48 protein-coding genes (1 of these 48 running past the window's edge) are annotated in these 57,671 nt (G+C 52.4%); 19 read left to right on the forward strand and 29 right to left on the reverse strand.

Annotation, left to right across the window (positions count from 1 at the left end; translation table 11 throughout):
* Window positions 1-16: 16 nt before the first annotated feature.
* Complete coding sequence (locus OGV69_RS20060; protein WP_006685217.1) at window positions 17-430, reverse strand: CoA-binding protein; 414 nt, start codon at window positions 428-430, stop codon at window positions 17-19.
* Between the two features lie 172 nt (window positions 431-602).
* Here OGV69_RS20060 and csgI point away from each other — a divergent pair, with 172 nt between their 5' ends.
* Both csgI and mgsA read left to right on the forward strand, forming a co-directional pair.
* Window positions 603-1,265, forward strand: a complete 663-nt coding sequence (gene csgI / locus OGV69_RS20065) for a curli synthesis inhibitor (protein WP_038639445.1) — start codon at window positions 603-605, stop codon at window positions 1,263-1,265.
* Window positions 1,266-1,358: 93 nt separating this feature from the next.
* The gene (gene mgsA, locus OGV69_RS20070) at window positions 1,359-1,817 is read left to right on the forward strand and encodes a methylglyoxal synthase (protein WP_069323268.1); all 459 of its coding nucleotides are present in this window, start codon (window positions 1,359-1,361) and stop codon (window positions 1,815-1,817) included.
* Window positions 1,818-1,849: 32 nt separating this feature from the next.
* Here mgsA and helD read toward each other — a convergent pair whose 3' ends face one another.
* Window positions 1,850-3,904 (reverse strand): DNA helicase IV, encoded by a 2,055-nt coding sequence (gene helD / locus OGV69_RS20075; RefSeq protein ID WP_069323267.1) that lies wholly within the window; start codon window positions 3,902-3,904, stop codon window positions 1,850-1,852.
* 125 nt (window positions 3,905-4,029) lie between these two features.
* On the opposite strand from helD, the gene OGV69_RS20080 reads away from it, so the two are divergent.
* A complete protein-coding gene (locus OGV69_RS20080) occupies window positions 4,030-4,476 on the forward strand; it encodes a YccF domain-containing protein (RefSeq protein WP_038639436.1) in 447 nt (148 codons plus the stop codon).
* A gap of 18 nt (window positions 4,477-4,494) precedes the next feature.
* Window positions 4,495-6,648, forward strand: a complete 2,154-nt coding sequence (yccS, locus tag OGV69_RS20085; RefSeq protein WP_038643097.1) for a YccS family putative transporter — start codon at window positions 4,495-4,497, stop codon at window positions 6,646-6,648.
* Here yccS and OGV69_RS20090 read toward each other — a convergent pair.
* Window positions 6,626-7,240, reverse strand: a complete 615-nt coding sequence (locus tag OGV69_RS20090) for a TfoX/Sxy family DNA transformation protein (RefSeq protein WP_069323266.1) — start codon at window positions 7,238-7,240, stop codon at window positions 6,626-6,628. The two genes, yccS and OGV69_RS20090, sit on opposite strands and share 23 nt — an antisense overlap.
* Window positions 7,241-7,456: 216 nt before the next feature.
* Here OGV69_RS20090 and sulA point away from each other — a divergent pair, with 216 nt between their 5' ends.
* Entirely contained in the window at window positions 7,457-7,966 is a 510-nt protein-coding gene (gene sulA / locus OGV69_RS20095) for an SOS-induced cell division inhibitor SulA (RefSeq protein WP_038639432.1), read from the forward strand.
* Between the two features lie 357 nt (window positions 7,967-8,323).
* Window positions 8,324-9,382 carry a porin OmpA gene (ompA, locus tag OGV69_RS20100; protein ID WP_038639429.1) on the forward strand — a complete coding sequence of 353 codons (1,059 nt, stop codon included), beginning with the start codon at window positions 8,324-8,326 and terminating at the stop codon, window positions 9,380-9,382.
* A gap of 98 nt (window positions 9,383-9,480) precedes the next feature.
* Here ompA and matP read toward each other — a convergent pair whose 3' ends face one another.
* The gene (matP, locus tag OGV69_RS20105) at window positions 9,481-9,933 is read right to left on the reverse strand and encodes a macrodomain Ter protein MatP (RefSeq protein WP_069323265.1); all 453 of its coding nucleotides are present in this window, start codon (window positions 9,931-9,933) and stop codon (window positions 9,481-9,483) included.
* A gap of 185 nt (window positions 9,934-10,118) precedes the next feature.
* On the opposite strand from matP, the gene OGV69_RS20110 reads away from it, so the two are divergent.
* Both OGV69_RS20110 and fabA read left to right on the forward strand, forming a co-directional pair.
* Window positions 10,119-11,879 (forward strand): AAA family ATPase, encoded by a 1,761-nt coding sequence (locus OGV69_RS20110; RefSeq protein WP_286469448.1) that lies wholly within the window; start codon window positions 10,119-10,121, stop codon window positions 11,877-11,879.
* A 68-nt stretch (window positions 11,880-11,947) separates the two neighbouring features.
* Entirely contained in the window at window positions 11,948-12,466 is a 519-nt protein-coding gene (gene fabA, locus OGV69_RS20115) for a bifunctional 3-hydroxydecanoyl-ACP dehydratase/trans-2-decenoyl-ACP isomerase (protein ID WP_003035875.1), read from the forward strand.
* A gap of 114 nt (window positions 12,467-12,580) precedes the next feature.
* Here fabA and rmf read toward each other — a convergent pair whose 3' ends face one another.
* The 6 genes from rmf to rlmKL form a co-directional block, all read right to left on the reverse strand.
* Window positions 12,581-12,748 (reverse strand): ribosome modulation factor, encoded by a 168-nt coding sequence (gene rmf, locus OGV69_RS20120; protein ID WP_071888121.1) that lies wholly within the window; start codon window positions 12,746-12,748, stop codon window positions 12,581-12,583.
* A gap of 255 nt (window positions 12,749-13,003) precedes the next feature.
* The gene (pqiC, locus tag OGV69_RS20125; protein WP_038639420.1) at window positions 13,004-13,567 is read right to left on the reverse strand and encodes a membrane integrity-associated transporter subunit PqiC; all 564 of its coding nucleotides are present in this window, start codon (window positions 13,565-13,567) and stop codon (window positions 13,004-13,006) included.
* Window positions 13,564-15,204, reverse strand: a complete 1,641-nt coding sequence (pqiB, locus tag OGV69_RS20130; protein ID WP_038639416.1) for an intermembrane transport protein PqiB — start codon at window positions 15,202-15,204, stop codon at window positions 13,564-13,566. Before pqiB ends, pqiC begins: the two co-directional genes overlap by 4 nt.
* A gap of 4 nt (window positions 15,205-15,208) precedes the next feature.
* Entirely contained in the window at window positions 15,209-16,462 is a 1,254-nt protein-coding gene (gene pqiA, locus OGV69_RS20135; RefSeq protein ID WP_038639412.1) for a membrane integrity-associated transporter subunit PqiA, read from the reverse strand.
* 15 nt (window positions 16,463-16,477) lie between these two features.
* The gene (locus OGV69_RS20140; protein WP_069323263.1) at window positions 16,478-18,385 is read right to left on the reverse strand and encodes an ABC transporter ATP-binding protein; all 1,908 of its coding nucleotides are present in this window, start codon (window positions 18,383-18,385) and stop codon (window positions 16,478-16,480) included.
* A gap of 12 nt (window positions 18,386-18,397) precedes the next feature.
* Window positions 18,398-20,506 carry a bifunctional 23S rRNA (guanine(2069)-N(7))-methyltransferase RlmK/23S rRNA (guanine(2445)-N(2))-methyltransferase RlmL gene (gene rlmKL, locus OGV69_RS20145; protein ID WP_069323262.1) on the reverse strand — a complete coding sequence of 703 codons (2,109 nt, stop codon included), beginning with the start codon at window positions 20,504-20,506 and terminating at the stop codon, window positions 18,398-18,400.
* Between the two features lie 98 nt (window positions 20,507-20,604).
* Between rlmKL and OGV69_RS20150 the strand changes: the two genes are divergently transcribed.
* Complete coding sequence (locus OGV69_RS20150) at window positions 20,605-21,711, forward strand: YcbX family protein (RefSeq protein WP_061381848.1); 1,107 nt, start codon at window positions 20,605-20,607, stop codon at window positions 21,709-21,711.
* Here OGV69_RS20150 and zapC read toward each other — a convergent pair.
* Together zapC and pyrD are read right to left on the reverse strand one after the other, a co-directional pair.
* Window positions 21,708-22,250, reverse strand: a complete 543-nt coding sequence (gene zapC, locus OGV69_RS20155) for a cell division protein ZapC (protein WP_038639397.1) — start codon at window positions 22,248-22,250, stop codon at window positions 21,708-21,710. The two genes, OGV69_RS20150 and zapC, sit on opposite strands and share 4 nt — an antisense overlap.
* 165 nt (window positions 22,251-22,415) lie before the next feature.
* The gene (pyrD, locus tag OGV69_RS20160; protein ID WP_038639394.1) at window positions 22,416-23,426 is read right to left on the reverse strand and encodes a quinone-dependent dihydroorotate dehydrogenase; all 1,011 of its coding nucleotides are present in this window, start codon (window positions 23,424-23,426) and stop codon (window positions 22,416-22,418) included.
* Window positions 23,427-23,668: 242 nt separating this feature from the next.
* On the opposite strand from pyrD, the gene ssuE reads away from it, so the two are divergent.
* The 5 genes from ssuE to ssuB are packed head-to-tail and all read left to right on the forward strand — an operon-like array spanning window position 23,669 to window position 27,920.
* The gene (ssuE, locus tag OGV69_RS20165; protein WP_061381850.1) at window positions 23,669-24,244 is read left to right on the forward strand and encodes an NADPH-dependent FMN reductase; all 576 of its coding nucleotides are present in this window, start codon (window positions 23,669-23,671) and stop codon (window positions 24,242-24,244) included.
* Window positions 24,237-25,211: a sulfonate ABC transporter substrate-binding protein gene (locus OGV69_RS20170; protein WP_069323261.1), complete on the forward strand. Its 975-nt coding sequence runs from the start codon at window positions 24,237-24,239 to the stop codon at window positions 25,209-25,211. Before ssuE ends, OGV69_RS20170 begins: the two co-directional genes overlap by 8 nt.
* Window positions 25,208-26,353, forward strand: coding sequence for an FMNH2-dependent alkanesulfonate monooxygenase (gene ssuD / locus OGV69_RS20175; RefSeq protein WP_069323260.1), 1,146 nt, complete (start codon window positions 25,208-25,210; stop codon window positions 26,351-26,353). Before OGV69_RS20170 ends, ssuD begins: the two co-directional genes overlap by 4 nt.
* Window positions 26,354-26,364: 11 nt before the next feature.
* Window positions 26,365-27,156 (forward strand): aliphatic sulfonate ABC transporter permease SsuC, encoded by a 792-nt coding sequence (gene ssuC / locus OGV69_RS20180; RefSeq protein ID WP_038639375.1) that lies wholly within the window; start codon window positions 26,365-26,367, stop codon window positions 27,154-27,156.
* Complete coding sequence (gene ssuB / locus OGV69_RS20185) at window positions 27,153-27,920, forward strand: aliphatic sulfonates ABC transporter ATP-binding protein (protein ID WP_069323259.1); 768 nt, start codon at window positions 27,153-27,155, stop codon at window positions 27,918-27,920. The genes ssuC and ssuB overlap by 4 nt, the downstream gene beginning before the upstream one ends.
* A 71-nt stretch (window positions 27,921-27,991) precedes the next feature.
* On the opposite strand, the gene pepN is transcribed toward ssuB, so the two are convergent.
* A complete protein-coding gene (gene pepN / locus OGV69_RS20190; RefSeq protein WP_069323258.1) occupies window positions 27,992-30,604 on the reverse strand; it encodes an aminopeptidase N in 2,613 nt (870 codons plus the stop codon).
* A 266-nt stretch (window positions 30,605-30,870) separates the two neighbouring features.
* Here pepN and pncB point away from each other — a divergent pair, with 266 nt between their 5' ends.
* The 4 genes from pncB to aspC all read left to right on the forward strand — a co-directional run bounded on the left by pncB (window position 30,871) and on the right by aspC (window position 36,692).
* A complete protein-coding gene (gene pncB / locus OGV69_RS20195) occupies window positions 30,871-32,073 on the forward strand; it encodes a nicotinate phosphoribosyltransferase (RefSeq protein WP_069323257.1) in 1,203 nt (400 codons plus the stop codon).
* 165 nt (window positions 32,074-32,238) lie between these two features.
* Window positions 32,239-33,639 carry an asparagine--tRNA ligase gene (gene asnS, locus OGV69_RS20200; protein ID WP_038639361.1) on the forward strand — a complete coding sequence of 467 codons (1,401 nt, stop codon included), beginning with the start codon at window positions 32,239-32,241 and terminating at the stop codon, window positions 33,637-33,639.
* A 605-nt stretch (window positions 33,640-34,244) separates the two neighbouring features.
* Window positions 34,245-35,318, forward strand: a complete 1,074-nt coding sequence (gene ompF, locus OGV69_RS20205; RefSeq protein ID WP_042309425.1) for a porin OmpF — start codon at window positions 34,245-34,247, stop codon at window positions 35,316-35,318.
* A gap of 183 nt (window positions 35,319-35,501) precedes the next feature.
* Entirely contained in the window at window positions 35,502-36,692 is a 1,191-nt protein-coding gene (aspC, locus tag OGV69_RS20210; protein WP_042309427.1) for an aspartate transaminase, read from the forward strand.
* A gap of 54 nt (window positions 36,693-36,746) precedes the next feature.
* Here the strand turns inward: aspC and OGV69_RS20215 are convergent, their stop codons facing one another.
* The 7 genes from OGV69_RS20215 to cmoM form a co-directional block, all read right to left on the reverse strand.
* Window positions 36,747-37,394: an MBL fold metallo-hydrolase gene (locus OGV69_RS20215; protein WP_038639351.1), complete on the reverse strand. Its 648-nt coding sequence runs from the start codon at window positions 37,392-37,394 to the stop codon at window positions 36,747-36,749.
* A 28-nt stretch (window positions 37,395-37,422) separates the two neighbouring features.
* Window positions 37,423-37,971, reverse strand: a complete 549-nt coding sequence (gene mepK / locus OGV69_RS20220) for a peptidoglycan L,D-endopeptidase MepK (protein WP_003831948.1) — start codon at window positions 37,969-37,971, stop codon at window positions 37,423-37,425.
* A 177-nt stretch (window positions 37,972-38,148) separates the two neighbouring features.
* On the reverse strand, window positions 38,149-39,900 hold the full coding sequence (gene ldtD, locus OGV69_RS20225) for a L,D-transpeptidase (RefSeq protein WP_286469449.1): 1,752 nt from the start codon (window positions 39,898-39,900) through the stop codon (window positions 38,149-38,151).
* A 260-nt stretch (window positions 39,901-40,160) separates the two neighbouring features.
* Window positions 40,161-44,621: a chromosome partition protein MukB gene (gene mukB / locus OGV69_RS20230; RefSeq protein ID WP_069323255.1), complete on the reverse strand. Its 4,461-nt coding sequence runs from the start codon at window positions 44,619-44,621 to the stop codon at window positions 40,161-40,163.
* The gene (mukE, locus tag OGV69_RS20235) at window positions 44,621-45,325 is read right to left on the reverse strand and encodes a chromosome partition protein MukE (protein WP_038639343.1); all 705 of its coding nucleotides are present in this window, start codon (window positions 45,323-45,325) and stop codon (window positions 44,621-44,623) included. The genes mukB and mukE overlap by 1 nt, the downstream gene beginning before the upstream one ends.
* Window positions 45,306-46,628, reverse strand: coding sequence for a chromosome partition protein MukF (gene mukF / locus OGV69_RS20240; RefSeq protein ID WP_069323254.1), 1,323 nt, complete (start codon window positions 46,626-46,628; stop codon window positions 45,306-45,308). The genes mukE and mukF overlap by 20 nt, the downstream gene beginning before the upstream one ends.
* Window positions 46,621-47,424: a tRNA uridine 5-oxyacetic acid(34) methyltransferase CmoM gene (gene cmoM / locus OGV69_RS20245; protein WP_069323253.1), complete on the reverse strand. Its 804-nt coding sequence runs from the start codon at window positions 47,422-47,424 to the stop codon at window positions 46,621-46,623. Before cmoM ends, mukF begins: the two co-directional genes overlap by 8 nt.
* A 135-nt stretch (window positions 47,425-47,559) precedes the next feature.
* Here cmoM and elyC point away from each other — a divergent pair, with 135 nt between their 5' ends.
* Window positions 47,560-48,324, forward strand: a complete 765-nt coding sequence (gene elyC / locus OGV69_RS20250; protein WP_069323252.1) for an envelope biogenesis factor ElyC — start codon at window positions 47,560-47,562, stop codon at window positions 48,322-48,324.
* A 92-nt stretch (window positions 48,325-48,416) separates the two neighbouring features.
* Here the strand turns inward: elyC and OGV69_RS20255 are convergent, their stop codons facing one another.
* The 9 genes from OGV69_RS20255 to rpsA form a co-directional block, all read right to left on the reverse strand.
* Window positions 48,417-49,310: a YcbJ family phosphotransferase gene (locus tag OGV69_RS20255; RefSeq protein ID WP_069323251.1), complete on the reverse strand. Its 894-nt coding sequence runs from the start codon at window positions 49,308-49,310 to the stop codon at window positions 48,417-48,419.
* A gap of 165 nt (window positions 49,311-49,475) precedes the next feature.
* The gene (kdsB, locus tag OGV69_RS20260; protein WP_069323250.1) at window positions 49,476-50,222 is read right to left on the reverse strand and encodes a 3-deoxy-manno-octulosonate cytidylyltransferase; all 747 of its coding nucleotides are present in this window, start codon (window positions 50,220-50,222) and stop codon (window positions 49,476-49,478) included.
* A complete protein-coding gene (gene ycaR, locus OGV69_RS20265; RefSeq protein ID WP_038639323.1) occupies window positions 50,219-50,401 on the reverse strand; it encodes a protein YcaR in 183 nt (60 codons plus the stop codon). The genes kdsB and ycaR overlap by 4 nt, the downstream gene beginning before the upstream one ends.
* Window positions 50,402-50,452: 51 nt before the next feature.
* Window positions 50,453-51,685, reverse strand: a complete 1,233-nt coding sequence (locus OGV69_RS20270) for a winged helix-turn-helix domain-containing protein (protein ID WP_038639320.1) — start codon at window positions 51,683-51,685, stop codon at window positions 50,453-50,455.
* 41 nt (window positions 51,686-51,726) lie between these two features.
* The gene (gene lpxK, locus OGV69_RS20275; RefSeq protein WP_204525863.1) at window positions 51,727-52,704 is read right to left on the reverse strand and encodes a tetraacyldisaccharide 4'-kinase; all 978 of its coding nucleotides are present in this window, start codon (window positions 52,702-52,704) and stop codon (window positions 51,727-51,729) included.
* The gene (gene msbA / locus OGV69_RS20280) at window positions 52,701-54,449 is read right to left on the reverse strand and encodes a lipid A ABC transporter ATP-binding protein/permease MsbA (RefSeq protein ID WP_038639312.1); all 1,749 of its coding nucleotides are present in this window, start codon (window positions 54,447-54,449) and stop codon (window positions 52,701-52,703) included. Before msbA ends, lpxK begins: the two co-directional genes overlap by 4 nt.
* A gap of 36 nt (window positions 54,450-54,485) precedes the next feature.
* Window positions 54,486-56,750 carry a ComEC family protein gene (locus tag OGV69_RS20285; RefSeq protein ID WP_069323248.1) on the reverse strand — a complete coding sequence of 755 codons (2,265 nt, stop codon included), beginning with the start codon at window positions 56,748-56,750 and terminating at the stop codon, window positions 54,486-54,488.
* Between the two features lie 205 nt (window positions 56,751-56,955).
* Complete coding sequence (ihfB, locus tag OGV69_RS20290) at window positions 56,956-57,240, reverse strand: integration host factor subunit beta (protein ID WP_003035780.1); 285 nt, start codon at window positions 57,238-57,240, stop codon at window positions 56,956-56,958.
* 159 nt (window positions 57,241-57,399) lie between these two features.
* Window positions 57,400-57,671 carry the 3' end of a 30S ribosomal protein S1 gene (rpsA, locus tag OGV69_RS20295; protein WP_003035776.1) on the reverse strand. The gene runs 1,402 nt beyond the window's last position, so only the last 272 of its 1,674 coding nucleotides appear in the window; its start codon lies off the right edge, out of view — the gene reads right to left on this strand; its stop codon occupies window positions 57,400-57,402.

Below are 57,671 nucleotides of genomic sequence, written 5' to 3' on the forward strand. Positions count from 1 at the left end.
AGGCAACAACACAACCTTACTTCGCCAGTCCCAGCCGCGGGATCTCAATCGCCGGACAGCGATCCATGACCACCGCCAGCCCCGCGTCACGTGCCAGTACGGCTGCCTGCTCGTTAATTACGCCAAGCTGCATCCATAAGGTCTTCGCACCGATGGCGATAGCCTCCTGAGCAACGCCCCACGCCGCTTCAGAATTACGAAAGACATCAACCATATCCACTTTCTCCGGCACATCCGCCAGCGTCGCGTACCCCTGCTGCCCCAACAGCGTTTTCCCGGCAACTTTTGGCGAAACGGGGATAACGTGATAGCCCTGATCGAGTAAATACTTCATTACCCGATAGCTTGGACGATCGGGTTTATCGCTTGCACCAACCAGTGCAATCGTACGGGTAGATGTCAAAATGCCAGCAATATCGGTCTCTTTCATCGTCTTCCTCCAGGCTGTTTAACAAAGTGTACGACAAACCTGGCCTTGCAACCATTCATCCCATACTGGCGCATGAGAGCTAAACTCAAAAATATGTCTATATGTTAGTAAACGTGACCAGTGAAAAAATTAGATACATCTGATGCAGATATTTTCTGGATAGGAGAAACCTATGAAAGCCGGCATTATGACAGCCTTGATTGCTCTGTGTTTGCCGGTAACTGTTTTTGCCACCTCTTTGCGTCTGTCGAGTGAAATTGATCTTCTGGTGCTGGATGGAAAAAAAGTCTCCAGCTCATTACTGCGTGGCGCCGACAGTATTGAGCTGGAAAATGGTCGGCACCAGCTTGTATTTCGCGTAGAAAAAACCCTTCGCCTGTCCAGCCACGAAGAACGTCTGTATATTTCCCCTCCGCTGGTTATCAGCTTTGATACCCAGCTCGTCAGCCAGGTTAATTTTCACCTTCCGCGTCTGAACAATGAGCGGGACGCATCACATTTCGATGATGCACCGCGTGTGGAACTGCTGGATGGGGACGCCATGCCCATCCCCGTTAAGCTGGATATTCTGTCAATCACCTCCACGGCGAAAATCGTGGATTATGAAATGGAAACTGAGCGCTATAACAAAGCGGCTAAACATGCGTCATTGCCACAATTCGCCACCATGATGGCCGACGACAGCTCGCTGCTTTCTGGGGTGTCTGAACTGGATCGGGTGCCGCCTCAGTCGCAAACGCTGACCGAGCAACGATTAAAATTTTGGTTTGAGCAGGCCGACGCCCAAACGCGAAGTAACTTTCTGCAATGGGCCCAGAAACAGCCTTCTTCATGACATTTATGTTCACAGACGCATTTTTTTTGTCTTTCTCTTGCAGCGTCAAGTGCTTCCAGTACTCTGTAACAAGGTTAACTTGGGAGCTGTACTATGGAATTAACGACTCGCACATTGCCAGCGCGTAAGCATATTGCGCTGGTGGCACACGATCACTGTAAAAAGATGTTGATGAGCTGGGTGGAACGCCACCAGCCGTTACTGGAAAAACACGTTCTGTATGCCACGGGAACAACAGGAAACTTAATTCAACGCGCGACAGGAATGGACGTCAACGCAATGCTGAGCGGTCCAATGGGGGGTGATCAGCAGGTGGGCGCGCTGATTTCAGAAGGGAAAATAGATGTGCTGATCTTCTTCTGGGATCCGCTCAACGCCGTTCCCCACGATCCTGATGTCAAAGCCCTGCTGCGCCTTGCCACAGTCTGGAACATTCCGGTCGCCACCAACGTGTCGACGGCAGATTTTATTATCCAGTCGCCAAACTTCAACGATGAGACGGACATACTGATCCCGGATTACGCCCGTTATCTGGCAGAACGCCTCAAATAATGCCCAGGCAGGCGGCAACTACCGCCTGCGTTTCAGGGTTTTCTCGTCACCGGGACATCCAGTCGCTTAAGCTCATCAACAAAACACGATGGTGTTTCTTTATTGAACAGCAACCACACCCGGTGACGTGCGCGCGTTAGTGCCACATACAGCAACCTTCGCTCTTCGGCATCCGGAAAATCTTCAACCGCCGGGAGCAGCGCCTCTTCCATAATCGACTCGCGGGCTGGCGCGGGAAAGCCATCATTACCCTCATGAAGACCGACGACAATAACGTAGTCCGCTTGCTGTCCTTTACTGGCATGGATAGTCATAAAATCCAGCTGTAGCTTAGGCCAGCGGGTAGCCGCTTTCTCCAGACTGGCCGGTTTCAGATGATGGTATCGCGCCAGGACCAGAATTCTCTCTTCTGTTTTCACAAAACCCGACAGTTTATCCAGCAACAGATCCAACTGGTTTTCATCAAGCAAGGTGACGGCTTTTTTATCCCCTGTCATCAGGCTGTTGAGCGGTTTCGTAAGCTGATGGGGATTCTGCTGAATAAACTGATTTGCGACTTCACCAATACGGCTATTGAAACGGTAAGTCGTATCCAGATTACAGCGATCGCCCTCGCCAAAGTTTTGCTGGAATGCCGTGGTCAGCGAAAGTTGCGCCCCGCTAAACCGGTAAATGGCCTGCCAGTCATCGCCTACGGCAAACAGCGTAGTCTGCGAGTTTTGCTTGCGTAGCGCGGCCAACAAGGCGGCACGCTGAGGAGAAATATCCTGAAATTCATCGACCAGAATATGCTTCCAGGGACTGATAAACCGCCCTTTTTCCAGAATAACAATGGCCTGATGGATTAACCCGGAAAAATCGACGGCATTCTCGTCCTTCAGGGCGCTCTTCCAGGCTTTGAGCAGGGGCGCCATGAGCTTTATGCGTTTACTGAACAGGTCGCGGATCTCCTCCGGAGCATTGGCAATCATCTCCGCCTGCGCTCCGCCATGCATACGCATCAGGCTAACCCAGCGATCGAGCCGGGAGGCCAAACGCCGCTGTAACTTTTCGTCGTCCCAGAAGTTACCTTCGGGTACGGGCCACTGCATCTCTTCTTCTAACCATTGTCGCCAACCTTTGGCCTGCGCTTTTTTCTCGCTGCACTGCTGACGCCAGGTAGTAATGAAGAGTTTGCTGCGCGCAACGGCGTCATTTTCCATCTTGCTAACCGTCGGAACTTTTTTGCTGCCCTGCGAAATGATATGCAGCGCCAGTGAATGAAACGTCCGCGCGGTGACCTCATCCGTATGCAGACGTTCACGGATGCGGTCATCCATCTCCTGAGCAGCTTTACGACCGAACGCCAGCAACAGAATTTGTTCTGCCGCCGCCTCGCCTCGCGCCAACAGCCAGCCCGCACGGGCAACCAGAACCGATGTTTTGCCGCTTCCCGCCCCGGCAAGTACCAATAAGGCTTGCTCACCATTCACCACTGCGCGCGCCTGGGCAGGATTCAGCGGCGAAGATTCAATGTGCTGGAAAAACTCGGCATGCTCTGCCAGCATCGCATCGGTATAGGCCTGATTGTGCTGTAAACGACAGGCCTCAATATCCTGCAACCATGCCTGGCATTGGCGTAACGCTTCACGACAATTTTCAAATTCTTGCAGCCGCTTCACCGGTAGCGGCAACGCCGCAAAGGCACGGAGGATCTGCTGTTGCAATCCTGAGGTTTGGCTACGTGTCAGCCATTTATTTTCACTTGTCCGGGCCGCAATCGCATCCAATTGTTGCTGTAACACTCCAGCAGCCACCTCACTCATTTCCTGGCTCCACTGCTGCCAGAGCGTATTTAAATGGTGATGGAAGCGTTGGGTTTCCGCCCATTCTGTGCCGTGAAGCCGTACCACCTTATCATCCGGAAGCACGAACTCCAGCTCTCCCCACACCAGGCCGCGTTTGCAATGAATAGCCAATAACTGGTTGAAGGGAATAAGATACTCGTGACGATCGCCGGAAACTTTAATCCCGGCATTGAGAATAACAGCCCGATCGTAAGGGTGTTGCGCCAGACGTTTTCCAAGAGAAGTTGCTTTCAGTTCCATAAGACTCAAGCGGATCCACACGAAGAGGTTTGCATATCAGTGTAACCGCCAGAGAAAACGTGCTCCAGCCCAAAAAAACGTTACAATTGCCGAATTCACAGAAAACCAGAGTTAATCGAGGGTTTATGCGTACTGTTCTGAATATTTTAAATTTTGTGCTAGGTGGGTTCGCCACCACCTTAGCCTGGTTATTGGCTACGCTGGTCAGTATTGTGCTTATTTTTACTTTACCCTTGACCCGGTCATGCTGGGAAATAACCCGACTCTCGCTATTTCCCTATGGCAACGAAGCGATTCATGTCGATGAACTTAATCCGGCAGGGAAAAATGTGCTTCTTAATACCGGTGGCACATTGCTCAATATTTTCTGGCTGATTTTCTTCGGTTGGTGGCTGTGCCTGATGCACATTGTCTCCGGCATTGCCCAGTGCATTTCGATTATCGGTATTCCGGTGGGCATTGCGAACTTTAAAATTGCCGCAATTGCGCTCTGGCCGGTGGGGCGTCGGGTGGTTTCAGTCGAAGTTGCCCGCGCTGCGCGTGAAGCCAATGCGCGCCGTCGCTTTGAATAATCAGGACTGATGGCCTTTATGTTAAGTCCGCTGCTTAAACGCTATACCTGGAACAGCACCTGGCTGTACTACGTAAGAATTTTTATCGCGCTTTGTGGCACAACAGCGCTACCCTGGTGGCTGGGCGATGTTAAGCTGACCATCCCGCTCACGCTGGGTATGGTCGCTGCCGCGCTGACCGATCTGGACGATCGCCTCGCTGGCCGACTGCGCAATTTGATCATTACGTTGATCTGCTTTTTTATTGCCTCAGCCTCCGTAGAACTGCTCTTCCCATGGCCATGGCTGTTTGCCATTGGGTTAACGCTTTCCACCAGCGGCTTCATTCTGCTGGGGGGCTTGGGCCAGCGCTATGCAACCATCGCCTTTGGTGCGTTGTTGATTGCCATTTATACCATGCTGGGAACGTCGCTTTACGATCAGTGGTATCAGCAGCCGATCCTGTTGCTCGCTGGCGCTATCTGGTACAACCTTCTGACGCTAACCGGGCATCTTCTGTTCCCCATCCGCCCACTGCAGGACAATCTGGCGCGTAGCTACGAACAGTTAGCGCACTACCTGGAACTGAAATCACGCCTTTTTGATCCCGACATTGAAGATGAAAGCCAAGCGCCGTTGTATGATTTGGCCCTCGCTAATGGGCAATTGATGGCGACGCTAAACCAGACAAAGGTATCGTTACTGACTCGCCTGCGCGGCGACCGCGGTCAGCGCGGAACGCGTCGCACGCTACATTACTATTTTGTAGCGCAGGATATTCACGAACGCGCCAGCTCCTCCCATATTCAGTATCAAACGCTACGCGACCATTTCCGTCACAGCGACGTGATGTTTCGCTTCCAGCGCTTGATGTCGATGCAGGGGCAAGCCTGCACCCAGTTGTCCCGCTGTATTTTATTACGTACGCCTTACCAGCACGATCCGCACTTTGAGCGCGTCTTCACGCATATAGATGCCGCCCTGGAGCGTATGCGTGCGAGCGGTGCGCCTGCAGACCTGCTCAACACGCTGGGATTTTTACTCTCAAACCTGCGAGCTATCGACGCCCAACTGGCCACCATCGAGTCAGAGCAGGCTCAGGTACTCTCGCGTAATGAGTCTGAAAATCAGCTTGCCGATGACAGTCCGCATGGGTTCAGCGATATCTGGTTACGGCTGAGCCGTAATTTTACGCCTGAGTCAGCCCTGTTTCGCCATGCAGTACGCATGTCGCTGGTGCTTTGTGTCGGCTATGCCATCATCCAGATTACCGGCATGAACCACGGATACTGGATCCTGCTGACCAGTCTGTTTGTCTGTCAGCCGAACTACAACGCCACCCGACATCGCCTGGCGCTAAGGATTATCGGTACATTGGTAGGAATCGCCATTGGTTTACCTATCCTGTGGTTCGTTCCCTCTCTGGAAGGTCAGTTGATACTTTTGGTGATCACTGGCGTACTGTTTTTTGCCTTTCGCAACGTCCAGTATGCGCACGCCACGATGTTTATCACGCTGCTGGTACTGCTGTGCTTTAATCTGCTCGGTGAAGGTTTCGAAGTTGCGCTGCCGCGCGTTATCGATACGCTGATAGGGTGTGCCATCGCATGGGCTGCCGTGAGTTTCATCTGGCCGGACTGGCGTTTTCGTAACCTGCCGCGTGTCATTGAGCGGGCCACTGACGCAAACTGTCGTTACCTCGATGCTATTCTCGAACAATATCATCAGGGTCGTGATAATCGTATGGCATACCGTATCGCCCGTCGTGACGCGCACAATCGTGATGCAGAGCTTGCCTCCGTGGTGTCGAACATGTCGAGTGAACCGGATGTCACGGCCCAAACGCGAGAAACAGCATTTCGCTTGCTGTGCCTCAATCATACGTTTACCAGTTACATTTCCGCCCTTGGCGCACACCGCGAACAGTTAACCAACCCGGAAGTTCTGGCATTACTGGATGATGCCGTCTGCTACGTTGATGACGCGCTTCACTATCAACCCGCAGACGAACAGCGCGTCTACCAGGCGCTGGAGGGGCTGAAGCATCGAATTCAGCATCTTGAGCCACGTCCGGATAGTAAAGAACCGCTTGTTATACAGCAGGTTGGGCTATTGATCGCCCTGCTACCGGAAATCCGGCGATTACAACAGCAAATTGCCATGCTGCCTTCTAATACCCCGGCTCCGGCGTAAGAGAACTGACCCACTCCACCAGCTCCTGGCGACGGACCGCCGGGAGCGCAGCTTCATGCATGCCACTGACCGCGCCTTCAAGGGCATAAAGTATTTTTACCGTCAGGGCTGGATTGTTTTGCCGCAGTTTCAGCCAGCACATTTGGGCGCCCAACGTTCGCAATGTTCCCTCATCTTTAATCCCTGCTTCATTTAGCAGGGTCTCCAGATGAAACGTCATATTTGGTAGTTCCCGCAGACGATGTTGAGCAAAGCGACTCTGTTTTTCCTTAACAGCAGCATCCAATGAGTACCGCGATAACGACACCAACTGCTGCTGGTTTTGCCACAGCGCATCATTCACCTGATAGTAGTTGAGTACCACCGGACGCCCGCGCTTTATAAAAGTCAGCCAGACAGGCGAATTTTTTGCACAGTACTGTACGCTCTGTTCGCAGGCCCGAAGATATAACTCACCGTTGGCGACCATAGCAAAGACCGTATCCCCAACCGTCAGACTGTAACTGCCAAATAATGAGCGATAGTGAATTGTTCCCAGAGACGCCAGATATTCTTGTGATTTATAGATCTTTGCATAAGAAAGTTCTTTCATAAAAATCCTTTTAAATCATAACGTAAGCAAATGATTTTCAATAACAGATCCGTTAATGACGAAAATAGGCAACTTATTCGCACGGGGCAAGATGAATTTTATTTTTCCCGTAACTACGACTAAAAATTGCGAACCTGTTTCCGAAAATAAGGTTGATCTTTGTTGATAGCAGGGTTACTGTATATCCATACAGTAACTCACAGGGCTGGATTGATTATGTACACTTCAGGCTATGCAAATCGTTCTTCGTCGTTCTCTTCCACATCAAGCAACATTGCGCGCGTTTCATCAGAGAACGCAACCGCTGGGCTTATCAGTGAAGTGGTCTATCGCGAGGACCAGCCCATGATGACGCAACTACTGCTGCTTCCCCTGCTGCAGCAATTAGGGCAGCAATCGCGCTGGCAGTTGTGGCTGACGCCTCAGCAAAAATTAAGCCGGGAGTGGGTACAGTCAGCCGGGCTTCCATTGACAAAAGTGATGCAGATTCGCCAACTCTCCCCCTGCAATACGCTGGAATCGATGATCCGTGCGCTGCGCACAGGTAATTACAGCGTCGTTATCGGCTGGCTGGGAGAAGAGTTAACGGAAGACGAACACGCTGAACTCGTTAAAGCGGCTGAAGAAGGAAATGCTATGGGATTTATCATGCGTCCTGTTCGCGCACAGTCACTTGCGGGGAGACAGCATTCCGGGCTAAAAATTCACTCGAATTTGTATCATTGAGTAAAATTAGGATTTATCCTGGAATTTTTTTTCATGCTTCAATTTGCCTTTGAGCTTTAACGCGTTTTTCGTGCGAACGCCTGTCTCAAGCGGTTTTCAGGAAATCTCCAGTGCATTTAGACATCAATAAATGTTAAATATTATGTATACAAGCCTTTTTTTTTCATATGCCTGACGGACTTCACACTTGTAAGTTTTCAACTACGTTGTAGACTTTACATCGCCAGGGGTGCTCGGCGTAAGCCGCAGATATCGGTAGAGTAACTATTGAACTGGTCCCCGGGTGAAGGATTTAACCGTGTTATCTCTCTTCGGAGATATTCATGGCGAATTTTGGATGATAACGAGGCGCAAAAAATGAAAAAGACAGCTATCGCAATTGCAGTGGCACTGGCTGGTTTCGCTACCGTGGCGCAGGCCGCTCCGAAAGATAACACCTGGTACGCTGGTGCTAAACTGGGCTGGTCTCAGTACCATGATATTGGCAACAACCAGATCAACAACGCCGGCCCTACCCACGAAAGCCAACTGGGTGCTGGTGCGTTCGGTGGTTATCAGGTTAACCCGTACGTTGGTTTCGAAATGGGTTATGACTGGTTAGGCCGTATGCCGTACAAAGGCTACACTGACCAGACTCACAACAACGGCGCTTTCAAAGCTCAGGGCGTTCAGCTGACCGCTAAACTGGGTTACCCAATCACTGACGATCTGGACGTTTATACCCGTCTGGGTGGTATGGTTTGGCGTGCAGACGCTAAAAACAACACCGGCTTCAAAGACCACGACACTGGTGTATCCCCAGTATTCGCTGGTGGCGTAGAGTATGCAATTACTCCTGAAATCGCTACCCGTCTGGAATACCAGTGGACCAACAACATCGGTGACGCGAACACCGTTGGTGGTCGTCCGGATAACGGTCTGTTAAGCGTTGGTGTTTCTTATCGTTTCGGCCAGCAGGAAGAAGCAGCTCCAGTAGTTGTTGCTCCGGCTCCGGCTCCAGAAGTACAGACCAAGCACTTCACTCTGAAGTCTGACGTTCTGTTCAACTTCAACAAAGCAACTCTGAAACCAGAAGGCCAGCAGGCTCTGGACCAGATGTACAGCCAGCTGAGCAACCTGGATCCGAAAGACGGTTCCGTAGTGGTTCTGGGCTTCACTGACCGCATCGGTTCTGACGCTTACAACCAGGGTCTGTCCGAGAAACGTGCTCAGTCCGTTGTTGATTACCTGATCTCTAAAGGTATTCCTTCTGACAAAATCTCTGCACGTGGCATGGGCGAATCTAACCCGGTTACTGGCAACACCTGTGACAACGTGAAAGCTCGCGCTGCACTGATCGACTGCCTGGCTCCGGATCGTCGTGTTGAGATCGAAGTTAAAGGTATCAAAGACGTTGTAACTCAGCCTCAGGCTTAAGTTATCGTCTTATAAAAAAACCCCGCATCGCGGGGTTTTTTTTCATCTGTGTTTTAATCAAAGCACACGACTACGTCACCCATTAAACCACCCTGCCACTACTCTTTTCCCAGCAGTGCCTGTAAATCCTGTTTTAAGGTTGACATTTTATTCGCGTACTTCTCTTTATGTTCCGCATCTTCAATCAGTTGCACAATGGTTTCAGAAAGCGTTTTACTGCGCCGCTGGGCAAGGCCTGCTAAGCGTTGCCAAACCATGAATTCCAGATCGATAGATTTCTTTCGTGTATGCTGATGCTCAGCATTAAAATGCCGCTTGCGCCTCGCCCGTATGGTCTGTTTCATACGATTGAGTAGCGCAGGGTTCATGTGTTCTTCAATCCAGGCATTGACCCGAACCGGTTCATTTTCGAGGGTTAGCAATAAATCAACGGCTTCTTTGGCAGCGCTGGCCTCTACGTAACGGGTTATTAATTCCCCCTCACGATGCTTCTTCACCAGGTACTTCCACTTCCAGCCGCTTTCAAGATTTTCAAGTTGTTGATATTTCATTGCGATCTCAATGTTACCGTGTAACTCTTATCAGAATATCAGCTTTTTGAGCAACTGAAGAAAAGAATATCCAGCCTGTGAACTGCCGCGCGTCATCACTTCCGTTTCGCCGTGCTTTCCAGGTGTGTAGTGATGAGGGTTACGGTATAATCTCGTTTTTAACAACAGACTAAAAAACATCAACTTTGACCATTACGAAACTTGCATGGCGTGATCTGGTTCCTGATACCGACAGTTATCAGGAAGTATTTGCACAGCCGCACGTCACTGACGACACCGATACCTTACTTAGTGATACTCAGCCACGTTTACAATTCGCGCTAGAGCAGCTTCTGCAGCACTGGACGACGTCCTCGTTCATGCTGGTAAAAGCACCGGAAGAGCTTGAATACCTTAACCTTATTGCAACTGCTGCACATACACTGCACACGGACGCAGGACGCCTGACTGGGGGTCATTATGATATCTCTGGTCACACTATCCGCTATCGTACAGCGGAAAAAGCAGAAGACAATTTTGCGACGCTAACTCAGGTGGTCAACGCTGACTGGGTTGAAGCCGAGCAACTGTTTGGCTGCCTGCGTCAGTTCAATGGCGATATTTCCCTGCAACCAGGTCTGGTACATCAGGCGAATGGTGGGGTGTTGGTTATCTCATTACGCACTCTGCTGGCCCAACCGCTGTTGTGGATGCGTCTGAAAGCCATTGTCAGCCACGAGCGCTTTGACTGGGTAGCTTTTGATGAGTCTCGCCCATTGCCCGTTTCCGTTCCGCCTATGCCGCTTAAACTGAAAGTGATTTTAGTCGGGGAGCGTGAATCACTGGCAGATTTTCAGGACATGGAGCCAGAACTGGCTGAGCAGGCCATCTACAGCGAATTTGAAGACAACCTGCAGATAGTCGATGCCGAAACCATGACACAGTGGTGCCAGTGGGTAACGCATACCGCCACGCGCAACAATTTGCCCAACCCCGCGCCTGATGCCTGGCAGGTTCTAATCCGCGAAGCTGTGCGCTATACCGGCGAACAGGATACGTTGCCGCTTAACCCCTTGTGGATCATCCGACAGTTCAAAGAAGTGGCCTCGCTATGCGAGAGCGAAACCTGCACGGCTGAGCAGTTCAGCCTGATGCTGGCGCAGCGCGAATGGCGGGAAGGATTCCTGGCCGAACGTATGCAGGATGAGATTCTGCAAGAGCAAATCCTTATTGAAACGGAAGGCGAGCGAATTGGTCAGATCAACGCCCTGTCGGTCATTGAGTTTCCGGGTCATCCTCGCGCGTTTGGAGAACCATCACGTATCAGCTGCGTGGTGCATATTGGCGATGGCGAATTCACAGATATTGAGCGCAAAGCCGAGCTGGGAGGAAATATTCATGCCAAGGGGATGATGATTATGCAGGCGTTCCTGATGTCTGAACTCCAGCTTGAGCAGCAAATTCCCTTCTCGGCCTCGCTGACCTTTGAACAATCATACAGCGAAGTTGATGGTGACAGCGCGTCCATGGCGGAATTGTGCGCATTGATTAGCGCCCTCGCCGACGTCCCTGTGAATCAAAGCATCGCCATTACGGGTTCTGTCGATCAATTTGGTCGGGCGCAACCTGTCGGCGGTCTTAACGAGAAAATTGAAGGTTTCTTCGCCATCTGCCAGCAGCGTGAGCTGACAGGTACTCAGGGCGTTATCATTCCATCAGCTAATGTCAGACACCTGAGCCTGCAACCGGCCCTGCTACAGGCCATAGAAGAAGAAAAATTCACTATCTGGGCGGTGGACGACGTAACCGATGCATTGCCGCTATTACTAAATCTGGTGTGGGATGGCGAAGGCCAGACAACGCTGATGCAAACCATCCAGGAACGTATTGCGACAGCAACGCAACAGGAAGGCCGTCACCGTTTTCCATGGCCGCTACGTTGGCTGAACTGGATTATTCCGAACTGATCGGACTTGTTCAGCGTACACGTGTTAGCTATCCTGCGTGCTTCAATAAAATAAGGCTTACAGAGAACATGGTAGATAAACGCGAATCCTATACAAAAGAAGACCTTCTTGCCTCTGGTCGCGGTGAGCTGTTTGGCGCAAAAGGCCCGCAACTGCCTGCACCAAGCATGCTGATGATGGACCGTGTCATTAAGATGACCGAAACCGGTGGCAACTTTGACAAAGGTTATGTTGAAGCTGAACTGGATATTAACCCGGACCTGTGGTTCTTCGGATGCCACTTCATCGGCGATCCGGTAATGCCAGGCTGCCTGGGTCTGGATGCCATGTGGCAGCTGGTTGGATTCTATCTCGGCTGGCTGGGCGGCGAAGGTAAAGGCCGCGCGCTGGGCGTAGGCGAAGTGAAATTCACCGGTCAGGTTCTGCCGACTGCGAAGAAAGTCACTTACCGCATTCACTTCAAACGCATCGTTAACCGTCGCCTGATCATGGGCCTGGCTGATGGCGAAGTGCTGGTTGATGGTCGTCTGATCTACACCGCAAACGATCTGAAAGTGGGTCTTTTCCAGGACACTTCCGCGTTCTAATCGCAGAGATCAGGCGTTGCGTCGTTGTCGGATGACAGCGTAAACGCCTTATCCGGTCTGCAAAAAGGCGAAACCTCCGCTCTGCGGAGGTTTCTTTTATCTAAAGAGACAGAATCAGGCCATTAAAACCCTATCCCCCATGGCTTCTCGCCAGCCTCCCAGCCAGTATGATCTCTGATTCAGCGCCTGATAGGGACACATTTCTTTTGAGCGTCCGGCAATGCCGGCCTGATATCCACGTTGATGTGCCCGTTCCAGGCGATCTCGTTTTTGTCTCTTCATGCCTCGTTTCCCTCATCTTTAGTTCTGGTGGAAAAGAAAACAGTGATTACTAAGTGTGCAATCACACTAAACGAATACCCCTAAACATCAGGCTCGTCAATGCGCAAAATTCACGCCAGTGTCATATTTGTGAGCTACCCGCGAAATCATTTGTACAAAAAAAATCAGACAGAACAGTTATCTCCACGGCTAAAAAATAAAAAAAACCGCCCCGGGCAATGAACCTGGGGCGGCATAATTTACAATTATTTAAGCTTAAGGGATGCGTTTCAGCTCTTGAGCTATGGCCGTCGCTTCCTGACTCCAGGCGCTGGCGAGAACCTTCACCATCTCATCGTAGCCGTCCCTGGTCTGCACTGCTTCGATGTGGAACGGACGCTTGATCAACTGCCCCTGGTGATTCAGTAACCATTCGCCGCTGACAATAACCTTCCCATCGTACCTACCGTGGAAGCCGGTCACAGTGACGTTCAGCGTGTCCTGCGTGCTTCCCAGCGGCTGCGAAGCGACAACCCAGCCAGGTAATTGCATACTGAGGTTCGTCACCAGCGTATTGCGCAATTGCTGATCTAAAGGACTGGCCCAGAGATTATTATTCGCTATCACATATTGCACATCGCTGGTCTGGTAAACCACCCCATTACCCGCCAGATAGTCCGGCACCGCAATCTGCTCAACCCACAGCAGCCGGTTACCCTGGTTGGCGGAGCTTTGGACGCCCCCTTGCGCGATAGGAAGCTGGTAATAGCTTTTATTTTCTCCGCTGGAGCTGCATGACGTCAGCCAGACCGCCATCATCACCACTAGCCACTTTTTCATTGTTTCGCCCTCTTCGGCTCTGGATCTTTTTTGTCCTTCGCTTCAAATACCAGCGCATTGCTCTTATCGTTCAACGTTTTCAGTACCGGTTGCAGTTCGCGCAGTACCTGATCAAGACGCTGCATATCCGCCACCATCTTGTTGTAGGCTGCCGAGCCCGGCTGGAAGCCCTGCATGCTACGATTAAGTTCACGCAACGTATTTTGCATATCCGCCGGAAGATCCTGCATTGACTGGCTGGATGTGATCTTATTCATATTATCCAGCGTGGTTTGCAGATGCTTCATCGTACGCTGGCTTTCTGACAACGTATTGGTCGCCTGCTCAATCATCGGGTTCAACGGCAGATTATTAATCTTATCCAGCGCTTCCATCAGGCGCTGCTGGATCTGCGCTAAACCGCCACTCACCGTCGGGATAATCTGATAACCATTAAATTCTCGTACACCGCTAATCGGTGGTTCTTTCGGGTAGAAGTCGAGATCGACATACAGCGCGCCGGTCACCAGATTCCCGGTTTTCAGCGATGCGCGTAATCCGCGTTTGAGCAATTGCTCCAGATGAGCGCCAACATCAGTGTCCTCGCCCAGCTGTGCTTTCAGGCGCTCAGGCTCGATGCGTACCAACACCGGAATGCGGTAATCATTGTTAAATACCTGACGCATGTTCGGTGAGAAGAAAGGGACTTTACTCACCGTCCCCAGACGAATACCGCGGAATTCCAGCGGCGCGCCTGGCTGCAGGCCACGAATCGAATCCTTAAAGAACATCAGGTAGTCAATATGATCGGTATACAGGGAATCCTGAATACTTTTTTGATCGTCATAAAGATTAAACGCGGACTGTTGCCCAACCGGCTCACCTTGTTCTAAACCTTCTGGCACATCAAAACTTACGCCACCGCCAAACAACGTGGAGAGCGATCCCATTTCCACACGCATACCTGCGGAGGTAAGATCCACGGCGATCCCACTGTCTTTCCAGAAACGCACATTGCTGGTCACCAGACGATCGTTAGGCGCATTAATGAAAAGCTGGTAGCTGATAGTACGCTTTTGCGCATCGAAGGTGCTGGTCTCAACCGACCCCACACGATATCCACGGAACAATACCGGATCGCCCGGGCTTAACTGCCCGGCTTTTTTACTGTCCAGTATCACGCGGATCCCTTTCGCATCTGGCGGTGCCAGCGGCGGTGAATCCAGTAGTTGGTAATTTTCCAGCTTATTACCTTTATTGCCGGGCTGCAGTTCAATATATGCCCCGGATAATAGCGTGCCCAGACCGCTGATACCTTCACGACCAACCTGCGGCTTCACCACCCAAAAAACAGAGTCTTTATGCAGCAGCTTTTCCATTCCGGAGTTAAGACGAGCTTTAATCTCCACATGGGTCAAATCATCCGTCAGAGTCGCGCTCTCGACGATGCCGACATCCACGCTGCGGCTTTTAATCGTCGTTTTGCCGCCTTCAATCCCTTCGGCATTGGTGGTAATCAGCGTGACTTCCGGCCCCTGATGGCTGTAATGATAAAACAGGACCCATGCGCCAATAAGCGCAGTAACGATCGGGAATATCCACACGGGCGACCAGTTTTTCACCTTCTGCACTTTGGCTTCCCCACTTTTAGATTCCATGCTGTCAGGACTCCTCATGATCTGGTTCTGGTTCACGGTCCCACGACAGACGCGGATCAAATGTCATCGCAGAAAACATTGTCATAATGACGACTAAAGCAAACATCAAAGCACCCATTGCAGGATAAATGTTCATTAACCCTCCCATGCGCACCAGCGCAGAGAGTACCGCAATCACAAAAACGTCGATCATTGACCAGCGACCGACAAATTCCACCACTTCATAAATCAAGTGCATACGTTCACTGTCACGTTTGCCGTGACCCTTGGCATCCCAACATAGCCAGGCAATGGCAATCATTTTCAACGTCGGCACCATAATACTGGCGATAAAGATAACCGCCGCCACCGGATAAGAGCCCTCACTCCAAATCAAAACCACGCCTTCAAGAATCGTTGACGGCAATTTGGATCCGAGCAAATCGGTAATCATGATCGGCAGGATGTTGGCAGGAAGATAAAGCATGATTGACGTGAACAATAACGCCATCGTCCATTGCAGACTGTTTTTGCGACGCACGTAGCCTTTCGTCTCGCAGCGCGGGCACACCCGTTCGTCAGCGGGAAGAATCGCGGTGCAGCAGGAACAAGAACGCAACCCCTGCCGGATGCCGGGTACGCCTGGCTTTAATTCCTGGTTAATGACAGGCATTGGCGCAATATCATCCCACAGCCAACGGCGGTCAACGCACTGGAACGCCCGTAGCTGTAGTACACAAAAGAAGCACCATGGGATGAAACTGCTGCCCACGCCGATATCACCATAAGCCATTAGCTTAACGAAACTGACCAGCACTCCGGCGAGGAAGATTTCCGCCATCCCCCAGCTTTTCAACTGGAACAGGACGCGCGCAAGCCTGGCCTTTAGCCAGCCAGGCATTTCGGCACGGTTCACCAGCAGCAGAATAGTCAGTAAACAAAACGCGGGAACCAACTGGACGAATAATAAAAAAAACGTGCCGAGGCTGGCGTAATCTTCAGAGAAGAGCACGCTGGGGATTTCCAGCAACGTCACTTCGCTGCTTACCCCTGCGACGTTCATATTCACAAAAGGGAAGAGGTTTGATAAAAGCAGCATGAACAGCGCTGCTAAAACATAGGCAGTAGGACGCTGCCTCGGCGCGTCCCACTCAACCGTTAACGTAGTGCCACATCGTGGACATGCCGCTTTCTGACCATGCTCAAGGCGCGGTAACGCCACCAGCATGTCACACTGCGAACACAAAATATGCTTCGCGGCATGGTGATGTTCGCACATATGTGCTCCTTTAAATTATGCGCCATTCTTCAAAGATTCAAGATACTCCCAGCGCTCAAAGGCTTGCTCAAGTTCTTGTTCCGCTTCGTTCAGATTAGCTAAAACTTGTTGCGTTTGCTCGTGCGGCTGACTGAAAAAAGCGGCGTCAGCAACCTGAGCTTGTAATGTTTCCAGCTTAGCTTCCAGTTCTTCAAGCAATGCGGGGAGCTGCTCCAGTTCGCGCTGCAGTTTATAGCTTAGTTTGCTCGTGCCACGTTTGACAATTTCTGCTTTAGGAGCAACAGCTTCCTCTGTTTTTTTCACAACGGGCTGTTTAAACGCTACATGCTGCGATTGCTGGCTGCGCGCGTCATGGTAACCGCCGACATAACGACCAATTTTACCACCGCCTTCGAAGATCCAACATTCCGTGACGGTATTATCCATAAACTGACGGTCGTGGCTCACCAGCAGCACGGTGCCCTGATAGCTGTCAATCAGCTCTTCAAGCAGTTCCAGCGTTTCGACGTCAAGATCGTTCGTTGGTTCATCGAGAATTAAAAGATTACTGGGCTTCAGAAACAAACGCGCCAGCAACAGACGATTTCGTTCCCCACCGGAGAGCGCGCGTACTGGCGTCATCGCCCGTTTCGGGTGGAACAGGAAGTCCTGCAGGTAGCCCAGCACATGGCGGGGTTTACCGTTAACCATCACCTCTTGCTTACCTTCGGCCAGATTGTCCATCACGGTTTTATCCGGATCCAGTTCAGCCCGGTGCTGATCGAAATAAGCCACTTCCAGCCTGGTCCCAACATGAATACGTCCACTGTCAGCCTGCAGTTGGCCTAGCATCAGTTTGAGCAGCGTCGTCTTGCCGCAACCGTTAGGGCCAATTAACGCAATTTTGTCGCTGCGCTGCACCTGCGCGGAGAAATCTTTTACCAGTTGTTTACCATCAACCTGATAATCCACATTCTCCATTTCGAAGACAATCTTGCCCGAACGGCTCGCCTCTTCAACCTGCATCTTCGCCGTGCCCATCACTTCGCGACGTTCCCCGCGCTCGCGACGCATCGCTTTCAGGGCGCGCACACGGCCTTCGTTACGGGTACGACGCGCTTTGATACCCTGGCGGATCCAAACCTCTTCCTGCGCCAGCTTGCGATCAAACTCCGCGTTTTGTAACTCTTCTACCCGCAGCGCTTCTTCTTTCTCCAGCAGATACTGATCGTAGTTCCCCGGATAGGTCACCAGTTTGCCGCGGTCAAGATCAACAATACGCGTCGCCATGTTGCGAATAAATGAACGGTCGTGGGAAATGAAAATGATTGTCCCGTTGAAGGATTTCAGGAACCCTTCCAGCCAGTCGATTGTTTCAATGTCCAGATGGTTCGTCGGTTCATCGAGCAGCAATACGCGCGGATTACTCACCAACGCGCGGCCCAGCGCCGCTTTACGCAGCCAACCACCAGACAGCGACGAAAGCGCGGCGTTGGGATCCAGCCCCAGTTGCGCCAACACTTCATTAATGCGACTTTCGAGTTGCCACAGATTGTGGTGATCGAGCATTTCCTGAACCCGCGCCATCTCATTCAGATTTCTGTCACTGGGATCGGTCATGACAAGGCGCGAAATATCATGATACCGCTTCAGGTATTCAGCCTGTTCCTCAATACCTTCGGCAACGAAGTCATACACGCTGCCCTCGACGTTACGCGGCGGATCCTGTTGCAGACGCGCGACGACCAGATCCTGCTCATAAATAATACGCCCGTCGTCAAGACCCTGTTCACGGTTCAGGATCTTCATCAGCGTCGATTTGCCCGCGCCGTTACGGCCTACCAGACAGACGCGTTCGTTATCCTCGATATGCAGTTCCGCATTATCAAGAAGGGGCGCATCGCTGAACGACAGCCATGCACCATGCATACTGATCAATGACATTTACTTATCCTTTCAGGCTGCGGTAATCAGCCAGCAATTGTGGATCTGACGGTTACGGGCAAAGTCCTGGGAAAGCGTTTTTTGGGTAATTTCTTGTGCTTTCAATCCCAGCTCAGTCAGCCCCTCGAGATCCATACGGAATCCACGTTTGTTGTTGGAGAACATGATCGTCCCGTCTTTACGTAACAGACGTTTCAGATCTTTCATCAGCGCCAGATGATCGCGCTGCACATCAAACGAATCTTCCATGCGTTTAGAGTTAGAGAACGTTGGCGGATCGATGAAAATCAGATCGAACTGTTCATTGGCATCGCGCAGCCAGCCCAGACAATCGGCCTGAATTAAACGGTGAGCGCGACCACTCAGGCCGTTCAAACGCAGGTTGCGTTCAGCCCATTCCAGGTAGGTACGCGACATATCAACCGTCGTGGTGCTCCGCGCGCCGCCCAGTCCGGCATGAACGCTGGCGCTACCGGTGTAGGAGAACAGATTGAGGAAATCCTTACCTTTACTCATCTGACCCAGCATGCGACGCGCAATGCGGTGATCGAGGAACAAACCGGTATCAAGATAGTCAGTCAGGTTCACCCACAGACGAGCGTTGTACTCGCTTACCTCAATGAATTCACCCTTCTCATTCATCTTCTGATACTGGTTCTTGCCTTTTTGACGTTCACGGGTTTTCAGCACCAGTTTATTCGGGGCAATCTCAAGTACCGAGAGCGTAGCGGCAATGATGTCGAACAGGCGTTGACGCGCTTTCTGCGTATCGACCGTTTTTGGCGGCGCGTATTCCTGCACCACGACCCAGTCACCGTAGCGATCTACCGCCACGTTGTATTCCGGCAGGTCGGCATCGTACAGGCGATAGCATTCAATACCTTCCTGACGCGCCCATTTTTCCAGCTTCTTAAGATTCTTACGCAGGCGGTTGGCATAATCTTCCGCGACCGTGGCAGGCTTACTGTCGGCGGTGGTTTCTGCAACGTGATAGTTCTTCTGCACGCAATCCAGCGGACCATTTTTCGCTTTAAACTGCTTATCAGCACGTAATTGCAGGCTGCTGAGCAAATCCGGCGAGGCGCTAAACAGGGACAGATTCCAGCCGCCAAACTGGTTTTTCATTGTGCGCCCCAGCAGGCTGTGCAGGGCAATCAGCGCCGGTTCGCTATCCAGACGTTCGCCGTACGGCGGGTTGCTGATAACCGTCCCGTACGGTCCTTTCGGTAACGGGTTGCTCAGTTTGGCGACATCTTTAACTTCAAACGTCATCAGATCGGCAATTCCGGCGCGACGGGCGTTACTGCGTGCTTTTTCAATTACGCGAGCATCGCTGTCAGATCCATAGAAGTGCGAGGTGTAGTCTGCGAGACCCTTACGCGCGCGCACCTGCGCTTCGGCTTTAACCTCTTGCCACACAGCGTCATCGTGCTGCGCCCAACCGCTAAAGCCCCAATAACCACGGTGCAGACCAGGCGCACGATCGGTTGCCCACATCGCCGCTTCAATCAGCAGTGTACCGGAGCCACACATCGGATCGAGTAACGGCGTGCCCGGTTGCCAACCTGAACGCATCACAATGGCGGCAGCCAGCGTTTCTTTAATCGGCGCCTGACCTGCGCGATCGCGATACCCACGCTGATGCAGGCCATCACCGCTCAGATCGAGCGCAATACTGGCGGTATCTTTATTCAGCCACACGTTAATGCGCAGATCCGGAGATTCACGATCCACATTCGGACGCGGCAGATTTTTACGGGTAAAGGCGTCGACAATCGCATCCTTTACCTTCAGCGCCCCGTACTGACTATTACGAATGGTTTCGTTCAGGCCGCTAAAATGCACCGCAAATGTAGCGCCCGGATTAAATATCTCTGTCCAGTCGATTGCCTGAACACCGAGGTACAGATCAAGATCGCTGTAGACCTTGCACTCTCCCATCGGCAGGATAATGCGCGAGGCCAGGCGGCTCCACATCAGGCTCTGGTAAACAAGCCGCGTGTCGCCCTTAAAATGGACCCCACCCTGAACGACCTGACACTCCAGCGCGCCAAGGTTTTCCAGTTCAGTTTTTAACAGCTCTTCCAGCCCGCGGGCCGTACTGGCAAACAGAGAATTCATAATGTCACTTTTACTCCGAGAAAATTGCTGCGCATTATAGCTAATATGGGCGGTATGTCATAAAGTTGAAGGCTTATTTTCGCTCGAGGGGCTGTACAGTGGTCACGTTAACCCGACTTTTTATTCATCCGGTTAAATCAATGCGCGGTATTGGGCTTACCCACGCTCTGGCAGACGTTAGTGGTCTCGCCTTTGATCGCATATTTATGATTACCGAACCCGACGGGACGTTCATTACCGCCCGACAGTTCCCACAGATGGTGCGTTTTACCCCTTCCCCTTTCCACGATGGATTGCATCTTACGGCGCCAGACGGTAGCAGCGCGCTTGTGCGATTTGCCGACTTCGCCCTGCAGGATGCGCCGACGGAAGTGTGGGGCAACCATTTTACCGCGCGTATTGCGCCAGCGGCTATCAACCAGTGGCTGAGCGGTTTTTTCTCCCGTGACGTGCAGCTTCGCTGGGTTGGTCCGCAGCTGACACGCCGGGTGAAGCGCCGCGATGATGTTCCGTTATCCTTTGCCGATGGTTATCCCTACCTTTTAACTAACGAAGCGTCATTGCGCGATTTGCAGCAGCGCTGCCCGGCAAGCGTAAAAATGGAGCAGTTTCGCCCCAATCTGGTGGTTTCAGGCGCTGCCGCCTGGGAAGAAGATACCTGGAAAGTGATCCGCATTGGCGAGGTTATTTTTGACGTGGCTAAACCTTGTAGCCGCTGCATTTTCACCACCGTCAGCCCTGAAAAAGGTCAGAAGCATCCGTCCGGCGAACCGCTGGCCACGCTGCAAAGCTTTCGCACTGCGACGGATAACGGCGATGTCGATTTTGGTCAGAATCTCATTGCGCGTAACAGTGGCGTGATTCGCGTCGGCGACGAGGTTGAAATTCTGTCCACCGGTCCGGCCAGAGTATATGGCGCGGCAGAAACCGATGATACTGCCCCGGTGCAACAACCCGATGCCACGGTGCTTATCGAGTGGCAGGGACAGACCTTTCGCGGAAATAATCAGCAGGTATTGCTTGAACAGCTGGAAAACCAGGGTATCCGGGTTCCCTACTCATGTCGGGCGGGAATTTGCGGATGCTGTCGAATTCGGTTGGTAGAAGGCGAAGTGAGCCCGCTGAAAAAATCAGCGATGGGAGATGACGGGACAATTCTGTGCTGCAGTTGTGTGCCCAAAACGGCAATCAGGCTGGAAAGTTAAACCGCCTGCTCAAGGCTGAAACTGTCAACCATTGTCTGCGGTTTCAGTCTGTCATTCATGATTTTAATTGCGTCGCCAAGCTGCATGGTGCGTCCGGCAATCACCACGCCCGGTTGCGCCAGCAGACAAAGCGCGGCGTTTTCACCCGGCTCAACCACTAACAGGTTTACCTGTTCATCGGTATCGCTTAAATCGACACAGGCAGCGTCCCCTGGCACTGGCGTCCAGTTAATGCCGTGGGCGACAAAGTGCCAACTTTTTGGCATCTGCGGCTTAAGATAACGAATAGCCACCAGCGCATTGAGCACCAGTTCCGCTTTTTGTTCTTTCGCTAAATCCAGATAGCGGCATTTTTCTTCAAAGGAAAAATAAAGCGCGGCGTCATCAACGCAAAATCCGGAAGGAGTAAAGGCATCAGGCGTGAGCATTTTACGAGCAAAACGCGAACGGAATAACATACCATTGGCTAAATCGAGCATCATACGATCGTGCTCTTCATCATAATACCAGCGCCAGTTATCGTCGGGTTTAATTCGCATCAGTTTCTCTCCTTTCCTTAATCATCGCCGTTACGACAGTATCCTTTTGCCGCTTCGTTTATTGCCCTAATAATAAAAGCTCAGAATGTTTAAATAAGCAACAGTAAAGGAATATAAAACAACCAGGGCTAGAAATAAAGCCCTGGATTGTGATTAAGGTAGCATTCAGATATTGGTGACGATTTCTTTAATCAACGGCGGGCCTTTAAAAATAAAGCCCGAATAAATCTGTACGAGGGTTGCGCCGGCGGCTATTTTCTCGCGCGCGGCAATCACCGAGTCAATACCGCCAACGCCAATAATCGGTAACTGACCATTTAATTCCTGAGACAACTGGCGAATAATTTCTGTACTTTTTAATTGTAACGGACGACCGCTCAGTCCCCCCATTTGATCGCAATTTTTCATTCCCTGTACGAGAGAACGATCGAGAGTGGTGTTAGTTGCAATTACACCATCAATATTATGCCGAACTAAACTGTCGGCAACCTGGATCAGTTCTTCGACGGAAAGATCCGGCGCGATCTTTACGGCCACCGGAACATATTTATGGTGGATCGCTTGCAGATCGTTTTGCTTATTTTTAATTGCCGTCAGCAGATCATCCAGCGCTTCACCGTATTGCAGCGTGCGTAATCCCGGCGTATTCGGTGAAGAGATATTAATCGCGATATAACCGGCATAAGCATAGACTTTTTCCATACAAATCAGATAGTCATCTTTGCCGTTTTCTACCGGAGTATCTTTATTCTTACCAATATTAATGCCGAGAATGCCGTCAAAATGTGATTTCTTAACGTTCTCTACCAGGTTATCAACACCCAGGTTATTGAATCCCATGCGGTTGATCAAACCTTCCGCATCCACCAGACGGAACAGACGTGGTTTATCGTTCCCGGGCTGGGGGCGTGGCGTCACGGTACCAATCTCAATTGAACCGAATCCCATCGCACCGAGCGCATCAATGCACTCCCCGTCTTTATCCAGTCCGGCAGCAAGCCCGAGCGGATTTTTAAACGTCAGCCCCATACAGGTAACCGGTTTTGCGGGTACTTTCTGGCGGACAAGCGCTTCGAGCGGCGTGCCGGTAATGCGACGTAACTGCTGGAATGTCAATTCATGAGCGCGCTCAGGATCGAGCTGGAAAAGGGCTTTACGAACGAAGGGGTAGTACATGAACTCTCCTGGATTCCCGGTGTGCAAACCGGGGGCGTATTATGTGCGATCGCGAGCAAAAAGGGAATTGACCTGCGGCAATAAATAGCAATCGTTTTCCTGCTTCTGCCGTTTTATTCATTTTTCAACTTTTCTATCCCGTATAAATCATTTCGATAAACAAAATCTCTCTGCCAGACTGCACGAATTGTTATCAATGTTAAATAAAAGCGAACAATTAGTTATAAGGGGAGATTGAAATTATGCGCGTCATTACTCTGGCGGGAAGTCCACGCTTCCCCTCTCGCTCCAGCGCCTTACTGGAATACGCCCGGGAAAAACTGAACGGCCAGGATGTCGAAGTCTGTCACTGGAATCTGCACAACTTTGCCCCAGAAGACCTGATCTATGCGCGCTTCGACAGCCCGGCGCTGAAAACCTTTGTCGAACAACTGCACGACGCCGACGGATTGATTGTTGCAACGCCGGTCTACAAAGCAGCTTACTCCGGCGCGTTGAAAACGTTGCTCGATCTGCTTCCCGAACGCGCACTGGAAGGAAAAGTGGTTTTGCCGCTGGCAACAGGCGGTACCGTGGCGCATTTACTGGCCGTTGATTACGCGCTTAAGCCGGTGCTGAGCGCGTTAAAAGCCCAGGAAATCCTGCACGGTGTTTTTGCTGATGATTCACAGGTCATTGATTATCAGCATAAACCGCAGTTTACGCCCAACCTGCAACTGCGTCTGGACAATGCGCTCGACACCTTCTGGCTGGCGTTGCATCGTCGTGATGTCCAACTTCCTCAATTGAATGCTCTGCGAGGTGCCGCCCATGCTTAATCTGCTCAAGCGTCACACGCCGTGGTTGGCGTTGACCGGATTGCTGTCACTTTCTACGCTCGTCCATGCCGCAGAGTCTGCACCAGACGCGCTGCGCATAGGTTACCAGAAAGGAAGCGTCAGTATGGTGCTGGCAAAAAGCCATCAGCTACTGGAGAAACGCTACCCACAGACCAAAATCTCGTGGATTGAGTTTCCGGCAGGGCCGCAAATGCTGGAAGCACTCAATATTGGCAGTATCGATCTCGGCAGTACCGGTGACATTCCGCCGATTTTCGCCCAGGCCGCCGGAGCCGATCTGGTTTACGTTGGCGTCGAGCCGCCCAAACCAAAAGCCGAAGTGATTCTGGTGCCCAAAAACAGCCCGATCCAGAGCGTTGCGCAGCTCAAAGGGCATAAAGTCGCCTTCCAGAAAGGTTCCAGCGCCCACAATTTACTGCTGCGAGCCTTACAACAGGCCGGGCTGAAATTTACCGATATTCAACCAACATATCTGACACCCGCAGATGCCAGAGCAGCCTTCCAGCAACGTAACGTTGATGCGTGGGCTATCTGGGATCCTTACTATTCCGCCGCGTTGCTGCAGGGTGATGTGCGCGTGCTGAAAGACGGCTCAGACCTCAAACAGACCGGCTCCTTTTATCTCGCCGCGCGTCCTTATGCCGAGAAAAATGGCGCGTTTGTTCTTGGCGTGCTGGATACCTTTAGCCAGGCTGATGCGTTAACCCTCAGCCAGCGCCAGCAAAGTATTACCCTGCTGGCCAAAACCATGGGACTGCCAGAGCCGGTGATTGCGTCTTATCTTGATCACCGGCCGCCAACGACCATCTCACCCGTCAGCGCCTCGGTTGCCGCCCTGCAACAACAAACCGCCGATCTGTTTTATGACAATCGTCTGGTGCCGAAAAAAATCGATATTCGCCAGCGTATCTGGCAACCCACTCAGCAGACAGGAGCAAAATTATGAGTCTGAACATGTTCTGGTTTTTACCCACCCACGGGGATGGCCACTATCTGGGGACGGAAGAAGGCTCGCGTCCGGTCGATCACAGTTATCTGCAGCAAATCGCGCAGGCTGCCGATCGCCTGGGATTTACCGGCGTTTTGATCCCAACCGGTCGCTCCTGTGAAGATGCCTGGCTGGTAGCCGCCTCCATGATCCCTGTTACTCAGCGGCTCAAGTTTTTGGTCGCGCTGCGTCCAAGCGTAACCTCGCCAACGGTTGCAGCACGCCAGGCTGCAACGCTCGACAGACTCTCTAACGGCCGGGCGCTGTTTAACCTGGTGACCGGCAGCGATCCGCAGGAGCTGGCTGGCGACGGCGTGTTTCTTGATCACACCGAGCGCTATGAAGCTTCTGCTGAATTCACCCAGATCTGGCGTCGGCTGTTACAGGGGGAAACGGTGGATTTCAACGGCAAACATATGCACGTCCGCGGCGCGAAGCTGTTTTTTCCTCCCGTACAACAACCCTGGCCGCCGCTTTATTTCGGCGGTTCTTCCGATGTCGCGCAAGACCTGGCTGCCGAGCAGGTTGATCTCTATCTGACCTGGGGCGAACCGCCTGAACAGGTGAAAGAGAAGATTGAGCAAGTGCGAGCCAAAGCAGCAGCGCTTGGACGCAAGATCCGCTTTGGTATTCGTTTGCATGTGATCGTGCGGGAGACGACGGATGAGGCGTGGCAGGCAGCGGAGCGTCTGATTTCGCATCTTGATGACGACACGATTGCCAAAGCCCAGGCCGCCTTCTCAAGAACAGATTCGGTTGGCCAACAGCGGATGGCCGCGCTGCACAACGGTAAACGCGACAAACTGGAAATAAGCCCGAACCTGTGGGCAGGCGTTGGGCTGGTGCGTGGCGGCGCCGGAACCGCGCTGGTCGGCGACGGCCCGACCGTCGCAGCGCGCATAAACGAGTACGCCGCGCTGGGTATCGACAGCTTTGTGCTGTCGGGGTATCCGCATCTGGAAGAGGCGTACAAAGTTGGCGAGCTACTGTTCCCGCATCTGGATGTTTCGATACCTGAAATTCCACAGCCACCGCGTCTGCACCAACAAGGCGAAGCGGTGGCTAACGAATTTATTCCCCGTAAGGTCGCGCAAAGCTAAGGAGCACGCTGATGACAACACCGAAAAACAGGTGGCTATTGCGCCTCGCACCCTGGTTTTTGCCGGTAGGTCTGGTGGCGCTCTGGCAGATAGCCTCGTCAATGGGCTGGCTATCCACTCGCATCCTGCCCTCCCCGGAAGGCGTTGTCGAAGCCTTCTGGACGCTCTCCGCCAGCGGCGAGCTTTGGCAGCATCTGGCGATCAGTTCCTGGCGGGCGCTGATCGGATTCTCGATCGGTGGATCGTTGGGTTTGACGCTGGGACTCATCAGCGGTCTTTCACGCTGGGGGGAACGCCTGCTGGATACGTCGATACAGATGCTGCGCAACGTTCCCCATCTGGCGCTGATCCCGCTGGTGATTTTGTGGTTCGGCATTGATGAATCGGCGAAGATCTTTCTCGTCGCCTTGGGCACACTGTTCCCGATTTACATCAACACCTGGCACGGGATCCGCAATATCGATCGCGGCCTGGTGGAAATGGCGCGCAGCTATGGGTTGTCCGGCTTTTCACTGTTTATCCATGTGATCCTGCCCGGCGCCCTGCCCTCGATTATGGTTGGCGTACGTTTTGCTCTCGGACTGATGTGGCTGACGTTGATCGTTGCAGAAACCATTTCCGCCAATGCCGGCATTGGTTATCTGGCGATGAATGCCCGAGAATTTCTGCAAACCGACGTGGTGGTAGTGGCCATCATTCTCTACGCCCTGCTCGGCAAACTTGCCGATGTCAGCGCCCAACTGCTGGAGCGAGTCTGGCTGCGCTGGAACCCGGCTTACCATGTGAAGGAGGCTACTGTATGAATACCGCTCGCTTGAATCAGGGTACGCCGCTTTTGCTGAGCGCCGTGACCAAACAGTACGCCGCCAATACGGTACTGAATCAATTAGATCTGCATATTCCGGCAGGGCAATTTGTTGCCGTAGTGGGCCGCAGCGGCGGTGGCAAAAGCACCTTGCTGCGCCTGCTGGCTGGGCTGGAATCGCCCACTTCAGGCGCATTACTTGCCGGAACTACCCCGCTGGCAGAGATTCAGGATGATACGCGCATGATGTTTCAGGATGCGCGTCTGCTGCCATGGAAAACGGTTATTGATAACGTTGGTCTGGGGCTGAAAGGTCAATGGCGCGATGCGGCCCGTAATGCGTTGGCCGCTGTTGGCCTCGAAAACCGGGCACAGGAGTGGCCTGCCGCCCTGTCTGGCGGCCAAAAACAGCGCGTGGCCCTGGCGCGGGCATTAATTCACCGCCCTGGCCTGCTGTTACTGGATGAACCGCTCGGCGCGCTGGATGCGTTAACCCGTCTTGAGATGCAGGATCTGATCGTCTCGCTATGGCAGGACCTCGGCTTTACGGTGCTGCTGGTGACGCACGATGTCAGTGAGGCCGTCGCAATGGCAGACCGCGTGCTATTGATCGAAGAGGGTAAAATCGGGCTGGATCTGACGGTGGATATTCAGCGCCCCCGCCGTTTGGGATCGGTGCGGTTAGCCGAGCTGGAAGCGGAAGTGTTGAACCGGGTGATGAAGCGTGGCGAAAATGAAGTTCAGCTACGCAAGCAGGGTTAAAAACGCCGGATGGCGCTACCGCTTATCCGGCCTACGCGTGAATGGTAGGCCGGATCCATCCGGCAATATTATCAGGCTAACGCTTTGTCAATCTTCTCGAACAGATCGCCGGAGAGATTCTCGAGGCCTTTCAACTGTTCCAGCGCCGCACGCATCTTCGCCTGACGTTTGGCATCATAGCGTTTCAAACGAATCAACGGCTCAATCAGACGTGACGCCACCTGCGGATTGCGGCTGTTCAGCTCAGTCAGCATATCGACCAGGAACTGATAGCCGCTGCCATCTTCCGCATGGAAAGCCGCCGGGTTGCTACCCGCAAAAGCACCAATCAGGGAACGAATACGGTTCGGGTTACTCATACTGAAGGAACGATGCTCCAGCAGACCGCGTACCGTTTCCAGCACGTTTCTCGCCGGGCTGGTGGATTGCAGGATAAACCATTTATCCATCACCAGACCGTCATGATGCCATTTATCGTCATACTCCTGCATCAATGCGTCACGGCATGGCAGTTGCGCCGCCACCGCAGCGGACAGCGCCGCCAGGGCGTCAGTCATATTGTTCGCTTCGCGGTACTGCTTGCTAACCAACGTGTCAGCCAGATGGGTTTCGCCAAAGGCCAGGAAGCGCAGGCAGGCATTGCGCAGCGTACGCTTACCAATATCAGCATGCTCAACGCGGTACTCGTCAAGATGATTAGCGTTATAGATAGCGAGGAATTCATCCGCCAGCTCAGCCGCCAGCGTGCGGGTCAATGCTTCGCGAACTTCCGTTATCGCGACCGGATCGATGATATCGAACAGTTCGGCGATTTCATTTACCGAAGGCAACGTCAGGATCTCTGCCGCCAGCGCCGGATCGATTTTCTCATCGAGCAAAATCGCGCGGAAAGCATCGGCCACATGTACCGGCAGCGACAACGGCTGGCCCTGCTGATGACGGGCAATGTTGAGCTTAATATAGGTCGCCAGCAGACTTTGCGCCGCATCCCAACGAGAGAAATCGTTACGCGCATGACGCATCAGGAAGGTCAGTTGCTGATCGCTCCATTTGTATTCCAGTTTTACCGGTGCGGAGAATTCGCACAGCAGTGCCGGAACCGGCTGGAAGTAGACGTTATCGAAGACAAATGTCTGTTCTGCCTGGGTCACGTTGAGCACGGCATTCACCGGATGCCCGCCTTTTTGTAGCGGGATCACTTTCCCTTCGTTGTCATACAACTCGAGGGCGAAAGGAATATGCAGCGGTTGTTTCTCGGCCTGATCCGGCGTGGCTGGCGTACGCTGGCTGATAGTCAGCGTGTATTGTTCCGTTGACGGATTGTAGTCATCACGCACGGTCAGAATCGGCGTACCGGACTGACTGTACCAACGGCGGAAATGAGAGAGATCGACATTGGACGCATCTTCCATCGCCTGCACGAAATCATCACAGGTAGCAGCGCTGCCGTCATGACGCTCAAAGTACAGCTGCATCCCTTTCTGGAAGTTAGCCTCACCCAGCAGAGTGTGGATCATACGAATGACTTCAGCGCCCTTTTCATACACGGTCAGGGTATAGAAGTTGTTCATTTCGATGACCATATCCGGGCGGATCGGGTGCGCCATCGGGCTGGCGTCTTCGGCAAACTGCAGGCCGCGCATGGTACGTACATTGCTGATACGGTTTACCGCACGTGAGCCGAGATCGGAACTGAACTCCTGATCGCGGAACACGGTTAAACCTTCTTTCAGGCTCAACTGGAACCAGTCGCGACAGGTCACACGGTTGCCGGTCCAGTTATGGAAATATTCGTGACCAATAACGCGTTCAATATCGAGATAGTCTTTGTCGGTGGCCGTATCGGTGCGGGCCAGCACATATTTGGAGTTAAAGATGTTCAGACCTTTATTCTCCATCGCGCCCATATTGAAGAAGTCGACGGCGACAATCATATAGATGTCGAGGTCATACTCGAGGCCGAAACGCTCCTCATCCCATTTCATGGAGTTTTTCAGTGAGGTCATTGCCCACGGCGCACGGTCCAGATTGCCGCGATCGACATACAGTTCCAGCGCCACTTCACGTCCTGAGCGGGTGGTAAAGGTGTCACGCAGGACGTCGAAATCACCGGCTACCAGCGCAAACAGATAGCATGGTTTCGGGAACGGATCCTGCCACTGTACCCAGTGACGACCGTTTTCCAGTTCACCCTGCGCCACGCGGTTGCCGTTAGAGAGCAGGAACGGATATTGGGTTTTATCGGCGATAATTTTGGTGGTAAAACGCGCCAGAACATCGGGTCTGTCGAGATACCAGGTAATATGGCGGAACCCTTCTGCTTCACACTGGGTGCACAGCGCATCGCCAGACTTATACAGTCCTTCCAGCGCGGTATTGGCCGCCGGGCTAATTTCATTCACGATACGCAGCGTAAAACGTTCCGGCAGTTGACTGATGACCAGAGCGCCCTCTTCTTCTTTATACTCTGTCCACGGCTCGTCGTTAACGTGGATTGACACCAGGGTCAGATCTTCGCCATCCAGGCGCAGCGGCGCACTGGACGCACCATGACGGACAGCCTGGCTCACGGCGGTGACCACGGTTTTTTCAGCATCCAGGTCAAAGGTCAAGTCAATATCAGTAATCTGGTAATCCGGCGCACGATAGTCGTGACGGTATTTGGCTTGTGGCTGTTGTGTCATAAAAAAACCTTTAGCATCTTTGGTAGAGTCTCGGCTTCAGTCTATTCCTGTTGCGTAAATCGCGCTACGCAGAATGTTCATCTTTTCAGGCACAAACGCCCTTTTTGCTACATTTTCATAACACGCGGCACGAATTGCCCTCGACCAGAAAGACAGCTTATGGTGTGATCGGGGTTCAATAAATCGCTAAACAGGGTATACTCCAGCGGTTTTCTTAGTTGTTTATTGTACTAAACGCTCCCGTGAGAGGATGCTACTGCGCACCTATGACACAATTCGCTTCTCCTGTTCTGCACTCGCTGCTGGATACAGACGCTTATAAGTTGCATATGCAGCAAGCCGTTTTTCACCACTACTATGATGTACAAGTAGCGGCTGAATTTCGTTGCCGTGGCGATGACCTGCTCGGTATTTATGCCGATGCTATTCGTGAGCAGGTGAATGCCATGCAGCACCTGCGACTGCAGGAGGACGAGTACCAGTGGCTCTCCGGCCTGCCTTTCTTTAAAGCTGATTACCTCGCCTGGTTACGTGATTTCCGCTATAACCCGGAACAGGTGTGCGTCACCAACGATAACGGCAAGCTGAACATCCGCTTAACCGGTCCATGGCGTGAAGTGATCATGTGGGAAGTCCCGCTGCTGGCGGTTATCAGCGAACTGGTGCACCGTTACCGTTCGCCCGAATCAGGCGTCCCACAGGCACTCCATGAGCTGGAAAGCAAACTAGTCGAATTCTCTGCTTTAACGAAAGATGTCGATATGTCCCGCTTCCATCTGATGGATTTCGGTACGCGCCGTCGTTTTTCACGCGAAGTACAGCAGGCCATTGTTAAACGCCTGCAGCAAGAATCCTGGTTTGTCGGCACCAGCAACTACGATCTCGCCCGTCGTCTGTCATTAACCCCGATGGGTACGCAAGCGCATGAGTGGTTCCAGGCTCATCAGCAAATCAGCCCGGAGCTTGCCACCAGCCAGCGCGTTGCGCTGGCCGCATGGTTAAATGAATATCCTGATCAACTCGGGATTGCGCTGACGGACTGCATCACCATGGACGCGTTTTTACGCGACTTTGGCGTTGAATTTGCGACCCGTTACCAGGGCTTACGTCACGACTCTGGCGATCCGGTTGAATGGGGTGAAAAAGCCATTGCCCACTATGAAAAACTGGGGATTGATCCGCTGAGCAAAACGCTGGTGTTCTCCGATAACCTCGATCTGAAAAAAGCGATTGAGCTCTACCGCCACTTCTCTTCTCGCGTACAGTTGAGTTTTGGCATTGGTACACGGCTAACGTGTGATATTCCGCAGGTTAAGCCGCTCAATATTGTTATCAAGCTGGTGGAATGTAACGGCAAACCGGTAGCGAAGTTATCTGATAGCCCCGGTAAAACCATCTGCCACGATAAAGCGTTTGTTCGTGCGTTGCGCAAAGCTTTCGATTTGCCGCATATTAAAAAAGCCAGTTAATCTTCACAGGGAGCCACATCGGCTCCCTTTTCGCGTTTATTTCCGAAATCTTTCACTCCAGCAACGAATTCTGCTTGTCTGATTGCAGATGCCAGGTAACATAGGTATCCCCCCATTACGGGTGGACATGTGTTTATATATCCGACTATTAACAGAGAGAATATTATGAGCGTTGTGCCTGTAGCCGACGTACTCCAGGGCCGCGTAGCCGTTGACAGCGAAGTCACCGTGCGCGGATGGGTACGTACCCGCCGAGATTCAAAAGCTGGCATCTCCTTCCTCGCCGTTTATGACGGTTCCTGCTTTGATCCTGTACAGGCCGTCATCAATAATTCTCTGCCCAATTACAATCAGGACGTATTGCGCCTGACAACCGGCTGTTCAGTTATCGTAACGGGTAAAGTCGTTGCGTCGCCTGGACAGGGACAGAGCTTTGAAATTCAGGCCACTGAGGTTGAAGTCGCGGGCTGGGTTGAAGATCCTGACACCTACCCGATGGCGGCCAAGCGTCACAGCATTGAGTATCTGCGTGAAGTGGCGCACATGCGTCCGCGTACCAACATGATTGGTGCAGTAGCGCGTGTACGTCATACGCTGGCGCAAGCGCTGCATCGCTTCTTCCATGAGCAGGGTTTCTTTTGGGTATCCACGCCGCTGATCACCGCTTCCGATACGGAAGGCGCTGGTGAGATGTTCCGTGTTTCTACGCTGGATCTGGAAAACCTGCCGCGTAACGATCAGGGAAAAGTCGACTTCGATAAGGACTTCTTCGGTAAAGAAGCCTTCCTGACCGTTTCTGGTCAGTTGAACGGCGAAACCTACGCCTGCGCCCTGTCCAAAATTTATACCTTTGGCCCGACGTTCCGTGCGGAAAACTCTAACACCAGCCGTCACCTGGCGGAGTTCTGGATGCTGGAGCCAGAAGTGGCTTTCGCTAACCTGGACGACGTGGCTGGCCTCGCTGAAGCCATGCTGAAGTATGCTTTCAAGGCCGTACTGGCAGAGCGTGCGGATGATATGAAATTCTTCGCTGAACGCGTCGACAAAGACGCGATTTCACGCCTGGAACGTTTCATTGACGCCGACTTCGCGCAGGTGGACTACACCGACGCGGTAAGCATTCTCGAAAAATGCGGCAAACAGTTTGAAAACCCGGTTTACTGGGGTGTGGATCTCTCTTCCGAGCACGAACGTTATCTTGCTGAAGAGCACTTTAAAGCGCCGGTCGTGGTTAAAAACTACCCGAAAGATATCAAAGCGTTTTATATGCGCCTTAACGAAGACGGTAAAACCGTTGCGGCAATGGACGTACTGGCTCCGGGAATCGGTGAAATCATCGGTGGTTCTCAGCGTGAAGAGCGTCTGGACGTGCTGGATGCCCGTATGCTGGAGATGGGTCTGAATAAAGAAGATTACTGGTGGTATCGCGACCTGCGCCGCTACGGTACCGTTCCGCATTCCGGCTTCGGCTTAGGCTTCGAGCGTCTGATTGCCTACGTTACTGGCGTGCAGAACGTCCGTGATGTCATTCCGTTCCCGCGTACTCCGCGTAACGCCAGCTTCTAAAGCTGAATTTTTAATCCAAAGGCCAGCATTCATTGCTGGCCTTTTTTGTAACCGCGCCACGTTACAGGGATCCCCATAACACGTTAAATACAACCCTTCGCCTCCCCTCTTCCTGTTACGTAATATTTCACAGCAACACATTCGAACAAAAAATAATCAGCAGTTTTATTGTGGATTAGCATTTTCTGATTAAATAGTACATTTTTTAACCTTTCACACGGCTGTCCAGATGTCCATAAATCACCTTCAGTTAAATCAGTTCTTTTAGTCATCGCGAAGAAAAAGCGGTCTTAGCAAAATTAAATATAAGAAAATCATATAAATAGAAATAACAGGGGTGATTTTTAGCGCGGAGGCATCTGAAGTTTGAAGTTGTTCACAAAGTTGCACAAAAATAACATTTTGTTACACATTTTTTCTTTTTGAAACTAAATCTTTATATTTGTAGCACTTTGAGAGTAGCGAAACGATAGTTTGAATGGAAAGATGCCTGTCAGACACATAAAGACACCAAACTCTCATCAATAGTTCCGTAAATTTTTATTGACGGAATTTATTGGCGGCAGTGGCAGGTGTCATATAAAAACCGATGAGGGTAATAAATAATGATGAAGCGCAATATTCTGGCAGTGGTTATCCCTGCTCTGCTGGTAGCCGGGGCAGCTAACGCTGCAGAAGTTTATAACAAAGATGGCAACAAAGTAGACATTTACGGTAAAGCTGTGGGTCTGCACTATTTTTCCAAGCACAACGGTGAAAATGCCTACGCTGCTAACGGCGATCAGACATACGCCCGTCTTGGTTTCAAAGGGGAAACTCAGATTAACGACCAACTGACCGGTTACGGCCAGTGGGAATACAACTTTGCCGGCAACAATGCTGAAGGCTCAAACGCGCAGGACGGTAACAAAACTCGTCTGGCGTTTGCCGGTCTGAAATTCGGCGACGCGGGCTCCTTCGACTACGGTCGTAACTACGGCGTCGTATACGATGCGCTGGGTTACACCGATATGCTGCCAGAATTCGGTGGTGATACCGCTGCTTCTGACCAGTTCTTCTCCCAGCGTAACGGCGGTCTCGCAACCTACCGTAACTCCAACTTCTTCGGTCTGGTTGAAGGCCTGAACTTCGCCGTTCAGTACCTGGGCAAAAATGAGCGTGATGACGTTCGTCGCTCTAACGGTGATGGCGTTGGCGGTTCTATCAGCTACGAATTCGACGGCTTCGGTATCGTAGGCGCTTACGGTGCGGCTGACCGTACCGATGCTCAACAAAACCCGGCTCTGCGCGGCCATGGCGACAAAGCTGAGCAGTGGGCGACCGGCGTTAAGTACGATGCGAACAACATCTACCTGGCAGCTAACTATAGCGAAACCCACAACGCAACCCGTATCGCTAACGGTTATGCCAACAAAACTGAAGACGTGCTGTTGGTTGCCCAGTATCAGTTCGACTTCGGCCTGCGTCCGTCCCTCGCCTATACCAAATCTAAAGGTAAGGACATTGAAGGCATCGGTGACGTAGATCTGGTGAACTACTTCGAAGTGGGTGCGACTTACTACTTCAACAAAAACATGTCCACCTATGTTGATTACATCATCAACCAGATCGATTCTGACAACAAACTGGGCGTAGGCTCTGACGACACCGTCGCAGTAGGTATCGTTTACCAGTTCTAATAGCAGACCTCTTTGTTAAATGCCTAAAAAACAGGACTTCGGTCCTGTTTTTTTATCTCTGCTAGCGGATTCTTGCGTCTTAAAAAAACACCTCAGCTTTTCGTCAGTAACGGTTGGCATTTTGTAAATCTACCGTTAACCTGATAGCGGACTTCCCTTCTGTAATCACTATGGAACCTCGTCATGTTTGAGAACATTACCGCCGCTCCTGCCGACCCTATTTTGGGTCTGGCTGATTTGTTTCGTGCCGATGACCGCCCAGGAAAAATAAACCTCGGGATCGGTGTATATAAAGATGAGACAGGCAAAACGCCGGTACTGACCAGCGTTAAAAAAGCCGAGCAATATATACTGGAAAATGAAACCACCAAAAACTACCTTGGCATTGACGGTATTCCAGAGTTTGGTCGCTGCACTCAGGAATTACTGTTTGGTAAAGAGAGTTCGCTTATCAACGACAAACGCGCACGTACAGCACAGACCCCTGGTGGTACTGGCGCACTGCGTGTAGCAGCTGATTTCCTGGCAAAAAACACCTCGGCTAAACGCGTTTGGGTGAGCAATCCAAGCTGGCCGAACCATAAGAGCGTCTTTAACTCTGCCGGTCTGGAAGTTCGTGAATACAATTATTACGATGCGGCAAACCATTCTTTAGACTTTGATGCGATGCTGGCAAGCCTCAGCGAAGCGCAGGCCGGCGACGTGGTGTTATTCCACGGCTGCTGCCATAACCCAACCGGTATCGATCCAACACTGGAGCAGTGGCAAACGCTGGCTCAGCTTTCCGTCGATAAAGGTTGGTTGCCGCTGTTTGACTTCGCTTACCAGGGTTTTGCCCGTGGTCTGGAAGAAGATGCGGAAGGTCTGCGCGCATTCGCGGCGCTGCACAAAGAGCTGATCGTCGCCAGCTCCTACTCCAAGAACTTTGGTCTGTACAATGAGCGCGTAGGCGCCTGTACGCTGGTTGCAGCCGATGCTGAAACCGTTGACCGCGCGTTTAGCCAGATGAAATCAGCCATTCGTGCTAACTATTCCAACCCGCCGGCGCACGGTGCATCCGTAGTCGCTACGATTCTGAGCAACGACGCGCTGCGCGCCATCTGGGAACAAGAGCTGACTGATATGCGCCAACGCATTCAGCGCATGCGTTTACTGTTCGTGAATACGCTGCAGGAGAAAGGTGCAAGCCGCGACTTCAGCTTTATCATTAAACAGAACGGCATGTTCTCATTCAGCGGCCTGACTAAAGAACAGGTTCTGCGTCTGCGTGAAGAGTTTGGTGTCTATGCCGTCGCTTCCGGACGTGTAAACGTAGCCGGAATGACGCCAGATAACATGGCGCCGCTGTGCGAAGCGATTGTCGCAGTACTGTAATCAATAGCGCACAAAAAAAGGCCGCAATCGCGGCCTTTTTATTTATCTGCGCTTTTACCAGACAGGCATTTCATCCTGCAGGAACGGGTTATGCAACCGTTCGTGACCCAGCGTAGAAAGTGGACCGTGGCCCGGAATAAACGTCACGTCATCGCCCAACGGCAACAGTTTACGTTTAATCGAATCAATCAATTGGCTGTGATCGCCGCGCGGGAAGTCGCTGCGTCCTACGCCGCCTTTGAAAATCACGTCACCCGAAATCAGTAATTTTGACTGCTCATCAAAGAAGACCACATGCCCCGGCGTGTGGCCCGGACAATGCAGTACGTGTAACGTCACATTGCCCACGCTTATCCGGTCGCCTTCATTCAACCAGCGATCGGGCGTCAGCGGCTCACAATCTCCCAGGCCAAACATCCTGCTCTGAGCAGGCAGCCCCTGTAGCCAGAACTCATCTTCTTTTTCCGGGCCAATAACCGGGACACCATAATGCTGTGCCAGTTCAGCCGCCGCCCCAACGTGGTCAAGATGACCATGAGTGAGCAGGATCTGCATAAGCGTCAGACCGCTGGCATCCACTTCCTGTTTGATTTTCCCGGCATCGCCGCCGGGATCGACCAGCGCGGCCAGACGAGTCTGCTCACACCAGATTAACGAGCAGTTCTGGGCAAATGCAGTGACCGGAATAATACGATAGTTCATACAGCTCCTGTTTCATTAAGCTTACGGATCACCAGTGCCGTGCAGGTCCGGTGTCAATATGCACAAAGTTACTGCTGGGGTAGTATCCTACACCACCTGCGCGCATAGATAACGCAGCTTTGCGAATATTACTTAATGCGATGCCTTCAATATGGAAATCCATAGCCTGGCCTTTCGTGTGGTAGCTTTTCTTAGCGACACCACGGCTGCGCGCACGGAGTTCATTATTGGTATCGATTGAGCGATAGCCAGAGATCAGCTGTACGGGTTTACGCGTGCCCAGCAGGCCCTGCAGACGGAAGAGTTGGTCAAACAATCCCGGGTCAATGGATTTCACTTTATTGGCCCGAAAATCACGGAAAAAGTGGTTAAGTTTAGCTAATTCGTCCTGAATATAGCCCCTGCCATCGAAAAACTCTGCTTTTATTGACTCACCGGTATGCAGGTTATTCAGAGTCAAGATACGCGGACGTGGGGTAGAGAGTGTGGCAAACGCGGGCGTAGGCAGGATGGCAGCGCCGAGGGCAATGCCACCAAGCGCCAGCAGTTTGCGGCGATTAGCGTCAAATTTGTCCATGGTATTAAGATCTACAAGGTCAATGTTATCGTATGTATGCTCTAGCGCACGCGGGAAACCTTATCTGGCTAAGTAGTCCACGTCAAGGCTCCCAACCCCAGGAAATACGGGGCTTACAGCCATTTTGCCCCGTTTCCGACATAACTTACGACAATCATTTTCCTCGAACTGCTTCATTTATCTGATTAATTGTTCGGCTTTTGACACAATTTGTGCGCTGGATCGCGCTGTCAGATCGTAATTGTAAATATCTGTACGATACTGCGTCCGACCATCCGCTCCCACAAACGCGGTCAGGTAGTAGAGATTGACCGGAATATTCTGGCGAATATTCACGTACCGTGTATCCCCTTGCTTCAGGGCGTCCGAGATGCGCGAATCATTCCATCCCGCATCCTGTAACAGCATATTCGCCAGCTCAGATGCCTTATTCACACGCACGCAGCCTGAACTAAGCGCCCGCGTATCTTTCTGGAACAGATTGTGATTCGGCGTATCGTGCAAATAAATAGCATCTGAACTCGGCATATTAAATTTATAACGTCCGAGTGAGTTACGCGCGCCCGGTGCCTGCTGGAAGCGGAACGGCAGATTGGATGCGGTGATGGTCGCCCAGTCAACCTGCCACGGATCTATCGTCTCTTTGCTATTCCAGCCGCGCATTACGGTATAGCCGTGACGCTCAAGGTATCCCGGATCATTCCACAACTTAGGCAGAATATCTTTTCGTGCCAGCGTCGGCGGGACGTTCCACGGCGGGTTCACGACCACATTATTCAGCGCACTGCTCATCATCGGCGTTTTACGATCGGGACGCCCGACGATGACGCGGGAGGCCAGCACCTGATTACCGTTCTGGTAATAGACCAGCGAGTAGGCAGGAATATTGACCATGATCCCGGTAGATAAGTCACTCGGCAGCAGCCGCAAACGCTGAATATTCAACGCCAGCACCCCCGCACGCTGCGCGGGCGTTACGTTCAGCCAGTCACGCGTCGCGGGTCCAATTGCGCCATCAGCCCCCAGCCCCTGCCAGGTCTGAAACCGCTTCACCGCCTCGACCAGTTCACTGCCGTAAGCGCTACGCCCTTCTTTAGCAGCCGTACTGACGACTGATTCGAGTATCCCGGTACGGCGTAAAATTTCACGCAACGCGGGGATGTCGTTACTCCACTCGCCAGGACGCAGCGTCGCGGTACTGGTTAACTGCGGCCAGGGACGCGTATCGCTCAGCAGTTTTAGCAACGATTCATGCATGGCTGCATACTGCGGATGCTGAGGCGCCAGGCTGGCAATAAACGACGTCAGCTGGCCATTATCCAGCGCCACCTGCCATTGGTTGATCACGGAAATCGGCGGAGTTGCCAGCGCATAGGGCTTGTTACTGTAGAGCCAGCGATTACCTTTGACAGGAATATTCGCGATAAAGTGCAGATATCCCATCAGGGCATCAGAAAGCACGATGTCTCGCGCCTGACCGGTTACCGCCGGATCAGTCAGCAATACGACCCAAGTGGTAAATTGCGGCTGGAAACCAGCAATCGCCACCTCGGCTAACTGTTGCTGAAATGCTTTTACCGCATCACGATTTTCCCACATCGGTTTCATATCGCGCGCAGCGTACAGCAGCTCCAACTGACTCATGTATACCGGCGTGAAGCCCGCTGGAAGTTGAGATTGTAAGTCGGCGCGCGCCTTATCGACAGACATGCCCTCTGGCAGCGGTTGAATACCCGCCATAATAGCAGTAGCGGAAGATTGAACCTGCGGTTGCGATAACGCCGTAGGCTGTTCACTGACGGACGCTGAGCTATCGCCAGGAATCATTTCAGGCTCATCGGCCTGCGCATTGAACAGTGGAGCGAATGTTACGGCCAGGCACAAACTGATTGCCGAGAGCCGACGACCACACATTTTATTAAGCAACATCCCTTGCCCCCTGTTTTCTTTATCATACTTTGGATAGCCAGGCCGTATGCATTCCCCCTAAGTTAGTTGGGGTCGGACCTGTAAAACGCCAATACACGCTGAAGTATGACGAGCAAGCCTGCGATGCGTTAGGCTTACCTTTAGTATATAAACATCAAATAGTTTTTGCCTAACCTAATGTAAAGAAGTCTAAAGAAATCACACCAGGCATTACGTGCTTTTCAGAAAAGCAGAAGGCGGCTATTTAGCCGCCTTCTTCGTTAGCTTGCCTGTGAGGAAGCGTCTTCAGTTCCCGGCAGTGGTTCAGGTAACTGCGGGGCAAACCCGCGTAGCCCCACCACGTGAACGTGCTCGGTGTTCTGGAAGACTTTACGCACCAGTTTGTAGGTGGTGCCTTTCTCCGGGCTGATGTTTTCCGGTGCCGCGATAATCAGTTGCATCTGCAAACGCTCGCACAGTTCAAACAGGGTCGCGATAGAGCGGGCATCCAGTCGTGCGGCTTCATCAAGGAACAACAGTCGGCATGGCGAGATATCTTTCCCACGCAGTCTGCGACCTTCGTCTTCCCAGCTTTGCACAACCATCACCAGAATAGACATCCCGGTCCCGATCGCTTCACCGGTGGACAGTGCGCCAGATTCAGCACGCAGCCAACCGTCAGATCCACGGTTAACCTCGACTTCCATTTCCAGATAGTTACGGTAGTCCAGCAGCTCTTCGCCAATGGTTTGCGGCGTGCGTTGCCCCATATCAATCTGCGGATTCAGTCGCTGATACAGCTTCGCCAGTGCTTCAGAGAAGGTCAGACGGTTGCTGTTAAACAGATCCTGGTGCTGTTCATGCTGCTCGGAAAGTACGTCCAGCAAAGTGGCATGCGTTTCACGCACGTTGACGTTCAGACGCACGCTGTTGACCTGGCCAAACGACACGTTTTGCAGCCCCTGGTTCAGCATACGAATACGGTTTTGTTCGCGCTGAATCGTCTTACGAATGATGTTCGCCACGCTGCGGGAGCTGATCGCCAGCTTCTGTTCACGCGAGGTTAATTCTTCCGTCAGACGGCTCAGTTCGATCTCCATCTGTTCAATCGCTTCCACCGGATCGTCGGTACGAATAATATCCTGACGAATACGTTCACGCAGATGCTGATAAACCGCGACAAAGAACTGAATTTTACGCTCCGGGCGCTTCGGATCTTCAGACATGCGCAACACATCACGCAGGTGTTCGTTATCCGCCACCGCCAGACGCAGCGCACCGAGCGCCTTATCCGACATCGAACGCAGTTCATCACCAGAAAGATATGCCAGCTCGCGACGGTGCAGACGGCGTTCAACGCCGTTGTCTTTCACCATGCGCATCACGGCACACCAGCCGGCTTTCGCCATCACTACCTGTTCGCGCATCTCAAAATAATCGCGTTCCAGTTTGCGCAGTTTGCGGGTCAGGTTGTCCATCTCCGCTTCGCAGAAGGTCAGCGCTTTTTCCAGCTGGTTACGGCGCGCACGGTTGTTACTGAGCTGCGCGTGCAGTTCATCCCGACGAATACGGGCACGCTCTTCAGCACCGCTGTCAGCACGAACGCCGATATCCTGCAGTTCACGTTGTAAATCGTTGAGCAGTTCTTTTTTAGTGTCATAGGAGCTTTTCAGCGACGCCATGACCTGGTTGTACTGGCTTAACTGCGCGGCGTGGCTGCGCAGCGCTTCACGAGCGCGGGTACGTTCAGCTTCCGCCTGTTCCAGGCGTTGGCGCAGTTTTTCGTTCAGATCGCTGTTGCCGCTCAGCATTTCGGCTGAATCGGAATAGCTAAAGTGCGCCCGACGTTGTACGACCTCTGTCAGCGCAAACGCCTGCTGACGCGCATCACGCTGCATCTGCTGGGAATAGGCGTAATCTTCCTTCAGTTGTTCAAACTGCTCAGGGTCATTTTGCAGAACCGAAACCATCGGTTCCAGTTTGGCTAACTGATTGCCGTGCTGCTGCACAAAACGCGCCGCTTCCTGAGCTTCATCCAGACGCTCACGAATTTCGTCCACGCGATCGGCAAGCGTTTCATCGGCCAGCAGATTTAAACGCGGCAGCAGGCGGTTCAGCGCAGAGACCCCCTCTTTCGCCTGTTCAAACTGCATACGGCTTTGCTGGTTATCATTTTCATGATTGGTCAGCGCACGCTCCAGTTCAACGCGGCGGCTGTTCAACTGACGAATCTCCGCTTCTGGATCGGCTTCAAACGCCACCGACAAATGGCTGCCGATAAAGCGGCTGAACGCCTGATGCAGACGCTGGGTTTTCTGGACGTCAAAAGAGAGCGTGGCGAAACGTTCAGACAGCCCTTCACGCTCGGCATGCAGGGTTTCGATACGGCTTTCGCGCGCGGCGCGGCCAAAAATCGGCACCGTCGGGAAGCGGGAATAACGCCACTGACGTTCGGCGGTTTTCACCACCACCGCTTTTTCCAGCTCATCAACGCTGAAAACGCTGTCATCAAACGACTGCGGATCCCCTTCGATAAAATAGAGATCTTCCGGACAATCCGTCAGTCCTTCAAGCTGTTCGGTAATCAGCGACAGATCCGGCACCACGATAGCATGGCGCGACGGACCGTACAGCGCGGAGAAGTACGGCGCATCTTCAAGGCTAACGTCGTCATAAATTTCTGACAGCAACACGCCGCCGAAGCGTTCCGCCAGCGCGTTCAGACGCTGATCTTCCGCCCCGCCCGGCTGACTTAAACGTTCAATTTCTTCATCAACCGCGTTTTTGCGCGCGCCAACTTCATCGCGCTCAACAATGGCTTCACGCTCGCGCTCCAGCAATTGCTGCAAATATTCGGTCACGTCCTGGCTGGAGGTAAACTCTTCGCCGCACTGTTCGCTAAGTTGATTCAGGCTATTTTGCGCGGCCAGCCAGACCGGCGCGCGTTTCATCAAATGCTGGATACGCGACTGCAGTTGTTCCTGTTCCTGACGCAGCGTCATTCGCTGTTCGCTGGCTGACGATACGCTGTCCGACAAGGCGGCGATGCGCGCTTCCAGTTCCTGATGCAGCGCTTCCAGTTCATCGATATCGAACTGTTTACCCTGGCGTTTGCAGAATTCAGCCAGCAGCCGCTCGGCGTCCTGCTGCTCGCGCAGACGCTGCTCCAGTTCGCTAAGACGCATACGCAACGGCTGAACCTGTTCCGCCAGGTGACGCTGCTCAACGCCTTCCCGCAGCAGTTCACGCGCCACGCTCCAGGCCTCACCACGCGCCAGTGGGCCGTTGATCGCCGCCACCAGTTGATAAGCCTGTTCAAACTGGCTGTGCGCGGTTTGCGCCACGCTCATTTTTTGTTCCAGCGTCAACAGTTTTTCTGTGGCTTCCTGCTCTTTGGCCTGGAAGGTTTCCAGCCATTCGGCAGCGCTGTCGGCTGTCAGATCCGGTAAGTGGCACAACTCTTTGGCCCGGCTTAACGCCTGAATCGCCTGGGTATACTGGATAGCTCGCGTTTGCTGGACATCCAGCGCCTGCTGATAATCGGCAAGCTGACTTTTCAGCTCATCCACTTCCAGCTCAGCGGCTTCCGCGCGGGCTTCGTTTTCATCCTGGCGGTCAACGGCTTCCGCGACGACCTCATTTTGTTCTTCGAGACGGATCTGTAATTCCTCGAGATCCGCTTCATAGCGTTCAATTTTTTCCTGCTGACGCAGCGCGGTTTGCACCAGATTGAGGTGATCGCTCGCTGCCTGGTAATCAGCTTCCAGATCGCCTTCCGCGCCGTTATGCTCGCCCAGTTCGCGCGCCATATCCACGTGCTTATACTGCTCAGCAGCCAACTGCTGGCGTGAGGTATGCAGTTCACGACGATATTCCAGCGCTTTATCCAGATGAATACGGCGCTCGTTGGCATGGCGCATATAATCCGCTGCCACGTAGTTGGTCGCTTCGCTGATCAAATGCTTAAACAGATCGCGGTCAGACTGGGTTACGCGAATGGCTTCCAGGGTCATGCGGTTTTCACGCAGCGCGGCTTCCATATCCTGGAACGCTTTGCGTACGCCGCTGTTTTCTGGCAGCAGGTAATCACGCAGCGAGCGAGTAATAGCGCTGGAGATACCGCCATACAGCGAGGCTTCAATCAAACGATAGAATTTACTACGATCGGACGCAGAGCGCAGACGACGGGCAATGATGCCCAGATCGAACATCAGCGAGTGATAATCCGTTATCGAGTTGAACTGCTTAAACTGCACGCCTTCCATCTCATCAAGCTTCTCTTTCAGCTCAGGGAGAGACAGGACGCGCGCCTGGCGTTCGTTCAGCGTTTCCGTAACCAACTGAGTGGGCTGCACCGACATCGGCAGCCCCTGAATGGCAAACGGCTTGATATCCACTTTACGATCGCGACCGGCAACCTGTTGCAGACGAACGCCGACAACCACGCGCTGATGGCGGGAGTTGAGGACGTCAAGCATTGAGTAACAGACCCCCGCCTTCAGCTTACCGTGCAGACCTTTGTCACGTGAACCGCTGGTCGCACCGGCTTCGGTGGTATTACGGAAATGCAGCAGGGTTAAATCCGGGATGAGCGCCGTAACAAATGCCGCCATGGTCGTGGATTTTCCCGCACCGTTACCACCGGACAGCGTGGTGACCAATTCATCCAGGTCGAACGTACGGGCAAAAAAGCCATTCCAGTTAATCAGCGTAAGTGAGCGAAATTTACCGCGTTCAATCATTATTCTTCTTCTCCACTGTCCGGCTGATTCTCTTCGGGCTCATCGTTGAGCTGCAGGCGGTTCTCGACCGGCATCGCTTCGCCATCACGAATTAAGCGACGCTGTGCTTCGCGCGGATCGTCACCGGTGCGTACGTCCGCGCCAAAGCGGAAGACCGATTCCGTAATACGGAATTTGCTGCTGTCGTGACCCAGAAACCACACCATGCCTAAGCGACGCAGACGGTTTAGCGAAGAACGTACCTTTTCCTGTAGCTTCTGACGGTCAACGTCCGAACCGGTTGAACGATTGTTCACCAGCTTCAGCAGTTTCGCTTCATCCGCCAGCGTCAACAACTCGTCGTATAACTCTTGCTGGGTAAAAATCCCTTCATTCGCCAGGCGTTCCGGGCTGAGATAGAGATAGCAAAGAATTTTACCCACCATCATGTCCAGTTCGGACAGAACCGAACGCGGAATGAGCGTCGTTGAACGGGGACGAAGGTAGAAGAATCCTTCCGGCGCGCGGATCAGTTCCACGTTATAGCGGCTATAAAATTCTTCAAAATATTCCTGAAAATCCATCAGGAAGGCATGATTATCCAGTTCATCCAGGCCGATATGTCGGCCCGAACGTAAGGCGCTATCCAGCGCCGGAAATAACGGATTCGCCAGCGCCTGCGCCAGCTTTACCGGCATCACTTGTTCAATATTTGTCAATGACATGCGCCTGTACCTTGGCTCCGTAATCATTAATCGGCTGCCATTTGGCTGGCAGTCCGGTGAAATCTGCTTGCGCTACGCCAAGACGTACCGCCTGATCGATAACAATACGCGCGACGTCGAAATGACGCGCACGTGGATATTGCGCCAGATACTTGCGCACTACCAAACCGAGATCCAGTGGCGTTTGTCTGGATTTGTAGATAGCCAACTGTTCTTCGATGATCGCCGCCAGTTGCTCACGGATCTCGTTAAATTCTTCATATTCCAGATCTGTCGGAAGCTCACCGGTGACCTCTTCGTCACGCAGGACCATCTCTTCATCACGCATATCCAGCAGACGGTCGGCGTTGGCATAAGTCAGCGCCCATGGATCGTCAAAATAAGTCTGCACGGACTGGCGCAAACGCTGGGCAAAGACGCGGTTTTTATCCATATCAATCGCGGTACGGATAAACTTATGCACATGGCGATCGTAACCGATCCACAAATCAATAGACTGCTGGCCCCAACTGATAATTCGGTCGAGCTTACTTTGTAAGTCAAACACCAGTCTGTCGACAAAATGCAAATCGTCATGCGCCATCGTGGCATCCTGGATTCGTAGCAGGTTTGCCTGTAGCTTATCCCCCGCCGCTTCCAACGTATCCTGCAGTTCGCGCAGCGTCCCGGAAGTTTCAGAAAGCAGCAGTTCACAGCTGGAAATCGCCGCCCGCCAGTCTTTGTTCAGCAACTGCGCGATATCGTCTTTCACCTGCTGCTGCTGTTCATCCATGATGCGCTGGGTGAGATCGATACTGTCGAAAATCTCCGCCACCGAATATTTCAATGGCGCGTAAACATTGCGATGCCAGTGGAACTCATCGCCGCCTTCCGCTGCCGCATCCGCCGCGCGCTTCAGTTCGCCTGCAACAATCGACAGTTGCATTGAAAGACGCAGCGTAGAGAATTCGCGCTGACGTATGTAGTAATCCGTGATGCCAATCCCGAGCGGCGTTAAACGATATATGGCATTGCCTTCCGCCTGCTCGCTGGTAAAGCGGTTCAGCAGACGTTGACGCACCATATCGTTAATCGCGTTGTTAGCACGTACGCCAATGGTTTCGCTGGTTTGCTCAAACGCATCACTCACATGGCGGAACGCATCCACCAGCTCACCTTCACTCATCTCGCCGTCAAGTCGCTCGCCGTTCAGAGTGGCGACCGCCAGCAGGAACGAAAGTCTGTCTACCGGCAGAGAGATGGAGAAGTCATTTTTTCTGGCCCAGGCAACCAGTTCGGGGACTGTCTGGGAAAATTCACTCATAGGTTATCCTTGCATCTGCGGCTCGGGCCGGACTTTTAATCGCGGTGACATGAATATAGCGCCCAAGGCTGATATACGGTTCCTGGCGGCAATAGCGCGTTTCTAACTCAAGTAACATTTCATAGTCGTCATGTTGTTTATGCTTATCCCGCAGATAGTCATGAAACACTCGGACGCCCGTTTTACTCGTTATCTGCCAACCGATCTGTTCCAGCCACTGGTAAACCTGCCCCGGATCGCGTGGGTAGTCCGGTGAAAGCGTACGCTTTTTACGTTTCGGCATCCCCACCTGCACATAGTCAAAGTTCCCTGCGACCATGTTATGCATCAACAGACCGTTAGCATTGTAGAACATTAACGACAGCGCGCCGCCGGGACGCAATACTGACCACAGCGTCTGCAACACGCTGACGGGATCCGTCACCCATTCCAGCACAGCATGAAACAATATCAGATCAACCGGGGTTTCCAAATGCGCAGTAACGTCCTGAGCGGCGCATTGTATGAAATGCATGTTTCCGCTCACACCTTTTGCCTCTGCCGCCTGTCGCGCACGGGCGATCATTTCGCCTGACAGATCGCATAATGTCACGAAGTGCCCACGTTCCGCCATCTTGATGGCCGTTTGCCCTTCACCGCCGCCGGCATCCAGAATATGCAATTGTTGCTCGCCGAATGTCGCCAATAATCGATCCAAATCCTGCCAAAGAATAGCCTGTCTTAATTGGCCTTTGGTGGTGCCGTAAATGTTACGGGAAAACTTTTCTGCAATGTCATCAAAATTGCGATCCCGCATCGGGCTCTCCACATACTGGCTTTAGGGTGACTAAGTAAAACCGCTATTTTGTCACACCCGCGCCGAGAATGAACCTTCCTGGTGTAATATCCCTGCAGATCCCCTGCTGTATGGTTAAAAAAGGAACCAAAAAGGATGCTTTTTACGCTGAAGAAAGTGATTGGCGGTATGATGCTGCCGCTTCCGCTGATGCTAACAATGATGGGTATTGGCCTGGCGCTGGTCTGGTTTAGCCGCTTTCAAAAAACAGGGAAAGCGTGTATCAGCCTGAGTTGGCTGGCGCTATTACTCCTGAGTTTACAACCCGTCGCCGACAGTCTGCTCAAGCCCATTGAGGACAGCTATCCCACCTGGCAGGATACGCAAAAAGTGGAATACATTGTGGTGCTGGGCGGGGGATATACCTGGAACCCTCAGTGGGCGCCGAGTTCAAACCTGATTAACAATAGCCTTCCACGCCTGAATGAAGGTATTCGCCTATGGCGCGCGAATCCAGGGTCGAAACTTATCTTTACCGGTGCCGCCGCAAAAACGAATAACGTTAGTACCGCGGAAGCTGGTGCCCGCGTAGCGCAGTCGCTGGGGGTGCCGGCGGGTGACATCATCATGCTGGATCAACCCAAAGATACTGAAGAAGAAGCAGCGGCAGTAAAGCAGGCCATCGGCAACGCGCCGTTTCTGCTGGTGACCTCCGCGTCGCACTTACCGCGTGCCATGATTTTCTTCCAGCAGGCCGGGCTACATCCGCTGCCAGCACCTGCTAATCAGTTAGCGATTGATTCCCCGCTTAATCCATGGGAGCGGGCAATTCCCTCGCCGGTCTGGCTGATGCACAGCGATCGTGCCGGATACGAAACGCTGGGACGCATCTGGCAGTGGCTGAAGGGAGCGGGACATTGACCGAAATATTGCCTGATGGCGACGCTATCGCGTCTTATCAGGCCTACGGGTCAGCGCAGAATTCCAGGCCGGATACGGTGTTCACGTGTTGATCAGGCGAGCCACGGCAGCAGGGATTTTGTCGCCAGATCAAAGTTGGAACGATTAAAGCGTCCGGTATTGACCAGTTGCGCCACCTCATCCCATAACACATACAACCAGCGCCGCCAGATGAATGACTCCGCCACTGGCGCGCGTTGCAGATATTGCCAAAGCAGGCTTTCCGCCAGCGCATTGTCCATTAAGCGGAACAATTCATATTCTCTTGGCGCCCATAGCATCAAGCCCGGTCCCACCATCGCCAGGAGCTGATCGCTACGCGCATCTTTGAGCATGCTGCGTAAACTGAAATTGCCGTGGATCAGCACGCAGTTATCATTAAATCCGGCAAATAACTCGGGTAAACATTCACGGGTGCGGAACAGAATCCGCTTGTCCTGCATCGTCAGCCCAGTATTGTTGAACTGATTTAACGTGCTCCACAATACCTCGACACGCTGGCGATACCAGGACGGCCAGATGTTCTCTTGCGTGTTATCCACCGCACCCACGCAGCCGCGGCTGTCCTGCCGATGCCATGACAGCAAACCTTCTACGATTTGATCTTTTAAATGTTCCCAGCGCTCGGGCGTTCGGGCAGGCGCTTCCACCGGCACGCCACGTAAACGCTCAAGCAGGAGCACATCAGGACCGGGATGCTCCTCATGCGTTAAGACGCCATAAATGACCGGCATACGTACCGTGCCACTGCGCGCCAGCATAGAGGTTTTCCATGCCAGCTGCTGCGCCATCCCCGGCGTGGTGAAACTTCTCGCCATCAGCGGCATCGGATTACCCTGACTGTCGTACAGTGACCACAGAGCGGTATCCACTTTCTCATTCACGCATTCAATACGACTGAGTTTTTCACCCAGCAGATGGCTGAGTTCGGCACGCAACTGTTCCATTTCAGATTGCCCTCATAAAAGCTACTGCTTTCATAATGAGCGTCGCGCAGACAGATGTCACCCGGATGAGATCAATTGATGAAAAGAAAAGCACAGGGAAAACGTAACGATACGACACTCCTCCCAAAAATAGGCGGTATTATGGGTGGAGTGCCATGAGAAAAACTAACGCATTTCAGCGCGAACGCGCTCAAGATCCTCAGCAGTGTCTACGCCTGTACCCGGTACTTCTTTAGCGACGGCCACGTGAATTTTTTCGCCGTACCACAGCACACGCAGTTGCTCCAGCATTTCAATATGCTCAAGCGGGCTGGGCTGCCAGTTAACATAGCGGCGAATAAAACCGGCGCGATAACCGTAAATACCGAGGTGACGCAGGAAGGTATCGCCTACCGTTTCCAGGCTTTTGGCAAAACGGTCGCGATCCCAGGGAATCGTTGCGCGCGAAAAATAGAGCGCATAGCCTTCGCTGTTCAGAACGACTTTAACCGCATTCGGATTGAATGCTTCTTCCGCACTATGAATGGGAGCCGCAAGGGTCGCCATGCCAACCTGGCGTTGCGCCAGATTTTCGGCCACCTGACGAATAATGACCGCTGGGATCATCGGCTCATCACCCTGAACGTTCACAATAACGGTATCATCGCTAAAGCCACATTTCTCGACGACTTCCGCCAGACGCTCGGTACCAGACTGGTGATCGGCCCGGGTCATGCAAACTTCCCCTCCCACCGCTTCTACCGCACGAGCGACATCTTCATGATCGGTGGCAACGATAATGCGCTCAGCGCCAGATTCACGCGCACGCTCCAGCACATGCACGATCATCGGCTTGCCGTTGATATCCAGCAGCGGCTTGCCCGGCAAACGGGTGGACGCATAACGCGCAGGAATAATGACCACAAAACTCATGATTTACTCTCATCCGCAGTCAGAACGCGAGCTTCAGTTTCCAGTAAAACGGGAATGCCATCACGCAGTGGGAAAGCAAGGTTATCCGGTTTACAAATTAGTTCCTGTTTTTCCTGGTTAAACCAGAGTTTGCCATTGCATACCGGGCAGGCAATGATTTCAAGCAGACGATGATCCATAGTTCCTCCAGATGGACCGGATTGTGAATCCGTAAATATTAACATAATCGCTTAACGGGCTGGGGCTATTTCCCAACCATGACGTACGCCAGCAAATATACCTTCAGGGCAGCGCCCCAGCGTCACGCGCGTTGCCTGCTGCCAGCGGGCAAAATCATCAATCGCCTGGAACAACCCTTTTTGCAGAGTAACACCAGGTTTGACCCCATCCTGTAACCATAGCGAAATCACCTCCAGTACACCTGTTTTACGGTGCATTTTGGCATCCATCCGCCCCACTAACTGGCCATGATGCAGCAAAGGCAGGACAAAATAACCGTATTGTCGTTTCGCTGCTGGCGTATAACATTCCAGCCGATAGCTAAAATCGAATAGCTGCTCTGCCCGTTTACGATCCCAGACCACCGGATCAAACGGCGATAAAACCGTGCTATGCGTTGCTGTTAATTTACCCGCCAATGCCTGCTCAAGCAGCGGTTGAAGATCGCTATGCAACCACAGGGTTCCCAGCCCTTCAACGTCGACCGGAATAATTTGTTGCTGTTCCTTGCGCACATCACACCAGTTTTTTAATCCCGGACGCTTCAAACGATAGTAGTCTGCCAACCACTGTTCGCGAAAAATCCCCAGACTACGGGCGCTGTTGTCCAGCATGACAATTTCGGCTTCCTCTTGTGAAAGCCTGTCACGTTCATCATCCCAATGCGGCATGACGCGATGGGTTAAATCATAGACTCGCTGGAAATTACGCCGCTCCACCACCATGACTTTCCCGGCAGTAAACAGTCCTTCAAGGTGTCGCTTATGCGGCTTCCATTCCCACCAGCCGTTAGCCCCCTTACGGGGATGTTCAAAATCGGCTGAGCGTACCGGCCCGTTATGATGGATATGCTGGAGTAACTGCTCAATCTCATGGGCATGTTCTGTCATCCACGCCGCTTTATATTTCCAGCCCATTTTCTCCGGCGCCAGCATGCGGTGGCGTATCAGCATAAAGTCACTGCGCGGCATAAAGCAGGCCTCGTGCGCCCAGTACTCCATCAGTTCACCCTGCCGTAGCGAGTCATCCAGCCATTGCGGGGAATAATCACCTAAACGACTGAACAGCACCAGGTAAGGACTGCGCGCCACAATATTGATGGTATCGATTTGCAATAAAGACATGCGCGAAATGGTGGCAAGAATATCGGCAGGAGATGCCCGGCGGCGTGTTTTTTTCAGCAGACCTTGAGCGGCAAGGTGAAGATGACGAGCATCCGTCAGAGAAAGGTGCGGCAACGACATTTATGACCTCATAAATGATTCGCTGCCGCAGCTTGAATCCGTTAGCGAGTCAGCGAGATTAAGCTATCCAGCAACACATCAGGCCGTTCGCCTGACAAATGTGCGTCCACAGGTAAATACCACCAGTTATCATCAGCAAATGCGCGGCATTTAACCGCATCTTTTTCCGTCATCACCAGCGTTTGCCCTGCGTCTGAAAACGCACTGACGTCACTGTAGGTCAGAGATTGATGATCTGCCAGCGCAATACATTTTTGTGGTTTGGCTCCGCACGCTTCAAGCGTGGCAAAAAAACGTGGCGGATGACCAATACCCGCCATGGCGACAATATTGGTTAGCTGTGCCACATCACGGCGTTCACCCGTGCGTAAATTAACGGCCAGCCCTGGTTCAAGTCGCATGGGGATCTCCCCCGGCTGTGGACTGCCGCCGTTAACAATTGTCGCATCCACCGATTTAAGCCGACCTGCGCGTTCCCGCATTGGACCGGCAGGAAGCCACCAGCCATTGCCAAATCGACGCTCGCCGTCAATCACCACGATTTCAACATCTCGCGCCAGACGATAGTGCTGTAGACCATCGTCCGTCACAATAATCTGCACATCATGATGCGCCAAAATAGCTTTTACCGCATCCGCTCTGTTCGGAGAGACCGCTACAGGCACGCCGGTACGCTGGTAGATGAGCACAGGTTCATCGCCCGCTTCTGCAGTCGTGGTATCCGTTGTCAGCAACAGCGGGTAAGCCGCGGCTTTTCCGCCATAACCACGAGAAACCACGCCCACGCGGATACCACGTTGCTGTAGTCGTTCAACCAGCCAAATCACCACCGGCGTTTTACCGTTCCCGCCTGCGGTAAGGTTTCCCACTACGACCACTGGTACCGGCGCGCGCCATGCGCGCTTGAGCCCAAGTTTGTAGCATAAGCGGATCCCCCCACTCACCAGGCCATACAGCCAGGAGAGTGGAAGCAATAAGCGCCACAGCGGCGATTCACCAGACCAGATACGTGCGATCATTGACCAAATTGCATTTTGTGTAATTGCGCATACACGCCGCGTTGCTCAATCAGCTCGTTATGGGTTCCGCGCTCAACAATCACCCCGTCTTCCACCACGATGATTTCATCCGCCTGCTCAATGGTAGAAAGACGGTGTGCAATGACCAGAGAAGTACGGTTTTTCTGTAGCTCATCCAGTGCCGCCTGAATCGCGCGTTCGGATTCAGTATCGAGAGCCGACGTAGCTTCATCAAGGATCAGGATCGGGCTGTCACGCAGTAAGGCACGGGCGATAGCGATACGTTGGCGCTGTCCACCGGAAAGCAGTACGCCGTTTTCGCCAATCACCGTATCCAGACCATTATCCATCTTATTGATGAAATCCATGGCATAGGCCATCTGCGCCGCTTTTTCGATCTGTTCGCGACTGTATAAATCGGTACGCGCGTAGGCGATGTTATTGGCAACCGTATCGTTAAACAGGTGCACATTCTGCGAAACCAAAGCAACCTGATCGCGCAATGATGCGAGGGTATATTCGCGCAGATCGTGTCCGTCCATCAGAATCTGCCCTTCATCGATATCGTAGAAGCGCGTGATCAGGCTGGCGATAGTGGATTTACCTGAACCTGAACGTCCCACCAGAGCGACGGTTTTGCCCGCCGGAATATTCAGGTTGATGTTACGCAGCGCAGGGGCTTCACGTCCTGGATAAGTAAAGGTCACATTGCGGAATTCCAGATCGCCGGTAGCGCGTTCGATAACGCGTTTACCTTCGTCTTTCTCCTGTTCGCTATCCAGAATCGTAAATAAGGTCTGGCATGCCGCCATACCACGCTGGAACTGCGCGTTGACGTTAGTCAGCGATTTCAACGGACGCATCAGCGCGATCATTGACGAGAAGACAACGGTAATGGTCCCTGCCGTCAGGTTTTCCATGACGCTTGGGAAACTGGCTGCATATAACACGAATGCCAGAGCCAGAGACGCAATCAACTGGATGATAGGATCGGAGATAGAAGAGGCGGAAACCATCTTCATACCCTGTAAACGCATCTTGTTGCTGACTTTATCAAAGCGTTTGGTTTCGACTTCCTGACCACCAAAAATCAGAACTTCTTTGTGGCCTTTCAGCATCTGCTCCGCACTGGTCGTAACCTGCCCCATGGTGTTTTGCATATTTTTACTGATGCTACGAAAGCGCTTAGAAACCACACGAATCGCCACTGACACAATTGGCGCCAGTACTATCAGGATCAATGATAGCTGCCAGCTGTAATAGAACATCATGATGAACAGGCCAATAATTGACGCCCCTTCACGTACCACGGTGATCAGCGCACCGGAAGACGATGACGCAACCTGTTCTGAATCATAGGTAATACGTGACAGCAACGTACCTGTAGACTGTTTATCAAAAAAGGAGACTGGCATGCCCATCATGTGACCAAACAGGCGGCGGCGCATGGTCATAACCACTTTGCCTGACACCCATGAGATACAGTAGCTGGAGACATAGCTGGTTAAGCCACGAACTATCATCAGCCCAATGACCACCAGCGGCATCCACAACAGCACCGAGCGGTCAGTTTTACCAAAACCATCATCCAGTAATGGCTTAAGGAGCGATAACATGAAGGTATCGCTGGCCGCGTTAAGGATTAACGCTATACCCGCCACGATCAGACCCGATTTAAAAGGCGCTATGGTTGGCCATAGTCGGCGAAACGTCTGCCACGTAGAGAGATCTTTATCGTTATGCATTCAAAAAACCAGCATTTGTTAGAATAGCCGCATATTCTACCCGTTATCCTCCGACACGCCAAACCACTGATGATACCAACGGGGTAAAATCTGATCCCGCATGCTGCGTATTTGCCAGGTTTGCGGGTAAAAATCCAGCGTAATCTGCCCCTGATGTGGCGTATCCAGCCATTGATAATCTTGTTGCCGATAGCGCCGCTTCACCTTCCAGGAAGGCAGTCGCCAGGCATTATAACGGGATGCCGAGGCTAATGCCGCCTGTCCGCCAACTCGCTGAATCAGCGCCAGTGATGATGATGTATTGCTGCCATGGTGTGGAACCTGCATAACAGTAGCCTGCAGATGCGACCAGTAGTGACTTAGCATTTTTTGTTCAGCGGGAGACTCAATATCCCCGGTCAGAAGAATACTCTGATGTCCGTCATCGACTTTAACCACGCAGGATTGGTTATTCCCTTGCGCTGTATTTCCGCGCACCGGCCAATGCGCACTGAACGTTAATCCTTGCCATTGCCAGCGTTCCCCGCGAAAACACGGGAGATGACCTTTCCAGCCTAGTGGACTTCTTATCCATAAGAATGGCCATGCTTGTTGCAGCGAGCGCAACCCTCCCCGATGATCCATATGCTCGTGACTTAAAATAACCCCTTCAGGCTCGAGGTTGTGCCAGCGTAACCAGGGAATGATCAATTGCTGCGCGCTATCGCCCTCGGGCCATGCCAGACCCGTATCATAAAGAATCGCTTTTCCATTGCGGGCGATCACCATCGCCAGTCCCTGCCCGACGTCCAGCATATGCACTTGCCATGCGTCCGTGCGTGGCGCTCGCCAGAGCGGTTCACTCAGCAAAAATAGCGCCGTGAAACAAAGCATCGGTAGAGTACGCCAGGCATTCAGTCGCCATGCGATGAGCATCAGCCCAGGTGCCAATGCAAGCCATTGCCAGCGGGCATCTATATTAATCCAGCCTTGAGGCAGAGCATTAAGTCCCCAAAATAACAGCGCCAGAGACCGATCGGCTAAATACCACAACCCCGACTCCAGCCCTCCCAGAGCGGTTAAATGTACGAGCATTCCGGCTAGTATCAGCGGTACGGAAATAAACGTGACCAGCGGTACGGCAAATATATTAGCCACCAATGAAGTCAGACTTATGCCGTGAAACATCGAAATTTGCACAGGTAAAAGCAGAATCGTGATACCCAGTTGCAGATGAGCGAGCGCCAGCAGTATGCGTCCAATGCGAGAGAGCGACCAGGCAGGTAAAGGTACCCACTGATACCAGAATATCAGCGCCGCGACGGCAAAAGCAGACAACCACAGACTTTGTGACAGAATAGCGAGAGGATCAGCCACCACGATGGCTGCGAGACAACAGACCCAGACCGACCATCCGCTCCACTGCCTGCCGCTTAGCTTCAGCGCCCCCCAGACCATCAGCGCGACAATCGTGCGCAATGCAGGCGGCTGAAGCCCCGTTAACCATGCATAAAATGTCGCGCAGATAATCCCGCCAATCAATGGAACCTGCCAGCAAATCCATCTGGTTGGCATAAAAAATTGTCCACCGCGAATCAGTCCTCCCGCCAAAAGTGCGGCAAACGCAATATGCAGCCCGGAGATAGCCATCAAATGCGCCGTGCCGGTATCACGCATAATGGCTTTTACCTCTTGTGACACGGACAAGCGCTCTCCCATTCCCAGCCCCAGTATGACCTGCTGCCAGGGATAGTCGGCGAGTGCCATTTTCAGCGAGGCAAGATATCGCGAACGTAAACTACATTGTGGCGCGATGACCGAAGCCTGTAAGAACCGTCCCGTCAGCGGCTGATGCTGTGCTAACGCATAACGTTGACTGTCAAATCCTCCCTCATTTAATTGACCGTGTACGGCGCGAACTTTCAGCGTCATCGCCCATGTCTGGCCCGCGCAAACGTCGCCGGGCAGGTACTGCCCATACAGCACAATTCCTTGCGCAGGAAAGATTCGCCGCCCCTGCAGGTGCGTGATCTGACCATAGTGCGTGGTCATATTGTCGGTTCCGGTTATGCGCACAATTGCCTGCTGGTTTTTAGCAGGAAGCGTATTACCCGCCCAAAGTGCATCTTTCGCCGCCATTATTCCCCAAAGAAAAAACAGCAGGGTCAACCCGGCGAAACGCATATGTTTGTGGGGAAAAAGGCAGAGCAGACATGCCAGACAAAATACAACGCTGATGCTCAGCATCTCAGGTAGCGCGGGTAATAGCATCAGAGGAAGAATGCCGCACAATGCACACGTACTCACCGTTGTTATTTTCATCAATACCTCCCTGTTGCGGGGAGTGTGTAGTAATACTCAACGGTTGTCTGGCGACAATTTACTGTTATACGGCACGCGTTCCGCTGATCTTTGGCGGCGGATGTAACATGCGAATTAATTGGGATGGGGATTCCAGTATGGGCCTGCAGAAATGAAAAAAGCACCCATGCAGGTGCTTTCCTCGGCGTTAAGTCTCGCTAAAAACTTAACCGTAAATATTGGCGCGATCGCGCAGTTCTTTACCTGGTTTAAAGTGCGGAACGTATTTCCCTTCCAGATCCACTTTATCGCCGGTCTTCGGATTACGTCCGGTGCGAGGTGCGCGGTAATGCAAAGAGAAGCTGCCGAAACCGCGGATTTCAATACGCTCGCCCTGCGCAAGAGTCGAGGCCATATGTTCCAGCATCTCTTTTACTGCATCTTCAACCGCTTTCGCGGGAATATGAGGTTGCTGGGTTGCAAGTCTTTCAATCAATTCTGACTTGGTCATGATTCCTCCGGTTCCTTAAAGGCATAATTAGCTGCTGCATTGATTAAGGGCGGCCGTAGCCGCCCTTTGTCATTGATTACAGGACGAATCCTGTAATCTGTCAAGCTACTCGTCACCCTTTGTGCTGTTAACGGCACAAAGGATTTAGAGAACTCGATATTACTCGCCTTTAGCTGCTTTGAAAGCTTCAGCCATTGCGTTGTTAGAGAAGTTTGCATCTTCCTGTTTGTTAACAGTTGCGATTGCATCTTTCTCATCAGCTTCGTCTTTAGCACGAACAGACAGGCTGATTGCACGGTTCTTACGATCAACGCCGGTGAATTTAGCTTCAACGTCGTCGCCTACGCTCAGAACCAGAGTTGCATCTTCAACGCGGTCACGGGAAGCTTCAGAAGCGCGCAGGTAACCTTCAACGCCGTCAGCCAGTTCTA

Origin of the sequence: Citrobacter sp. Cc139 (assembly GCF_030334645.1) — a bacterium.
GTDB lineage: Bacteria > Pseudomonadota > Gammaproteobacteria > Enterobacterales > Enterobacteriaceae > Citrobacter > Citrobacter werkmanii.

Bases quoted from the DNA above. Each gene is read 5' to 3' on its own strand.
- pyrD (WP_038639394.1), bottom strand. From the start codon at position 23,426: ATGTACTACCCCTTCGTTCGTAAAGCCCTTTTCCAGCTCGATCCTGAG.
- fabA (WP_003035875.1), top strand. From the start codon at position 11,948: ATGGTAGATAAACGCGAATCCTATACAAAAGAAGACCTTCTTGCCTCT.
- OGV69_RS20170 (WP_069323261.1), top strand. From the start codon at position 24,237: ATGCTTAATCTGCTCAAGCGTCACACGCCGTGGTTGGCGTTGACCGGA.
- ihfB (WP_003035780.1), bottom strand. From the start codon at position 57,240: ATGACCAAGTCAGAATTGATTGAAAGACTTGCAACCCAGCAACCTCAT.
- OGV69_RS20080 (WP_038639436.1), top strand. From the start codon at position 4,030: ATGCGTACTGTTCTGAATATTTTAAATTTTGTGCTAGGTGGGTTCGCC.
- OGV69_RS20285 (WP_069323248.1), bottom strand. From the start codon at position 56,750: ATGAAAATAACAACGGTGAGTACGTGTGCATTGTGCGGCATTCTTCCT.
- pqiA (WP_038639412.1), bottom strand. From the start codon at position 16,462: ATGTGCGAACATCACCATGCCGCGAAGCATATTTTGTGTTCGCAGTGT.
- OGV69_RS20270 (WP_038639320.1), bottom strand. From the start codon at position 51,685: ATGTCGTTGCCGCACCTTTCTCTGACGGATGCTCGTCATCTTCACCTT.
- ssuC (WP_038639375.1), top strand. From the start codon at position 26,365: ATGACAACACCGAAAAACAGGTGGCTATTGCGCCTCGCACCCTGGTTT.
- aspC (WP_042309427.1), top strand. From the start codon at position 35,502: ATGTTTGAGAACATTACCGCCGCTCCTGCCGACCCTATTTTGGGTCTG.
- pncB (WP_069323257.1), top strand. From the start codon at position 30,871: ATGACACAATTCGCTTCTCCTGTTCTGCACTCGCTGCTGGATACAGAC.
- ycaR (WP_038639323.1), bottom strand. From the start codon at position 50,401: ATGGATCATCGTCTGCTTGAAATCATTGCCTGCCCGGTATGCAATGGC.
- rlmKL (WP_069323262.1), bottom strand. From the start codon at position 20,506: ATGAATTCTCTGTTTGCCAGTACGGCCCGCGGGCTGGAAGAGCTGTTA.
- ldtD (WP_286469449.1), bottom strand. From the start codon at position 39,900: ATGTTGCTTAATAAAATGTGTGGTCGTCGGCTCTCGGCAATCAGTTTG.
- mgsA (WP_069323268.1), top strand. From the start codon at position 1,359: ATGGAATTAACGACTCGCACATTGCCAGCGCGTAAGCATATTGCGCTG.
- ssuE (WP_061381850.1), top strand. From the start codon at position 23,669: ATGCGCGTCATTACTCTGGCGGGAAGTCCACGCTTCCCCTCTCGCTCC.
- rmf (WP_071888121.1), bottom strand. From the start codon at position 12,748: ATGAAGAGACAAAAACGAGATCGCCTGGAACGGGCACATCAACGTGGA.
- asnS (WP_038639361.1), top strand. From the start codon at position 32,239: ATGAGCGTTGTGCCTGTAGCCGACGTACTCCAGGGCCGCGTAGCCGTT.
- OGV69_RS20215 (WP_038639351.1), bottom strand. From the start codon at position 37,394: ATGAACTATCGTATTATTCCGGTCACTGCATTTGCCCAGAACTGCTCG.
- OGV69_RS20090 (WP_069323266.1), bottom strand. From the start codon at position 7,240: ATGAAAGAACTTTCTTATGCAAAGATCTATAAATCACAAGAATATCTG.
- pqiC (WP_038639420.1), bottom strand. From the start codon at position 13,567: ATGAAAAAGTGGCTAGTGGTGATGATGGCGGTCTGGCTGACGTCATGC.
- mepK (WP_003831948.1), bottom strand. From the start codon at position 37,971: ATGGACAAATTTGACGCTAATCGCCGCAAACTGCTGGCGCTTGGTGGC.
- pqiB (WP_038639416.1), bottom strand. From the start codon at position 15,204: ATGGAATCTAAAAGTGGGGAAGCCAAAGTGCAGAAGGTGAAAAACTGG.
- sulA (WP_038639432.1), top strand. From the start codon at position 7,457: ATGTACACTTCAGGCTATGCAAATCGTTCTTCGTCGTTCTCTTCCACA.
- OGV69_RS20060 (WP_006685217.1), bottom strand. From the start codon at position 430: ATGAAAGAGACCGATATTGCTGGCATTTTGACATCTACCCGTACGATT.
- elyC (WP_069323252.1), top strand. From the start codon at position 47,560: ATGCTTTTTACGCTGAAGAAAGTGATTGGCGGTATGATGCTGCCGCTT.
- matP (WP_069323265.1), bottom strand. From the start codon at position 9,933: ATGAAATATCAACAACTTGAAAATCTTGAAAGCGGCTGGAAGTGGAAG.
- ompF (WP_042309425.1), top strand. From the start codon at position 34,245: ATGATGAAGCGCAATATTCTGGCAGTGGTTATCCCTGCTCTGCTGGTA.
- msbA (WP_038639312.1), bottom strand. From the start codon at position 54,449: ATGCATAACGATAAAGATCTCTCTACGTGGCAGACGTTTCGCCGACTA.
- zapC (WP_038639397.1), bottom strand. From the start codon at position 22,250: ATGCGAATTAAACCCGACGATAACTGGCGCTGGTATTATGATGAAGAG.
- ompA (WP_038639429.1), top strand. From the start codon at position 8,324: ATGAAAAAGACAGCTATCGCAATTGCAGTGGCACTGGCTGGTTTCGCT.
- csgI (WP_038639445.1), top strand. From the start codon at position 603: ATGAAAGCCGGCATTATGACAGCCTTGATTGCTCTGTGTTTGCCGGTA.
- helD (WP_069323267.1), bottom strand. From the start codon at position 3,904: ATGGAACTGAAAGCAACTTCTCTTGGAAAACGTCTGGCGCAACACCCT.
- pepN (WP_069323258.1), bottom strand. From the start codon at position 30,604: ATGACACAACAGCCACAAGCCAAATACCGTCACGACTATCGTGCGCCG.
- ssuD (WP_069323260.1), top strand. From the start codon at position 25,208: ATGAGTCTGAACATGTTCTGGTTTTTACCCACCCACGGGGATGGCCAC.
- mukF (WP_069323254.1), bottom strand. From the start codon at position 46,628: ATGAGTGAATTTTCCCAGACAGTCCCCGAACTGGTTGCCTGGGCCAGA.
- kdsB (WP_069323250.1), bottom strand. From the start codon at position 50,222: ATGAGTTTTGTGGTCATTATTCCTGCGCGTTATGCGTCCACCCGTTTG.
- cmoM (WP_069323253.1), bottom strand. From the start codon at position 47,424: ATGCGGGATCGCAATTTTGATGACATTGCAGAAAAGTTTTCCCGTAAC.
- mukE (WP_038639343.1), bottom strand. From the start codon at position 45,325: ATGTCATTGACAAATATTGAACAAGTGATGCCGGTAAAGCTGGCGCAG.
- mukB (WP_069323255.1), bottom strand. From the start codon at position 44,621: ATGATTGAACGCGGTAAATTTCGCTCACTTACGCTGATTAACTGGAAT.
- OGV69_RS20140 (WP_069323263.1), bottom strand. From the start codon at position 18,385: ATGTCATTGATCAGTATGCATGGTGCATGGCTGTCGTTCAGCGATGCG.
- lpxK (WP_204525863.1), bottom strand. From the start codon at position 52,704: ATGATCGCACGTATCTGGTCTGGTGAATCGCCGCTGTGGCGCTTATTG.
- OGV69_RS20255 (WP_069323251.1), bottom strand. From the start codon at position 49,310: ATGGAACAGTTGCGTGCCGAACTCAGCCATCTGCTGGGTGAAAAACTC.
- ssuB (WP_069323259.1), top strand. From the start codon at position 27,153: ATGAATACCGCTCGCTTGAATCAGGGTACGCCGCTTTTGCTGAGCGCC.
- yccS (WP_038643097.1), top strand. From the start codon at position 4,495: ATGTTAAGTCCGCTGCTTAAACGCTATACCTGGAACAGCACCTGGCTG.